Genomic DNA, 56,519 nt, shown 5'->3' on the forward strand with positions numbered 1-56,519 from the left:
TCCGTTCGCGATGTAGACGGTGTTGACGCCGGGCTTGAAGGTGGACTTCGAGATGGCGACGGAGGTTTGGTAGCGGTCGTCACCGGCAAGGCGAGTGGTGGTTGCCTTGGTGTGAGTGCGGAGCTGGTTGGCGACGTCGGTGGTGACGGCGTTGTTGCCGCCGAGGATGACGATGTTCTTGGGCTTGAGCCTCGTGAGTTCGGTTTTGATGACGTCGGGGAGGCTGTTGCCGGGGATGAGGAGGACGGGGCCGTTGTTGGCTCCGGCGACGGGTGCTCCGGAGAGGGCGTCGGGGAAGTTGGTTCCGTTCGCGATGTAGACGGTGTTGACGCCGGGCTTGAAGGTGGACTTCGAGATGGCGACGGAGGTTTGGTAGCGGTCGTCACCGGCAAGGCGAGTCGTGGCGCCCGGAACTGCTGGAGTCGACGTTGGCTTCGGAGTCGCAGTCGCCGTGGGCGTTGGCTTCGGAGTTGATGTTGCGGAGGGAGTTGGCTTCGGAGTATCCGTAACGACCGGTCCGTAGGTGACCGTGAGCGTATGTGGGTAGCTAGCGGGTGGGCCGAAGGAGCCTGAGTTGCCGAGGTTGTCGCGCAGGGGGTAGAGACTGACATCCCAGGCGCCGGGTGCTGACCCTGCGGGGATCGTGACGGTTCGCTCGTAGGTGCCGTCAAAGCTGGAGCCGGAGATGAGCGACATCTGCCCGAACCCGGCGGACTGGCCGGAGTCGTGCGACAGCGTGATGTACGGCGCTTGTGCCCCGGAAGGATCGGAGATTCTCGTGGTCACCTTGACTGTCGCGGACGACTTCGAGACATCTACGGTCTTCGGGGTGAAGTCAAACGAGTGCAGCGTGGGAGGCGAAACATCGCTCGGCCCGTTCGAGACGGTTAGCGTTTGTGGGTAGCTAGCGGGTGGGCCGAAGGAGCCTGAGTTGCCGAGGTTGTCGCGCAGGGGGTAGAGACTGACATCCCAGGCGCCGGGTGCTGACCCTGCGGGGATCGTGACGGTTCGCTCGTAGGTGCCGTCAAAGCTGGAGCCGGAGATGAGCGACATCTGCCCGAACCCGGCGGACTGGCCGGAGTCGTGCGACAGCGTGATGTACGGCGCTTGTGCCCCTGAAGGATCGGAGATTCTTGTGGTCACCTTGACTGTCGCGGACGACTTCGAGACATCTACGGTCTTTGGGGTGAAGTCAAACGCGTGAAGCGTCGGAGGCGAAACATCAGGAGCCGCTGATGCCACGGGGGAGAGGCCAACGACGGCGAGGGAAGCGAGAGCGAGGCTCCCGACCGCCTTAATCAAGAAAGCGCGCACAAGTACCTAACTTCGTTGGAGGTTCAGAACAGAGTTACGTTACTTGTTGGTGGCCACCAGGCGCTCACCTGGATATGTCCGGGTAATCGCGCGCGATCGATGGCTGGCCTCACTCGCGAGCAGTTCACCTGACTCATCCGCCAAAGCCGCTATTCTCGAGGCGTCCATTCGCCCCGAGCGGTGATTCGAGGATCCCCCACCCCGGAAGAGGTCGCATGTCCGCTGTTACGAAAGGCGCACGTCGAGTTCTGAATGCTCTGCGGCAAGTCGGCCCACGAGAGGTCGTTCCGCAACGTCGGGAAACTCCCGAGCCAGTCAACGAACCGACGACTGGGGACACCGTCGCGCTTCTGGAAGAGGCCGGTGAGCGCATCCGGCTCGATGTGCTGCGACAGCTGGATCAGAGTCGCGCTTACCAGCCATTCGTCGGTGAGGCTTCAGTCGAGCACCTTCCGATCATCATGTGTCTGTGGGATCGACGGGAGCGTTTCGAGGAGATCCTCCGGATGGTCGACGGCGTGGATGCCCCGCGGCCGTTGCGCCTGATCCTCTGGAACAACAACGAGGCAGACAGCACCTACTACCGCGAGCGACTTGAGGCCTTCACTCCTGAAGGTGCCATCGCTTCCATCGAGTTCCACTCCAGCTCGAAGAACATCCGCGGAATCGCGCGCTTCCTGGCCGTCGTTGATCTCGATCAGCAGGGTTACAGGGGGCCGATCGTCACGCTCGACGACGACCAGATCGTGCAACCCGACTTCGTGACACGGCTACTTCAGGGGTACGAGCCGCAGACGGTCAGTGGCTACTGGGCTTGGAGCTCAAGGCTCGACGACTATGGCGCGCGGCGCCAGCCTCCGGTCGGTGAGATCGCGAACTACGTCGGAACCGGCGGTGCCATCTTCGACAGTCAGATCGTGCGAGATCGGACGTACTTCACGTCCATCCCCCGCAACGGCGTGCTGATCGAGGATGTCTGGATGACGCGGTGGGCTCAGTCTCGCGGGTGGCGCACCTTCCGCGCAGACATAAATGTTCACATGGTCGAGGACGGCAGGAATCAGTTCAGCGCACTGATCCCGATCAAGATGAAGTTTTGGTTAGAGCTGCAAGAGAGATTCCCCGTGGAAGCTTCCGAATTCCAAGGGTAGGCCGCTCGATTTTCTCGCTCCGGTAGAAGATTTAGAGTGCGAAGAGCCGGGTAATGCATGGGTGGGGTGGGTCATCCAGGTTCTCCTTGACGTGAATCACAGTCGATTCTTGTGATTCTCCTGACGCTCCCAGTGCATTCTTTCCCATTGGCGAGCAATGCGTTTATTGCTACAGGCTTCGACTTCCCCGACGGGCTTGCGGGGGCGGCTGCGGCAGGCAAGCGGGCCATGTCCCTTTACTTTTCTCAGGGGCGCTGAGTGCCTCCGACTGCTCTTGCCGACCTGGGACGGTTGAAGATCGCTGCGCCTTCCAAAGGGACGCTGATCGGTGGACTATATGCATTGAATGCCAACGTTGAGAAGCTCGGTCGGTGTTAGTGCGACTGAGCTGACTGGGTCCCAGGTGTAGCCCGAGTGCTGGGCGTGCCTGGGGTCTAGGTCCCAGCCAGGGTGAGGCGGCGATCGACAGTGGCAGGCTCGCCCCTCCCACCGAACTCCCTCCACATCCACGCCACACTCTGGCCATCGCGGCAAGCGCGCGGTGAACTGGACCCATGCCTAAGACAACGCGCGTGATCAGCGTCTCGATCCCTGTCTCCGATGTGGATGCGGCGCTCGCCTTCTACACGGACGTGCTCGGCTGCGAGCTCGTCATGGACGTCGAAGCGTGGCCGGGCGCCCGCTACGTCGAGGTTCTTCCGCCGGGTTCCAGCGTGGGCATCGTGCTGCTCCCGCACAACAGCGAGATCCCCATCGCCGTGCGCCTCGGCACCACCGACGCGCAGGAGGCGCACGACCGCATCCGGGCGAGCGGCGTCGAACTCCACAACGACGAAGTGCTGCGCTGGGAGGGCGTCGAGCCGATGTTCTCGTTCACAGACCCAGACGGCAACGGGCTCGTCTACCTGGAGGACTCAAGCGATCAGACGCCGGGGGAGTAGGGATGGGCAACGGCACGCGAAGCGACCGAGCAGCGCGAACAGCCCGAAGCCCCCGCACCCGCAGCACCCGCCGCACCGCGCGCATCCTCGTGCTCGTCGCCGCCGCGATCGGCCTCGTGCACGCCGCCTTCAGCGCCTACTGGGCGCTCGGCGGAACGTGGCTGCTGTCGACCATCGGGGCGATCGCCGTCGAGTTCTCGAGGCGCGAACCATTGGAGTCTGGCCTCATGCTGGGCGCTGTCGCCCTCGTGAAGGCCCTCGCCGCGCTCATCCCCGTCGCCGTCGACGCGCAGCGGATGCCGTGGCCGAGAACCTGGCGCGCCATCTGCTGGGTGGGTGGCGGCGGCATCGTGCTCTACGGACTCGTCAACATCGTCGCGAGCGGCGCGGTGCTGCTCGGCATCCTCGTCCCGGACGGCGGCTACGACCGCGACGCCATGATCGGCCACGCGCTCCTCTGGGACCCGCTCTTCCTGGTCTGGGGCCTCGCGCTCACGGGCTGGCTCTGGCTCACGAGGCCCGCGCCAGCAAGTGGCCCCGAGAGCCGAACAAACGCCGTCAAATAAACTCGACCCCATGCGCGTGCTGCTCTGCGAAGACGACGACCAGTTGGCAAGGGGGCTGAGCCGCGCCCTCAAGCACGCCGGGCACCGGGTCACTCGCGCCGCCGACATCGCCGAAGCGCTCGCGTGCATCCGCGACGAAGTGCCAGAACTGGCCCTCGTGGACATGTCCCTCCCCGATGGCCTCGGCACGCAGATCATCTCGAGGCTCCGCCAGCATCCGGCCGTGGGCATCATCGTCGTCAGCGCGCACGGCCGCGAACAGGACCGCATCGCGGGCCTCCGCGCCGGCGCCGACGACTACGTGACCAAACCGTTCAGCGTCGCCGAACTCCTCGCACGCATCGACGGCCTCGCCCGCCGCACCCGCGAGATCCGCCGCTACACCGGCACCCCGGACCCGACCACCATCGAGCTCGGGATGCTCAGCCTCGACACCGAAGCGCGGACCGTCACGATCGGCGCACGGGCGGCCGGTGGCGCGGACACGACCCACACGACCCACGCGCTCACGCAGAAGGAGTTCGAAATCCTCAGGCTCCTCGCGTCGCGGGCAGGCCAGCCGGTGACGCGCGAGGACCTCCTCGACCGCGTCTGGGAGAGCACCGTCGAGACCGGCACCCGCTCGCTCGACACCCACATGGCCACCCTGCGCGCGAAGCTCGGCGGCAGCCTCACCATCACGACCCTGCGTGGCATCGGCTACAGCCTGGCGGCACCCGCCGACCCGGAAGACCCCACCTGATGCACCGGCGACTCGTGCTCTGCGCCATCCCACTGCTCGTGCTGCTGCTCATCACGATCGCCGTACCCACCGCCATCACGATCGCCGACCGCCACAGCGCCGAGCTCACCAACGACCGCCTCAACGACGCCGCGCGCTTCTCGACCGCCGCCTACACGGCCATCGGCAACGACCCCGTCCGCCTGCAGGCCGAACTCGACGACTACGCCTCCCTCTTCGACACCCCCACCTGGCTCCTCAACCGCGACGGTCAGATCATCCACTCCGCCGGCCTGCCCTACGAGGTCGACGCCGCCGACCGTGCCCTCGTCGACGCCGCCCTCTCCGGCCAGTCGCCCGACATCACCACGAAGGTGTGGCCGTGGGGCCCCGACCGGCTCACGATCGTCGCCCCCGTCGGCCGCGACTCGCAGGTCGTCGGCGCCCTCGTCTTCGACGTGCCCACCGAGACGGCGCGCGCCACCATCCTCAACGAGTGGCTCATCCTGGGCACCGCGATCCTCGTGCCCGGCGTCGTCGCGTTCTGGCTGCTCTGGCCCATGTCACGCTGGATCCTCCGCCCCGTGAACGAACTCGAGCGCTCCGTCGGCGCCGTCGCCCGCGGCGACCTCGATGCGAAAGCCGGAACCGACGCGGGCCCCAGCGAACTGCGCCTCCTCGCCTCCACCTTCAACTCCATGGTCGGCACCGTCTCCGCCACCGTCACGAGGCAGCAGGAGTTCGTGTCGGACGCATCCCACCAGCTCCGCACGCCCCTCGCATCCGCCCGCATCTCGGTCGAGAACCTCGAGCCGTACCTCCGCGACGACGCCGAAGCCCGAGAAGTGCACGCCGAAGCCATCGAGACTATCGACCGCATGACCGGCACCGTCGCGGGCCTGCTCGACGCCACCCAGTTTCAGAGCCGTCCGCCGCGCATCACCGCCGTCGGCGACGCCCTCGCGGGGGCCGCGTTCCGGTGGGCGGATGCGGGCGCCCGCGTCGGCATCGACGTGCAGACCGTGCACCTGCAGGGGGAGACGCTCGAGGTGCAGGAGCCGGCCGGCGGACTCGACGCCGTGGTGAGCGAGCTCGTCGCCAACGCCATCAAGCTCTCCGGCGGCACCGAGGTGCGCGTCGCCGGCAGACCCGACCTCGGCTCCGGCAGCTACGTCATCACCGTCGACGACAACGGCACCGGACTCGCCCCGGACGACCGGCGGCACGCCACGCAGCGGTTCTGGCGCTCACCCCGCACCAGCAACCTGCCGGGCACGGGGCTCGGCCTCAGCATCGTCGCGCAAGCGCTGCGCGACATCGGTGGCCGGCTCACGCTCGCGGATGCGCCGGGCGGGGGCCTCCGCGTCGAAGCCGCCGTGCCCCTCGCGGGCGCGGCGTAGACCGCGGCCGCTGTCGGTGTGTTCGCCGGCACCGGCGCACGGCCTCCTACGGCTTGTTCGCGGGAACCAGCCCGCGGTCTCCTACGGCTTGTTCGCCCGGAACCAGCCCGCGGCCCCCGGATGCAGGGCGATCGGCGTCGTGCCAGCCCCGGTCCTCGGGTTGACCTGTCCCGCCTCCGGCCGCACATGGGACAGCGCGTCCGCGTTGCTGAACAGACAGTCCGTGAGGAAGTCCGCGAGCGCATCCGCCATGCCAGGCCGCACCGCGAGCACCGTCGGCACCGCGAGCGTCGTCGCCGACTGCAGGCCCTCGTACATCGTCGACGGGATCGTGACGGGGAAGTAGACCAGCGAGAAGCGGTTGATGAGCTGCTCCGCATTCACACCGAGGTCGATGAAGCGCACCCGCTGACCGGCGCCGATGTCGCTGATCGCCGGCGTCGGCATGCCCGTGAGGCTCGCCGCCGCCTCGACCGCACCGCCCGCGAGCGCCGCCACCGAGTCGGCCTGCGAGAGGCTCACGTAGTTCGCCTCGACGCCCAGCTCGGTCAGGATCGCCGACGTCGTGAAGCGGGTGCCAGACAGCTCGAGTCCGCCCGCGATGGTCTTCCCCTGCAGGCCGCGCAGGTCGGTGATGTCCGAGTCCTCCGGCACCACGAGGTGCAGCACCGAGTCGAAGACGCGCGCGAGCGCGACGATCTCACCCTCGAAGTCCGCCGCGACATCGACGTTGACGAGCGCCGCATCCACCTCACCGGCGCTCAGCAGCTGCGCGTTCTCGAGCGACGAGGCGGAGTCGCGCACCCGCATCTCGCCGGCCGGCCACGAGGCGTTGACCGCGTCGGCGTAGGCCGCCCCGATCTCCCGAAACACCGCACCCTCGGGCCCAGTCGCAAGCGTCAGCACCTGCCCGGCCGGCTTCGGCGACGCGCACGCCGCGAGCGCCAGCGACGACAGCGTGGCGACCGCACCGCCGAGGAACGCGCGCCGCGAGAAGCCGCCATCACCCAGGGGAAACCCCTGGCCCTCCGGTGACGTCAGCACCATTCGACCCTAACAAGCCGGCCCCGCGCGAGGCCGGAGACCAATGTCAAGAACACCTTAAGGATGCGCCGAAGCGGTGGCCGCGCATCCACCCCCTCGCCACCCTTGAACGCACGAACGTCACCGACGACGCACACGCTGGAGTTCAAAGGAGAACACCGTGACCAACGACTCGAGCCCCCGCAAGGGCAAAGCGGTCAACGCCGCCACGCGACCACCCGAAGCCCCCGCCAGGAAGAAGAAGCCGTTCTGGCACCACCTCTACGTATGGGTGCTCGTCGGAATCGCGCTCGGCGTCGCAGTCGGCCTCATCTTCCCGGCCTTCGCCTCCGAGCTGCGGTGGCTCGCGACGCTCTTCATCAACCTCGTGAAGGTCGTCATCGCGCCGACCATCTTCGCCACCGTCGTCGTCGGCATCGCCGGCCTCGGCAACCTCGCGAAAGCCGGCGGCCTCGCCCTGCGCACCGCCGTCTACTTCAACATCACCACCGTCGTCGCCCTCGGACTCGGCCTCATCGCCATCAACGTCTTCCAGCCGGGCGCCGGCCTCAACTACGACGTCGCCAGCTTCGACGGCTCGGCCGCCGACGCCACCATCGCCGACGCGGGCGACGCCGGCGGAGAAGGCCTCCCCGGGTTCATCCTGGCCCTCATCCCGACGTCCTTCGCATCCGCATTCGTCGACGGACAGCTCCTCCAGGTGCTGCTCCTCGCCATCCTCACGGCCATCGCCATCGCAATGCTCGGCAAGCGCGGCGAGAAGGTCGTGCGCGCCATGGACTCCCTCGCGAAGGTCATGTTCGGCATCATCAAGCTCGTCATGTGGGTCGCCCCCATCGGCGCGTTCGGCGGCATCGCCTTCACGATCGGCATGCACGGCGCCGAGATCCTCGGCAACCTCGCCTACTTCATGGGCTCCTTCTGGCTGACCTGCCTCATCTTCATCTTCCTGGTGCTCGGCCCCATCTGCCACTGGGCCGGTTTCAGCATCTTCAAGTACATCCGCTACATCAAGGACGAGCTGCTCATCGTGCTCGGCACCTCCTCGTCCGAGACGGTGCTGCCGCGCATGATGACGAAGCTCGAAGCCGCCGGCGTCCCCAAGCACGTCGTCGGCCTCACCATCCCCACCGGCTACTCCTTCAACCTCGACGGCACCGCCATCTACATGTCGATGGGCGCCATCTTCATCGCCCAGGCATTCGGTGTGGATGTGCCGATCGGCACGCAGATCGCGCTCCTCGCCTTCATGCTCATCTCCTCCAACGGAGCCGCCGGCGTCTCCGGTGCCGGACTCGTGACGCTCGCCGCATCCATCGCCGCGTTCGACCACATCATTCCCATGGTCGGCCTCGCGCTCATCGTCGGCATCGACCGCTTCATGTCGGAGGGCCGCGCGCTCACCAACCTGACCGGAAACGGCATCGGCACGCTCGTCATCGCCCGCTGGACGAAAGCCCTCGACCGAGACCGGCTGCAGGAAGTGCTCGACAACCCGAACGACGTCGACGTCGAGCACCTCATGAGCCTCGACGGGGAAGACGAAGCCGAAGCGCGGACCGAGAGCGAGGACAACCTCGAGCTCGCCACCGACAGCATCGACCGGAAGACCGAGTTCGCGGTCGACGGGCCAGGGACGAACCGAGCCGACGCTGCCGGAGCTGATGGCACGGACGGGTCTCAAGCGCGTCGGGCCCCGTCGAACGAGTCGAGCTCGCGCGGCTGAGTCCGCGGCCCCACCCCTGACCAACTTCAGTGCTCATCGAGCCGATTCCGGAGCCGAGCGCCCCGAGACGACGCTTCGGGCACTGAAGTTGGTCAGCGGTGTCTCCAGCCCGCGGTGTCTCGCCGCTGTGTCGCGGACATAGGCGACTGGGGCTCGGGGTGGCTGTTGAGCCACCTCGGGCCCCAGTTCTGCCTCCACCTCTGACCAACTTCCGTGATGATTCGCCCGGTATTGGCGCTTAACGCGTCGAATCGGCCATTTGATCACTGGAGTAGGTCAGCGGTGTCTCGGCGCCTCGAACGTCGGCGACCGGGCCTCGAGCTCACGGCGCAGCGGTTCCGCCGGACCGTCGCTCCGGGACCGCTGTCCAACATCAGTGCTGAATGGGCGGTTCTCGGCGAATGAATCGTGTCATCGGTCGAATCTGCACTGATGTTGGACAGAGCTGCCGCAGACCCGCAGACCGGGCCGCTCCGTCGCCGGGCCAGACGAAAGAGACGCCCGCCGCCAGCTGATGCTGGTGGCGGGCGCCTTTGAGCTGCAGAAGCGCTGGTTGCCTTACGCGCTCGGCGCTCCGAGCTCTCGCGAGATGCGGTCGGCCGCTGCGATGGCGGCGGGCGCGAGTTCCTCGATGGTGTGCCCGGGGTACTCGAGCTCGATCGACGACACGGAGAGTCCGTGCGTCACAGCGCCCGTGTGGTCGCGGATGGGTGCCGACACGCACACGGTGCCGCTCTCGTTCTCGCCGAGGTCGGTCGCGTAGCCGCGAGCCCGCACGCGTGCTAGCTCCTCGTGCAGTGCGTCGAGGTCGGTGATCGTGAGGTCGGTGCGTCGGGGGAGACCCATGCGCTCTGCGAGTGCGTCGACCCGTTCGGGTGCCCAGTCGGCGAGCACGACCTTGCCCATGCCGGAGCTGTGCATGGGCACGGCGAGCCCGACGCGGGACCGCATGCGGTACGGCTTGGCGGCGTCTCGGCGGATGACGTAGACCATCTCCGAGTCGGTCGCGACGCCCACGTGGATGGTGCAGTCGACCTCGGCCGCGAGCTCTTCGACGAGGGGAGCTGCGACGCTGGAGATGTCGACGCTCGCGAGCGCGCGGCCGGACAGCGCGAGCAGGGTCGGGCCGGCCCGGTATCCCTGCTCCGCGCCGCCGCCGAGGTACTCCTGTGCGACGAGGGTGGCGAGGATGCGGTGCACGGTCGCCTTCGCGAGCCCGGCCTCCGCGACGATGTCGGTGAACCGCGGATGCGCGAGTGCCGCCGCGAGCACGCGGAGCGTCTTCTCGCTGGCCCCTGCAGATGGTGCGGGGGAGCGGTCCACGTCGTCCATGATGACCATCCTCGTCGTCTCCGTCATCACCGCATGTCGGTGATCGGCACAGAGTCCATGTCGTCGAACGACTGGTTCTCGCCGGCCATCGCCCACACGAACGAGTAGCTTGAGGATCCTACTCCGGAGTGCAGGGACCAGCTCGGGGAGAGGACGACGTCGCCGTTCGCGACCATGAGGTGGCGGGTTTCCTTGGGGTCGCCCATGAGGTGCACGACGCGCTGGTCGTCGTCGAGGTCGAAGTAGTGGTAGACCTCGGTGCGGCGGTCGTGGGTGTGGGCGGGCATGGTGTTCCACATGCTGCCGGCGTGCAGGCTGGTGACGCCCATGACGATCTGGCAGCTCTTGACGCCGTTCTCGTGGATGCACTGGCGAAGCGTGCGGCGGTTGGAGGTGACCTGGTCGCCGAGTTCGCGGATCGTGCCCTCTTCTGGGGTGACGAGCGTGTTCGGGTAAGCGGTGTGGGCGGGTGCGCTGAAGCCGTAGAACTTGGCGGGGTCGGCGGCGTCGGCGCTTTCGAAGGTGACGTCGACGGTGCCGCGGCCGAGGTACAGGACGGCGGTCTTGGCGAGCTCGTAGCGTTCGCCGTCGGCGACGATGGCGCCGGTGCCGCCGGTGTTGACGAAGCCGATCTCGCGGCGGTCGAGGAAGTTCTCGCTGCGCAGCTCGTCGACGGTCTCGAGCTTGAGGGGCGCGTCGACGGGGACGGCGCCGACGGTGACGACGCGGTCGAAGTGCGTCGAGACGATGCGGATCTCACCGGGGGTGAGGAGCTGCTCGACGAGGTAGCGGTCGCGGAGTCCCTGCTGGTCGAGGGTGGGGATGTCTTCCGGGCGGCCCGGACGGTACTGCTGTGACAAGGGGATGCCTTTCGCTTGCGGTTGAGGTCAGGGGGTGTCTGGCGAGTGGCGGTCGGGTCAGAGGAGACCGAAGACGCCTGGCAGCCAGAGGGACAGCTGCGGGACGAACACGACGAGCGTGAGCACGACGAGCAGCGCGACGAGGAACGGGAGGAGTCGCACGATGACCGGCTCGAGTCTGACGCCCGCGACTTGCGCGCCGACGAACAGGACCGGCGCCGATGGCGGCGAGATCACACCGATCGACAGGTTCATGACCATCATGATGCCGAAGTGCACCGGGTCGACGCCGTAGGACATCGCGATGGGCAGGAAGATCGGCGTGAAGATCAGGATCGCCGGGGTCGGGTCGAGCGGGATGCCGATGACGATGAGCACGATCATCATGATGAGCAGCACGACGACCTTGGAGTCGGTCCACCCGAATAGCGAGTCCGCGAGGAGCTGCGGGAGGCGCGCGTAGGTCATGACGAAGCCCATGATCGACGACACGGCGATCAGGAAGATCACGATGGAGCTCGTGCGCGCCGACTCGAAGAGCAGCCGCGGCAGGTCCTTCACCGAGACGGTGCGGTAGATGAAGGACAGGATGAGCGAGTACACGACGGCGACGGCGGAGCCCTCGGTTGGCGTGAAGAAGCCGGCGACGATGCCGCCGATGGCGACGACGATGAGGCCGAGCGCTGGCAGCGCCTTGAGGAACGTGGCCGTGATGATGCCGAACTTCGGCCACGGCTTGCCGCGCAGTTCCGGGTGCTTGCGGGCGTAGAAGAACACGACGACCGCGCAGGCCAGGGCCCACAGGAAGCCGGGGATGTACCCGGCGATGAAGAGCGCGCCGACCGACGTGCCACCCGCGGCGAGCGAGTAGATGATGAGCGTGTTGCTCGGCGGGATGATCATGCCGGCTGGGGCGGATGCGACGTTGACGGCGGTCGTGAAGGCCGGGTCGTAGCCGTCCTTCTTCTGCATGGGCGCCATGGTGGCGCCGACTGCGGACGCCGTGGCGACGGCCGAGCCGGAGACGGTGCCGAAGATGGCGTTCGCGATGACGTTGGTCTGCGCGAGCGGCGCCGGCATCTTCCCGACGAGCACGCGCGCCAGGTTGATGAGCCGTTCCGCGATGCCGCCGTTGTTCATGATCACGCCGGCGAGCACGAAGAACGGGATCGCGAGCAGCGCGAACGAGTTGGCCCCGCGGAACATCTGCTGGGCGCTGGTGATGGCTCCGTTGTCGAAGCCGAGGATGAGCAGCATGCAGACCGCCGACGGCAGGCCGATGCTGATGGAGACTGGGGCGCCGAGTGCCAGCAGCAGGACGAGCCCGCCGACCAGCACCAGCGCGATGATGCCTGCCTCGATCATATGGATGCCGCCTCAGGGTCTTCGTGGGCGCGGCTCCTGGCTGCGTAGCCGGGTCCGAGCGTTCGCCCGATGTGCAGGATGAGATAGAGCGCGAGGAGCACTCCGGCGATGGGCATGGCCAGGTAGAGCTGGCCCTGCGTCAGCGGGAGGATGGGGTTGGCCTGCTCCCAGGCGAGGGTCGCCTGCTTGCCGCCGCCGTAGATGAGCGCGTAGACCACGAACGCGAGCGTCGAGAGGTACGCGATGACATCCGCGCCCCGCTGGATGCGCACGGGGAGGCGCTCGACGACGAAGTCCATGACCACATCCGCTTTCTGGCCTGTGGCCACGGCGATGCCGATGAAGCTGACCCAGACGAACGTGAAGCGGGCTGCTTCTTCCGTCCAGGTGCTCGGCGCTCCGAGCACGAGGCGCGTGAAGACCTGCCAGACGACGAGGACGAGCAGCACCGCGAACAGCGCGATGACGATCGTGCTCAGGAAGCGGTTCAGCCAGCGCTCAGCTGCGGCGACGGCATTCTTCACGGGCTAGCTCCTCGCTGCTTCGATCGCGTCGTAGATGGCCTGCGTGCGCTCGTTCGTGACGCGCTCCTTGTGGAGCGGCAGCGTGGCTTCGCGGAACGTCTCGACGTCGACCTCGTTGAACTGGGCGCCGGCTTCCTCGGCGTCGGCCTTGGCGACCTCGACGGCCTCGGCGAACAGCTCGAGCTCACGGTCGGCGCTCGAGAGGAGGAGCTCCGACATGGTGGCCTGCACCTCTGGGTCGATGCCGTCCCAGACGGTGGTGCCCGCGATGAGGTAGTCCGGCATCATGAGGTGCTGGGTCTGCGAGTAGAACTGGGCGATCTCGTCGTGCGAGAGGCTCGAGTAGATGAGCTCGTTGTTCTCGGCTCCGTCGAGCACGCCCGACTGGATCGCGGTGAAGACCTCGCCCTGGGCCATCGGCGTGCCGACGCCGCCCATGAGCTCCATCATCTTGACGTTCGTGTCGGAGCCGATGACGCGGATCTTCTGCCCGGCGAGGTCGGCCGGCGTCTCGACGGCGCCCTTGCTGGAGTACACGTTGCGCACACCGCCGTGGTAGGCGGCGAGCACCTTGATGCTGTCGTCTTCGACTGCCGAGTAGAGGTCGCCCATGATGGCGTCGTCGTTGAGGACGGCCATCTGGTGCTCGGGGGAGTCGTAGAGGTAGGGCAGGTTGACGACCGAGAAGTCGGTCTCGAAGTTCTCGAGCAGCGAGCCGGCGACCATGGCGAAGTCGATGGTGCCTGACTGGACCTGTTCGATGGTGGATGCCTGGTCGCCGAGCACCTCGTCGGTGTAGAGGTCGAGGGAGAAGCGTCCGTCGGTCGCCTCGTACAGCTCGTCCGAGAATTCGAGCAGCGCCTGTGCCTGCGGGTGCTCGACGGTCTGGTTGAAGGCGACTCGGAAGGCCTTCTCGCTGCCGACTGCTTCGCCGACTCCTGGCTCTGCGCCGCTGTCGGCCCCGCCGGTTCCGTCTCCGGAGCAGGCGCTGAGCGCGAGTGCTGCGATGGCGACGCCTGCGAGCGCGCCGATCTTGGTGATTCGCATGGTTTCTCCTCGTTGAGTACTGGCGGCGCTTGCCTTCGCGCTTGCCACGACCGCTATAGTAGCCAGATGAAACCGAGTTCCGCCAGTCGGACCTCGCAACGGAAACAAGTTTCACCGAGCAAGGGAGCACGGGCGTGAGAGCAGCGCAGTACAGCGGCGAGCACCGCATCGTCGTCAACGAGGTCGAGGCGCCAGCGCCGGCCAGCGGCGAAGTCCAGATCCGGGTCGCCTACACGGGCATCTGCGGCACCGACCTGCACGTGCTGCACGGGTCGATGGATGCGCGCGTCGACGTCCCGCAGGCCATCGGCCACGAGATGAGCGGCACCGTCGAGTCCGTCGGCGCCGACGTCACCGCGTTCGCCGCCGGAGACAAGGTCACCGTCATGCCGCTCGACTGGTGCGGCGCCTGCCCCGCCTGCAAGGCCGGCAACTCCCACGTCTGCCAGAACCTGAACTTCGTCGGCATCGACTCGCCCGGCTCGCTGCAGGAACTGTGGAACGTGCGCGAGGACCTCGTCGTCCCGCTGCCGGCATCCCTCTCGCTCGAGCACGCCGCCCTCGTCGAGCCGCTCGCCGTCGCCTGCCACGACGTCTCGCGCTCGCGCCTCACCGAAGGCGAGACGGCCGTCATCATCGGCGGCGGCCCCATCGGCCAGCTCATCGCACTCGTCGCCGCCGCGACCGGCGCCGTCGTCTACGTCATCGAGCCGAACCCCGAGCGCCGCGCGCTCGCGCAACGCCTCGGCGCCCGCACGATCGACCCGACCACGAGCGACGCGGTCGCGATCATCGAGGAAGCGACCGGCTCCGCCGGCGCCGACGTCGTCTTCGAGGTCGCCGGCGTCGCCGTCACCGCCCTCACCGCCGTCGACTACGCGAAGGTCCGCGGACGCGTCGTGCTCGTCGCCATCCACCCCAACCCGGTGCCCATCAACCTCCACCGCGTTTTCTGGCGCGAGCTCGAGCTCATCGGCGCCCGCGTCTACGTGCGCGCCGACTTCGAGCGGGCCATCGAGCTGCTCGCATCCGGCGCCGTCCCCGCCGACGAGCTCATCACGAGCGTCGTCGGGCTGAGCGAGACCCAGTCGGCCTTCGACCAGCTGTCTGGCGCCGCCGCCATGAAGATCCTCGTCAACGTCCAGGAAGGCTAACCATGACCAGCTTCGACCTCACCGGAAAGACCGCAGTCGTCACGGGGGCCCGCCGCGGCATCGGCCTCGGCATCGCCACCGCCCTCGCCCAGGCCGGCGCCGACGTCATCGGCGCCTCCTCGCAGCAGGAAGCCGACGGCGGCGAGGTCGGCGCGCGCGTCCGCGCCCTCGGCCGCAGCTTCGAAGGCCATGCCGTCGACTTCGGCGACCGCTCCGCCGTCGAGCAGTTCGGCGACGCCGTCAAGCACGCCGACATCCTCGTCAACAACGCCGGCATCATCCGCCGCGCACCGGCCGCCGAGCACTCGCTCGACTGGTGGGACGAGGTCATCCAGGTCAACCTCTCCAGCCAGTTCGTGCTCAGCCAGATCGTCGGCGGCTCGATGGTGGAGCGCGGCGATGGCCGCGTCATCTTCACCGCGAGCCTCCTCAGCTTCCAGGGCGGCATCAACGTGCCCGGCTACACCGCATCGAAGTCGGCGATCGCGGGCCTCGTGCACGCGCTCAGCAACGAGTGGGCCGCGCGAGGCGTGACCGTCAACGCCATCGCCCCCGGCTACATCGCGACCGACAACACGGAGGCGCTGCGCGAAGACAGCGACCGCTCGCGGTCCATCCTCGAGCGCATCCCGGCCGGACGCTGGGGCGAGGCCGACGACCTCGGCGGCGCCGCCGTGTTCCTCGCGAGCCCCGCCGCCGCCTACGTCACGGGCGTCGTCCTCCCCGTCGACGGCGGGTGGCTCGCACGATGAGCTCCCTCTTCGAGGGGCACCCCATCGTTCCCCTCTCCACACCGAGCACCACCGCGCAGGCGGAAGCGCTCGCCGACGGGCTCGTCGCCGGCGGCATCGGCATCGTCGAGATCGCCCTCCGCGGCGACGGGGCGCTCGCCGCGATGCGCCACATCGCAGGCCGCCCCGACCTCGTCGTCGGAGCCGGCACGGTCCTCGACGTCGAGCAGGCGCAGCAGGCACTGGATGCGGGTGCCCAGTTCCTCGTGTCGCCCGGCCTCTCGGCCAACGTGGTCCGCGCCGGCCAGCGCGCTGGCGTGCCCGTCCTCCCCGGCACTCTCACGCCCACCGACATCACGGCCGCCCGCGAGCTGGGGCTCACCCAGCTGAAGCTGTTCCCCGCCGGCAACTTCGGCGGGCTCGCACTGCTCGGCACCTACGCGTCCGTGTTCCGCGGCATCACGTTCATGCCGAGCGGAGGCATCACCCCCGCCAACCTCGCCGAGCACCTCGAGCATCCGGCCGTCTTCGCCGTCAGCGGCAGCTGGCTCGGCGGCGCGAAGCTGCTCGACGCCGGAGCGGACGCGGTCGCCGCGGCGGCACGCGAGGCGTCAGAGATCGCCGCCCAGGTGCTGCAGACGAAGGCGGCCGCCGCGTGAGCGGCATCGTCACCATCGGCGAGGCGCTCGGGCTCGTGCTCGCGCGCCGCGCCGGCGGCTTCGACCTGCAATCGGACGCGGAGATGAGCTTCGGCGGCGCCGAGAGCAACGTCGCGATCGCCGCCGCCCGCCTCGGCAGCGAGGTCGCCTGGATCGGACGGCTCGGTGACGACGCCATCGGCAACCGCATCCTGCGCACCCTCAGGGCCGAGCAGGTGCAGCTGCACGCGAGCATCGACGCGGATGTTCCCACGGCGCTTATGGTCAAGGACCGGCCACGCCCAGGGCACAGCCGCGTCACCTACTACCGGCACGGGTTCGCGGGAAGCCGCATCACCCCGGCCGACGTGCCGAGCGACGTGATCGCCGGGGCAGACGTGCTGCACGTCACCGGCATCAGCCTCGCCCTCAGCGACAGCTCGGCCGAGACGATCCTGAGCGCCGTCCGGCTCGCCCGCGAGCGCGGCGTGACCGTGTCGTTCGACGTCAACCACCGCAGCAAGCTCTGGTCCGCCGAGACCGCGGCACCCCGCTACCGGGAGCTCGTCGCGCTCAGCGACATCGTCTTCGCCGGCGACGACGAGGCCGCCATGATCGTCGGCGACGGGACCCCGCTCGAGCAGGCCCGCGCCCTGCAGGCCCTCGGGCCCACCCAGGTGCTCATCAAGCGCGGCGAGCACGGCGCATCCGGCGTCGACGGCGAGCTCGAGCTCGAGGTGCCCGCCTACCGTGTGGACGTCGTCGACACCGTCGGAGCCGGAGACGCGTTCGCCGCCGGCTACCTCGTCGAACTCACCCGCGGCGGCACCCTCGAGCAGCGGATGCTCACCGCCGCCGCCTGCGGAGCCTGCGCGTGCCGCGCCGACGGCGACTGGGAGTCGCAGCCGAGCTGGGGCGACGTGCGCGGCCTCGTCGAAGGCTCCGGCGACGCCGTCCTCCGCTGAGCCGCGGCCCGCCAGCGCCTCACCGCACCTCACCGAAACCGAACCCCTGCCGACGCAGACAGAAGACTGGAACACGCCCATATGACCTTCGAGATCGGCGACGAGCACTTCCTCCTCGACGGCGAGCCGCACCGCGTGCTCTCCGGGGCCCTGCACTACTTCCGCGTGCATCCCGAGCAGTGGGCTGACCGCATCCACAAGGCGAAGCTCATGGGGCTCAACACCATCGAGACGTACGTGGCGTGGAACGCGCACGAGCCCCGCAAGGGGGAGTGGGATGCGACGGGCTGGAACGACCTCGGACGCTTCCTCGACCTCATCGCCGCCGAGGGGATGCACGCCATCGTGCGGCCCGGACCGTACATCTGCGCCGAATGGCACAATGGCGGCCTGCCGACCTGGCTCACGGCGATGCCTGGGATCGGGCTGCGCCGGTCGGAGCCCGCGTACCTGGCCGAGGTGGAGACGTACCTGCGGCGCGTCTACGACATCGTCGCACCGCGGCAGATCGACCTGGGCGGTCCGGTGGTGCTCGTGCAGATCGAGAACGAGTACGGCGCGTACGGCAACGACACCGCCTACCTCGAGCGGCTCATCGAGGTCACCCGCGAGGCGGGCATCACCGTGCCGCTCACGACGATCGACCAGCCCACCGACCAGATGCTGAGCGACGGCAGCGTCGCGGGCGCGCACCTCACCGGCTCGTTCGGGTCGCGCGCCGACGAGCGCCTCGCCACCCTGCGACGCCACCAGCCCACCGGCCCCCTCATGTGCGCGGAGTTCTGGGACGGCTGGTTCGACTGGTGGGGCGCCTTCCACCACACGACCAGCGTCGAGGATGCGGCGCGCGAGCTCGACGCGCTCCTCGCCGTCGGCGCCTCCGTCAACTTCTACATGGTCCACGGCGGCACCAACTACGGCCTCACCAATGGCGCCAACCACAAGGGCCGCTACCTGCCCATCGCGACCTCCTACGACTACGACGCCCCACTCGACGAGGCCGGCAACCCGACCCCGAAGTTCTTCGCGTTCAGGGACGTCATCGCGAAGTACGCCGATGTGCCGGTGGAGACCCCCGCGCTCGCGGTCCCAGCCCCAGAGCTCGAGGTGCCGCTCTCCGTCGTGGCACCGGATGCGTGGCTCCCGCCCGTCAGTTCCGAACGCCACACGACGCCCCCGACCTTCGATGCCCTGCAGCACCTGAGCGCCCTGGTCGCCTACGAAACCGAGCTGCCGCGCGCATCCGCACCCCGCCTGCTGGAGTTCGAGGACGTGCGCGACTTCGCGTGGCTCTCCATCGATGGCGTCCCCTTCGGCACGCTATCGCGCACCCTCCACGAGACGTCGATCGTCGTGCCCGCCGGGACGCGGCTGCGCGTGCTCGTGGAGGAGCAGGGTCGCGTCAACTACGCCGAGCGCATCGGCGAGGAGAAGGGCATCATCGGCACGCCGCTCCTCGACGGGGCTCCCCTCGAAGGCTGGACGGCGACGCCCATCGACGCCGCAGAGGCCGGAATCGCGATCGGCTCGGCGCTCACCAGCGCACCCGGCGCCGGTGGTGCTGCTCTTGCTGCGGCCGACGCATCCGCGCCACTGGCTCATCCCGAGACGCCGCTCGGGCTCACCGGGCTTTGCGGAGAGTTCGAGCTCGAAGCGCCGAGCGACCTCTACCTCGACACCGCCGAGTGGGGCAAGGGGTACGCCCTGGTGAACGGCTTCCTGCTCGGGCGCTATTGGCGCAGCGGACCGCAGCAGACGCTCTACGTGCCGGGCTCGGTGCTCCGCGCCGGCGTCAACACGGTCGCGATCGTCGAACTCGAGGTGACGGCGTCTCCCGTCGCTCGCTTCGTCGCCCAGGCCACGCTCGGCCCCCTCGAGGAGTAGCCCGCGCCCCGCGCCCCGCACACCCGCCGGCCGCGCACCCGTTCCGCGGCATCGCTGCCCGGCGTTTCGCCCTCTGAGAGTGGTCTCAGAGGTCGAAACGTCGGGCAGCGGTCAGCGATCAGGCCCGTTAGGCCCGCCTCGCCGGGACGCCCTTGCTACTGACCTCGGCGACCGAGTCGTCGAGCACCCAGCACCGCTCCGCCGCCGACAAACGCCAGGCCGAAGAGGACCGCCGCCAGGGGGAAGTCCGCGCCGGTCGACGCCAGCCCCTCCGGAGTCGGCGTCCCGGTGTCCGATCCACCCTGAGGCGTGGATGTGGGTACGGACGTGGACGTGGGTGCGGATGTGGATGCGGAGGTGGCTGACGGCGAGGGCGAGGCGCCCCCGGTCGGAGTTGCCGTGGCCGTCGCGGTCGGCGGGGTGACGACGGGTCCGGGCTCCTGCCACATCGTCGGCGTGACCGGCGTGACGGTGATGCGTCGTAGCGTCGCCGCTCCGCCCTCGGACCAGGCGGTGATGGCGTCCGCGCCCTCGTTCGGGAACACCTGATCGGTGATGGTCACCATCCCGTCCGCCGTGAAGAGCTCGACGGATGCGCGATCCAGGTAGAGGGAGAAGCTGACCGAGCCGTCGTCGTCGAGGGCGACCGGCGCATCCTCCACCGATGCGAAGGCGGGGTGGAAGTCGACGTCGCCGGAGTTCGTCCGGTCGACGAACAGGCGTCCCTGCGCGGCGTCGTAGCCGATGCGGGTTCCCGACTCGGCGTCCCCGAAGACCGTGATTCCCGCCCGCTGCGCCTCGCCCGGTTCCAGGGTCACCTCGAGTTTCACGACGTCTCCCGAGAGCCCGAGATCTACCGCGCCGTCGAGGGTGACGTCCGTGCGCGTAGCCGCGCCTGCCACGTCGAGCTGCTCATCGACCTGGGGGACGACCTGCTGCTTGAGGCGCGGTCCCGCCGGAGTCGAGGTCAGGACGACCTCGCGCGGGAGCGTCATCGAGCTGCGCCACGTCGAGGTGGGGATGTCGTTGGCGTAGTCCCAGTTGTTCATCCAGCCCTGCATGATCCGGCTCCCCTCCGGGGTGCCGAAGTACGAGACCGTCGCGTAGTAGTCGCGGCCCCAGTCGAGCCAGTCGTAGCTCTCGAGCGTCGATGGGACGCTCGTGTCGGCGAACATGATCTGGTCCAGCATCAGGTGGCCCCAGCCCGACCTGTTCTGATCGACCGCCTGAATCGTGGCCTGCTGTCCGCGGAGGTCGGAGACGTCCCAGCTCGCCCAGTCGAGCGTCTCGCTGTTCCTGCCGGTCGCCGTGCGCACGACTTCGCCGTCGACGATGAGGTTGACCGCGGTCTCCTCCGAGCGAAGCTGCGATGGCTCGTCGCCGATCACGAGGTGATCGAAGGTGAGGTGCCCCCAGCCGCCTGTCGCCTCGTCTCGAACGCGGAGCTGCGCATCCTTGTCGGCGAACTCGCTGATGTCCCACGACTGCCACGTCATCTGCCCGGCGTTGGCGCCGGTCTGCGTGCGCACGACGCTGCCATCGACGAGCAGCTCGACCTGGAGGGTGCCGTCGGTGCGGTTGCCCCCGCCGACGAGGAAGGAAGCGAAATCGCCGTCGAGCGTGAAGGAGGGCGACGTGATCGTGCCCGTGTTGTCGTCTCCGAGCGGCCCGCCCTCCCACGTGTTGACGCGCTTGTCGCCGAGCGCGTACTCGCCGCTCGTCGTCGAGGGACTGCGTGCCGGGTCGAGGGCGAAGTCGCCCGTCGCCTCCCAGCCTGAGCCGAGGAGGTTCTCGCCATCGGCGAGCTCGAAGTCGAAGACGGTGGTGCCCGCCGGCGGTTCGTTCCCGAGCTGCGAGCCGTCCACGTGCGGGTGGTTGCCTCCGCCGACGAGCAGGTTGATGACGTCGGATTCGATCGTGAACTGCGGGGACTCGAGCGAGCCCACCGGCCAGTCTCCGCCGTGGAAGCCGTTCGCGAAGCCGGCTCCGATGGCGCCCTTGACTGGGCCCTGGCCTGGCAGCGTCCCGGCCGCCGGCGCAAGCCCCCACGGGCCATCGGCCTCGTTCCCGGACTCGTTGGTGACGGTCCACCCGCTGAAGTCTCCGCCGTCGAAGGTCGCGAACGGGGTTCCTTCTGCCGTGGTGCCTGGCTCGACGGTGGTCTCGCTGGTGAACTCGGTGCCGTCGAAGTCGCCGACGAAGTACTGGCCCCCGCTGCCGCCAGCCACGGCACCCGGGTTGAGATTGACGACCATGACCCATTTCGTCTCATCCGGGTTGCCGTCGACGGGCAGCTCAAAGAGCTCCGGGCACTCCCAGATGCCCTCCGTGGAGTTCGCGGGCCCGAACTCCGAGAGGTGCTCCCAGGAGCGCAGGTCGGTGCTCTTCGCGAGGATCACCTTGTGGTCGACCGCCTCGACGGCCGCCATGACCCAGTACGCACCGGCCGGACCGTCGTACCAGAAGACCTTCGGGTCTCGGAAGTCGGCGGAGCCGCGGTCGTAGACGGGATTGCCCTCGTGCTTCGTCCAGGTGTATCCGCCGTCATTGCTGTAGGCGAGCGACTGGGCCTGGATCCCGGGGTGAGTCGGATGATCCTGGGTGTACGCGCTCGTGTAGATGGCGACGAGCGGGGGCTTGTCTCCGGTGCCGAAACCGGAGCTGTTGGTCTCGTCGACGACGATGGAGCCAGAGAAGATGTCCTCGATCGCGACTCCGGAATCGTCGAAGGTCTGGGGGAGTGCGAGCGGCTGCTCCTCCCAGTGCATGAGGTCGGTGGAGGTCGCGTGGCCCCAGCTCATGTTCCCCCAGCGTGTGCCCTCTGGGTTGTGCTGGTAGTAGAGGTGATAGACGCCGTCGACGTACACCATGCCGTTGGGGTCGTTCATCCAGTTCTTCTCGGGGGAGAAGTGGAACTGCGGGCGGAACTGCTCCTGTCCCGCCTCGGCCGACTCCTCGGCGGTGGCTGTGGCGGCTGTCCCGGTGAGGACGGCGAACGCGATGCTGGTGGCTGCCAGCGCGGCGAGAGCCTTCCGCGTCCTTCTCGGGTGTCTCGGTGACGTCGATGTCATGGATTCGCTCGATTTCTTCTCAGTGCGTCGAATGCAACGGACTGGACTGACAACGATGTCAATCCATTTCGAGCGATGCTAGAGACTGTCCACCGGACAAAGCAAGAGTCGATTGGCGTCGACCTCGACGGGAGGGGGTGATGGCCTCGTCAGGAGGCGGGGGCGAGGATCTCGCCGCTGCCGCGCTCGATGAGGCGGGTTGGGACGGTGACGCGCTGGGCGGGGCCACGGTCGCCGCCGAGGCGGTCGAAGAGCAGCTCGGCTGCGCGCTGCCCGATCTGCTGTGGGTCCTGGGCGATCACGGTGACGCCGGGAACCAGCAAGTCTGCAAGTGGGAGGTCATCGAAGCCGACCAGTGCGATCTCGTTCTGCAGTCCCCGCTCCCGGAGGGCGCGCAGGGCCCCGATGGTGACGAGGTTCTGGGCGCTGAAGACCGCCGTCGGTGGCGTCTCGGAGTCGAGCAGTCGGCCGAGCGCCGCGCGCGAGGTCTCCTCGTCGTGGAGCTCCGTGACGATCGTGGCGAGCCGTGTGGGGATGCCGGCCTCACCCAGGGCTTCGAGGAAGCCTCGACGGCGCTCTTCGGCCGTCTGGATCGAGAGCCGGTCGGTGAGGAGTGCGATCCGCTGGTGGCCGTGCTCGAGCAGGTGCGCCGTCGCCCGTGCTGCCGCGGCCTGGTTGTCGCTCGAGACGACGTCGAGGTCGAGCCCCTGGGGGACGCGGTCGACGAACACGGCCGGGATGTCCCGGTCGCGGAGGGTGGTGAGGTAGGTGGGCTGCTGGGTCGTCGTGAGGATCAGGCCGTCCACGCGCCGTCGCATGAATGCGCTGACGGCACCCTCCTCGCGGGTGGCGTCGTCGTCGAGCGACGATGCGAACACGGCCACGCTGTGGTGCAATGCCGCGTCCTCCACGGCGCGGTGGATCGCGGCCGCGAACGGGTTGTCGACGCTGCCGACCAGGAGGCCGATCGTCCGGCTCCGTCCGTCGGCTCTGCGGAGGTTCCCGGCGGCGAGGTCCACGTGGTAGTTCAGCGCCCTGACGGCGTTCCACACTCGCTCGGTGGTGGTCGCGGACACGTTCGGCTCGTTGTTGACGACGCGGGAGACGGTCTTCACTCCGACGCCTGCGAGGGAGGCGACCTGCTTCATGGTCGTGCGCGAGCGCCCGCTCGCGGGGTCGTCTCGCCGAGGTGCTGTTGTCACGATCGACCTTTCTTTCGACGGCCTGTTGACTCTACTCGGCGCATGGAGTACAAACGTCGTTGACAACGTTGTCAATCAACGCAGACGATCAGGGGAATTCAATGAAGAACCGCAATCCAATCGCTCGGAAGCCATTTCTCGCCGCCTCCTCGGTGCTCGCCATCGCAGCGCTGACGCTGACGGGATGCGCCGGAGCCGACCAGGGCGCGCAGGGTGGGGGAGAGGGCGACATCGGCGTCTCGCTCATCGTCAAGACCAACTCGAACCCGTTCTTCATCGCGATGCAGGACGGCGCGCAGACGGCAGCGGATGCGAACGGGGTGACGCTCACCCTCGCTGCAGGCAAGGAGGACGGCGACGAGGATACGCAGATCCAGGCCATCGAAGCGGCCATCTCCAAGGGCGACGCGGGAATCCTCATCACCCCGAACGGGCCTGCCGTGCTCGACGCAGTCCAGAAGGCTCGCGACGCCGGCCTGTTCGTCATCGCCCTCGACACCGTGCCGGACCCGGCGGACTCCGTCGATATCACCTTCGCGACCGACAACTTCCTCGCCGGGCAGTACGTCGGCGAGTGGGCAGCGGACTCGCTTGCTGGCAAGGATGCCGTCATCGGCCTCATCGACCTCTTCGACGACAAGGCGGTCTCGGTCGACTACAACCGAAACCAGGGGTTCCTCCAGGGCATGGGCATCGAGCTCGGCAGTGACACGGTCAACGGCGACGAAGCCCCGCAGGGGAACTACTCCGGCGGACAGGGCGGCAAGTACACGATCGTCGGGAACGAGGCATCCCAGGGTGCCGAGGACGGTGGGCGCACGGCGATGGAGAACCTCCTCGCCAAGAACCCGGACATCAACGTCGTCTACACCATCAACGAACCCGCCGCCTACGGCGCCTACCAGGCTCTCGAGGCAGCGGGCAAGAGCAAGGACGATGTCACGATCGTCTCGATCGACGGCGGATGCGCCGGTGTCGGCCAGGTCGCAGACGGCATCATCGACGCCACGAGCCAGCAGTACCCCGTGAAGATGGCGGAGCTCGGCGTCGAGGCGATCGCCGAGCTCGTCGTAACGGGCAGCACCCCGGAGACCAGCGAAGGCCTGGACTTCTTCAACACGGGTGTCTCGCTGGTGACCGACCAGCCCGCTGACGGCGTGGAGTTCATCGACACGACCGAGGGTGCGGAGCTCTGCTGGGGCACGAAGTAGTCCAGCACCCGTCGCGACAGCCGTACGGCGCCGCGACGCCTCTCGCCACTGCAAGGAAGTGAACTCGTGACTCAGACCTCTCCTCCCACCTCATCTCTCGACCTCGCCGCCGAATTCCTCGACCGGCGGACCCCGCTCGATCGGGTCCGCGGCGTCCTCCACCGCTATCCGGCCATCAGCCCGGCCGTCGTGCTCGTGATCGCCATCATCGTCTTCGGCACGATCAACCCCAGGTTCTTCGCCCCGGGGAACCTGTCGCTCATCCTCGACCAGGTCTCGGTCGTAGGCACGGTCGCCATCGCCCAGACGCTCATCATCCTGACCGCAGGCATCGACCTGTCGGTCGGGGCTGCCATGATCCTGGCCTCGATGGTCACCGCGCAGACCGCGGTCCAGAACGGGTTCCCGGCCCCGCTGGCGCTGCTCGCTGGCCTGCTCGCCGCGCTGGCCGCCGGCACCCTCAACGGGTTCCTGGTCACGAGGGTCAAGCTGCCGCCCTTCATCGCGACGCTCGGCACGCTGAACGTCTTCGTCGCGCTGACGCTGCTCTACAGCGGCGGTCAGACGATCCGCAAGGCGGAGATGCCGGAGCTGCTCACGTGGACGGCCACCGCCTTCCCGGTCGGCGACGTCATGCTCACCGTCGGCGTCATCATCATGTTCGCGCTCTACGTGCTCGTCGCGTACGTGCTCGGGCGGACCGCGTGGGGGAGGCACGTCTACGCGGTCGGCGACGATGCCGAGGCTGCGCGACTGGCTGGCATCTCCACGACGAAGGTGCTCATGAGCGTCTACGTCGTCGCCGGTGCCGTCCTCGCGGTCGCCGCGTGGATCCAGATCGGCCGATCGGGTGCCGCCAGCCCCAACGCCGGCGCCGACCTCAACCTCGACTCGATCACCGCCGTCGTCATCGGCGGAACCTCGCTCTTCGGCGGGCGGGGAATCATCTGGGGAACGCTGCTCGGGGCGATCATCGTGGGCGTCTTCCGAAACGGCCTCTTCCTTGCAGGCGTCGACGGTCTCTATCAGACCCTCGCCATCGGAATTCTCGTCATCGTCGCGGTCTCCGTCGACCAGTGGATCAGGAAGGTACGCAAATGAGCCTCGTAGCAGACGCGGTCGAGCCCACGACAGCACCGAAGGGGATCCCGGTCCTTGAGGCGAAGCGGCTGGTCAAGACCTTCGGCAAGGTCGTGGGGCTGGATGGGGTGAGCCTTCAGCTGCACGCCGGAGAGGTGCTCGCGATCATCGGCGACAACGGCGCCGGGAAGTCGACGCTCATCAAGTGCCTCACCGGCGCCTACGTGCCCGACCAGGGGGAGCTGCTGCTGGACGGCGAGCCGGTCCACTTCAAGCGACCGCAGGATGCACGCGACGCTGGCATCGAGACCGTGTACCAGAACCTCGCGGTGTCGCCTGCGCTCGACGTGGCATCCAACCTCTTCCTCGGGCGTGAACGGCGCAAGCCCGGCATCGCGGGCACGGTGTTCCGTGCCCTCGACACCTCGGGGATGCGCAAGGAGGCCCGCGAGCAGGTCCAGCGCCTCGGCATCTCGACGCTGCAGGACGTCACGGTCGCCGTCGAGAACCTGTCGGGCGGTCAGCGGCAGGCGGTCGCGGTCGCCCGGGCGGCGGCGTTCGGATCGAAGGTCGTCGTGCTCGACGAGCCGACGGCGGCGCTTGGCGTCCGGGAGTCGAAGCAGGTGCTCGAGCTCATCGAGCGGCTCCGCGAGCAGGGCGTTCCCGTCATCCTGATCTCGCACAACATGCCGCACGTCTTCCAGGTCGCCGACCGGATCCACATCCAGCGCCTCGGGAAGCGAGCGGCGACCATAACGCCGCAGTCGCACAGCATGACCGACGCCGTCGCGATCATGACGGGGGCCGCTGATGCGTGAGGGCGAGGGCGGCGCATCGGGCGCTGAGCAGACGACGCTCTACGCGGAGTTCACGGCCAGGCCCGGCACCGAGGCCGCAGTCCTGGAGCTGATCCTCGCCTACGCCGAGGTCGTGCGAGCCGAGCCAGGCAATCTGGAGTTCCAGGTCTACCGCAGGCAGGAGGCGCCTGCCCGATTCCTGGTCTTTGAGATCTACGCGGACGACGCCGCGTTCCAGGCCCACCTGGCGCATCCTGCTGGGCAGGCCTTCAACGACCGGCTCACCCCGCTCATCGAAGAGGCGCAGAGCGAGCTGAGCTTCCTGCGCTCGACGGGGCGTTGATCGGGATGCGAGGCACCGCAGACACCGCAGACGTGGCGCTCGGACTGTCAACCGCGAGCGTCCTCGTCATCGGCGAGGCGCTCGTCGATGTCGTCCACCGGGTGGACGGGAGCATCGACGAGAGCCCAGGGGGAAGCCCCGCGAACGTGGCGCTCGCGCTCGGACGACTCGGCTGTCGCCCCCGCCTGCTGACGCGGATCGGCGACGACCGGCGCGGCGAGGGCGTCCGCGCGTGGCTGCAGGCGTCCGGCGTCGAGATCCTGACCGGAGGGGGATCGAGCGCCGGCGCCACGTCGACGGCCACCGCGTTCCTCGACGAGTCGGGGTCGGCGCGCTACGACTTCCAGCTCGACTGGGACGTCCGAGTCGATGACGTCGTGACTGCCGGCATCGTGCACACCGGGTCCATCGCGGCCCTGCTCGAGCCGGGCGCACGCGAGGTGCTCCAGGCGATCCGGCGACTGCGCGGAGGTGCGCTCGTCACCTACGACCCGAACATCAGGCCTGCACTCCTCGGCGATCACCGCGAGGTCCGTGGGCGCGTCGAGGAGATCGTGGCGCTCGCGGATGTCGTGAAGGCCAGCGACGAGGACCTCGCCTGGCTCTACCCCGGGGAACGCCTCGTCGACGTCGCCAGCGCCTGGCGTGCGATGGGCCCCTCGGTCGTCGTCGTCACCGCAGGGGGCAGCGGTGCCACCGCAGCGACCGAGGCCGGAACGACGGACGTCGCCGCGGCCTCGGTTGCGGTGGCCGACACGGTGGGCGCCGGCGACACGTTCATGTCGGCGATCATCGAGGGCATGCTCCGGCTCGGCTTCAGGGACGGCGCGGCCCGCGGGGCCCTCCGCCGCATCGATTGCGGAGACCTGAGCAGCCTGCTGGAACGAGCGGCAAGGGCGGCGGCGATCACCGTCTCCCGTCCCGGCGCAGACCCGCCCTCATCTGCCGAGCTGGCTGAAGAGCCCCGGCCACGCGTGCCCGTCTCGGCCGCGCTGGACTGAGCACACGGGCGAATGCGCCTCAGCGGACCTCGAGCTCGATGATCTCGAGGTCCGCGAAGGTCATCTGGCCGCCCGCGGCGAGCAGCCGGATGCCGTCGTCGGCTGGCAGCGGGAACACACGATGCGAGTGCACCTCGAACCCCTCGCCGACGAAGACCTCGATGCTGGACCGGTCGACGAGGATCCGAAGGTGGAGCGATCCCGTCGACGCGTCGATGCTCGTCGTCGTCGCGCCGCCGCTCGGGCTCCACGTCTCTCCGCGGTCCACGGAGATCGAGGCGTCTGCGAACGACAGCCCCACCCCGATGCGTCGGGCACCCCCGCTCGCACGACGGAGCTCCAGCCCGGCACCGGTGGGTGGCGAGCTCGGGTCCCAGCGCAGTTCGCAGCGCAGCTCGTACGCAACCGCCCGCACCTCGAGGTCCGAGGACCCGGCGACGGCGACGGTCCCCAGCGAATGGCGGCGAGTGGCGTGCTCCAGGAGCGCGGCCGGTGGCTGAGCGCTCAGCGCGTAGCCGCTGCCGCGTCGGTGCAGGCGAAGCTCCCGCACGATCATGTCGTCGCCGTTGTACCCGTCGGTCACCATCGAGGGCGCATTGTGCGGGTAGTCCCAGAAGTTCGCCCAGCCGATGGCGCGGCGCAGCGACTCGTCGACGTCTCCGCCCGCGTCATGCGCGTCGTAGGTGACGGCGCCGTAGAAGTCGAACCCGTGGTCGAGCCATAGGGCCTCCCGCTCGTCGCAGGTGAAGGCCGAGCCATCGAACTCGCCGACCCAGTAGGCGTACGTCGCGGGCAGGCCCCTCTCCTTGCCGTTCGCACTCGTGCCGAGGACCCAGTGGCGCGTGCCGTCGCTCGCGCGCATCCGGAACAGGTCGGGGCATTCGAGGAGGCCGATGCCCTCGATGCGATGCTCGCCGACCCGCCGCCAACCGTGCAGGTCAGCCGACACGTAGAAGCCGATCGTGTCGCCCTCCGCGTGGAGCATGCACCAGCGCGCACGGTCGTCATCCCACACGACCTTCGGGTCGCGGAAGTCGACGACCCCGGGGTTCGCGAGGACGGGGTCGGGCGCGCCAGGCGTGAAGGTGCGCCCGCCATCCGTCGAGACCCAGAGGTACACCGCCTGCACGCCAGCCGGCGCCTGCGTGACCAGCCCGACAACCGCGTCACGTCCGTACCCGGCCGTGTTGTGCGCATCGACGACGACGGAGCCCGACCAGCAGTCCCCGTTCCCGTTCGCGAACTTGGGGATCGCCGTTCCCTGATCGCTGAAGCGAACGTGGTCCCGCGTGGTCGCGAGCCGCCACGAAGTTCCGATCCCGCCTTCGACGTAGTCGTCGTTCGCCAGGTAGTAGGAGAGGTACTCGTCGCCCACGCGGATGGGGCGCTGCGGATCGTTCTTCCACCCGCGGGGCACGCTCATGTGGAACGCGGGACGGAAGGTGGTCGGTGCGGTGCTCGTCATCAGGTTCCCTCGGGGGTGGGTCGGTGCCGCGTTCAGTGCAGCTGGATCCGGTTGTGCTCCTCGGCGCCTGCCATGTGCCACGCGGTCGCGCGCGTGACCGCCGCGTTCCCCTCGACTCTCGCGCCGAGCGCATCGGTGCGGGTGGGGTAGACACGAGCCGTCAGGGCGATGCCATCGCAGAACACCTCGATCGAGGACCGATCGACGACGATGCGGAGACGCGAGGGGCGCTCGCAGTCGTCGGCGGTGCCCGGCTCCGGCACCGTGCCGGCGAGGCGCGAACGGTCCGCGGTCGTGTCGGCGGAAGACCGGGATCGGTCGAGGCTCAGGTGCAGCGCTCCGTCCCGGCGAGCGAGTTCGACGACACACGCCTCCTCGCCGTCCGGGGTGGCGAGAACGGTCACGGCGAGCCGGCGACCGTCCCCGACGAGCGCATCCACCTCGATGTCGAGGGTGTCGCCAGACCAGTCGCCGGCGAGCTCGTGCGTTCGCAGGGCGGCGAACTCCGGAACCGGCTCCTGCCGGACGACGCCCGCACGGTCGAGCCACAGGGTCCGGGGGAGGGCCATGGCCCCCGACCAGCCCGAGGCGATCATGGCCTCGTCGGTGCGCCCCTCCTGCATCCACGACCAAAGGATGCGTCGGCCCGCCTCGTCGCGGTACGTCTGCGGGGCGTAGGCGTGGCGCCTCCCGAGATCGAGCCGCTGGACACGGTCGATCTGGAACCGGTCACCCCGATAGCTCCCGAGGGCGATCAGCGGATGCAGGGTCGCGCCCTCGTGCCAGGCGGAGAAGATGAGCGCGTGCGGGTCGCCGCTCGCGGCGTCCGGCGCTGCCGTCCCCGCGGTTCCAGCTGAGTCGCCGGGGAGCAGCCGGAAGAAGTCGACGCACTCCCACATCGTTCCCGTCCAGTCCGGGTCGTCGAGAGCGATCTGGCCCGCGGGGAGCGACGCGAGCGGGCCGATGAGCCGCCACTCGCGGAGGTCCGTGGACTCGTAGAGGAATGCGCACCCACCGTCTCCGCGCACCCCCGAGCCGATGAGCTGGCGCCACACGTCGCCCTCGCGCCACACGCAGTGGTCGCGGTACGCCGTGAGGTCACCTTCTGGAGGGGTCGAGATGACCGGCTCAGGCAGCGGCGACCACTCCTCGAGATCCGCCGTGCCGACGGCGAGGCATGGCAGCTCGCGGAGCCCCTGGCGGCCCGAGTAGATCAGCGTGGGCGTGCCAGCGTCGTCGACGAGCACGCCGGACCAGCAGCCGTCGCCGTCGGCGCCCTCTCCGGGGCTGAGCGCGATCGGACGATCGCGCCAGTGCACGAGATCGTCGCTGACGGCGTGACCCCAGTGGATGCGGTTGTGCACCGGAGCTTCCGGGTTGTGCTGGTAGAAGAGGTGGTGGAGGCCGTCGATCTGCGCGACCCCGTTCGGGTCGTTGAGCCAGCCGGCCGGCGAGGTGAAGTGGAAGGCGGGGCGAAGCCGGTCCGATTGAGCCCTCACGAGCTGCTCGTCGGCGCGGACGGTGGTGTCGGTCATTCGTTCTCCTCGGGTGCGAGCACCCAGTGGTCGTTGTCGGCGTCGACGATGCGGCGCGAGAGCGCTGGCGCGGAGGTCCACGCGGCGATCTCCTCCCGCAGGCGGGCGCGAACGCCGACATCCGGCGCGGAGCTCCGATTGGGGTCGGGGACGGCGCCGACGAGCAGGCGCGTGTAGGGGTGGCTGGGGTTGGCGAGCAGCGTGGTCGACTCGCCGCCCTCGACGATCCGTCCGCGGTGCATGACCAGGATCCGATCGGCGAGGTACCTCGCCGAGGCGAGGTCGTGCGTGACGTAGAGCATGGCGATGCCGCGTTCGTCCCTGAGCCCGGCGAGCAGGTTCAGCACGCCGATGCGCACGGAGACGTCGAGCATCGACGTCGGTTCGTCGGCGAGGATGACATCGGGTTCCACGGCCAGCACGCGCGCGATGGCGATGCGCTGCCGTTGGCCGCCCGAGAGCTCGTGCGGGAATGCGCTCAGGACCTGGCGATCCAGGCCCACCGACTCGACGAGCTGGGCGCATCGTTCGTGCACGTCGCCCTGGCCCATGCCGTGCAGCTGGAAGGTCCGCTCGAGGACCGCCCCGACGCGGTGGGCCGGGTTGAGCGATCCGAAGGGGTCCTGGAACACCATCTGCACGCGGTTCCGGTATGCGCGGGAGGCTGAGCGGCGCTCGGAGCGCAGGACATCCACTCCGTCGAGCTCGACGGTTCCCGCCGTCGGCTGCTCGAGGCGCGCGACGCACCGCGCCAGCGTCGACTTGCCCGACCCGGACTCGCCGACGAGCGCGACGATCTCACCGCGGCCGATCGACAGGTCGACGTCGGACAGGGCATCTACCGCGCCGCGGCGGCCGAAGAGGCCGGCACCGGGGAACCGCTTGGAGAGGCCCCGCACGCGCAGGACGGGTTCGTGCTCGGTGACGACGCTCATCGCGTCTCCTCCTCAATCAGTGCGCCGCTCGGAGCGACGAGGTGGCCAGGGGCGACCTCGACGAGGTCGGGGACATCGGTGAAGCGCACACCCTCAGCCAGGCCGGAGAGCTTCGTCCTCGGTCCGCTGATCGGTGGGAACGCCCCGAGCAGCGCCCGGGTGTACGGATGACGCGCGCCGTCCCGGATGACCGCGGCGGGCGCGACCTCCACGATGCGGCCGGCGACCATGATGCCGATGCGATCGGACAGCTCGAGCATGAGCGACATGTCGTGGGTGATGAACAGCACGGCGAAGTCGAGCTCCTGCTGGAGGTCCCGGATCTGCTGCAGGATGTCCTGCTGCACCACGACATCGAGGGCCGTCGTGGGCTCATCGAGGATCAGCAGGCGGGGGCGGAGCGAGCAGGCCATCGCGATGACCACCCGCTGTCGCTGGCCACCGGAGAGCTGATGCGGGTACGAGCGGAGACGGTCCGCGCCCACCCGGACCATCTCGAGGAGCTCCCCTGCGCGGCGCCATGCGTCGCGCTTCGAGATGCGCTCGTGGGCCCGCAGCGTGTCGACGAGCTGGTCGCCGATGCGCATCACCGGGTTGAGCGAGCTCATCGCCGATTGGAAGACCATGGCCACCTCCCGCCAGCGCCAATCGCGAAGGCGCCCGGCGTCCATGCTCAGCACATCCTGGCCGTCGAAGAGGATGCTGCCGCCCGTGATCCGGGCCGGCTCCTTCAGCAGCCGCATGATGGCGTTCGCGCACGTCGACTTCCCGCAGCCGGACTCCCCGGCGAGGCCGAGGATCTCACCCTGCGCGATCGAGAAGGACACGCGGTCGGCGCCGCGGACGGACCGCTCGTCGCTGACGTAGTCGACCGTGAGGTCGCGGACTTCGAGGACGCTCATCGTGCCTGCTCCTTGCGGTCGACGGTCGTGGGTGCCGTTGCGGTCCGCGCGGTGCGCGGCCTCCGGAGCCGTGGGTTGGTGACCTCGTCGACCGCGTAGTTGCAGAGGGCGAGGGCGAAGGCGACGAGCGCGATCGCGAGACCGGAGGGGACGAAGATCCACCACTGGCCGATCATGAGCGCGCCGTCGCTCGACGCCCAGAACAGGTTTGTGCCCCACGAGAGGGTGTTCGGGTCGCCGAGCCCGAGGAACTCGAGGCCGGCCTGCGCTCCGATCGCTCCGATGATGCAGGCGAGGAGCGTGGTCATCACGATCGATGCCACGTTGGGCAGCATCTCCCGCAGGATGATCGACAGCGGTCGCTCTCCGGAGGTGATGGCGGCGCCGATGTAGTCCTTGCCGCGGATCGAGAGGCCCTGAGCGCGGAGCACTCGAGCGCTGCCAGCCCAGCCCGTGATGACGAGCACCGCGATGACGGTGCCGAGTCCCGGCGGGAGGAACGCGGCGAGCAGCACCAGCAGAGGGAGGCCGGGAATCAGGAGGAAGACGTTCGTCACCAGCGAGAGCGCATCGTCCACGCGCTTGCCGAAGAAGGCGCTCGTGAGCCCGACGACGATGCCGACGAGCGTCGAGAGCACACCCGCGACGAACCCGACGAGCAGGCTCGAGCGAGCTCCCCAGACGGTGAGCGCGAGCACATCCTGCCCCTTCGCGGTGGTGCCCAGCAGGTGATCCGCGCTAGGTGGCGTTGCTCCGCCCGACCCGATCCGAGACGGGTCACCTGGGAAGATCACGGGTGCGGTGAGCGCGAGCACCACGAACACCAGCAGGATGATGAGCCCGGATAGCGCCTTCTTGTTGCGCAGCAGGGCGCGGAGCAGGCGCGTCAGCTGACGTCCGCGCGAGCGGTTCTGCGCATCCGGCTCACGGGTGGCGATCGAGCTGGTGCTCGGCGGTTGGCTCGCGTCGCGGACGGCTGAGGCGTGCGCGAGCGACTCGGGGCTTTGGATCGACATGGGTACCTCTCAGCGCACGCGAACGCGCGGGTCGAGTCGGACGTAGATGAGGTCGACGAGGAAGTTCGCGAGGAGCACCGCGGCGGTGATCGTGAGGAACAGGCCCTGCATGAGCGGGTAGTCGAGGCCCTGGACGGCAGCGAGCAGCTGGTAGCCGACGCCCGGGTAGGCGAAGACGACCTCGGTGAGCAGAGCCCCGCCGACGATGAAGCCGAGGCTCATCCCGATGGAAGTGACGCTCGGGAGCAGCGCGTTCCTGGCCCCGTACCGGAGCATGACGCGCGACGAGCTGAGCCCCTTCGCTTCCGCCATGAGGATGTAGTCCTCCGAGTTCGTGGCGATCATCGTGTTGCGCATGCCGAGCATCCACCCGCCGATCGACACGAGCACGATGGAGAGCGCAGGCAGGACCAGGTGCGCCGCGACGTCGCTGATGAACACCGGATCCCACGACGGGGTGAGGCCGACGCTGAACGCGTGCCGCAGCGGGGCCCACCCGAGCATGACTCCGAAGACGTAGAGCGCGCCCATCGCGAGCCAGAAGTAGGGGAACGAGCCGATGAAGACCAGCAGGGGCGGGACGATCGAGTCGAGCACCCCACCGCGACGCCACGCGGCCAGGATGCCGAGGAGGTTGCCGATGATCACGGCGATGAACAGGGACGCGGCGCCGAGGAGCAGCGTCCACGGCAGCTGCTGGGCGATGACCTCCGTCACGGGGGTCGGGAACCTCGAGATGGAGACGCCGAAGTCGCCGGTGAGGATGCGCACCAGGTACTCGGGGTACTCCTGCCACCACGGGCCGCCGTTGACGCCGAGCATCTCGCGAAGGGAATCGACCTGCTCAGGGTCGAGCCGCTGCTGAGAACGCGAGAGCATGCGCGTCACGGGGTCTCCCGGCATGAGACGCGGGAGGAGAAAATTGAGGGTTATGGAGACCCAGAAGGCCAGCAGGTAGAACCCGAGCCTGCGCAGAATGAAGCTCACGACATCCTCCTCGATGGATGGAGCGGGTGGAGTTGATGGGATGGCGGCGCGGCCCCTTCAGGGCAGGCGGCGGCTGGGCCGCCGACCGGGGTATGGCCCGGCCGGCGGCGAGAGAAGGCGGCTGCTACTCGGCGGGTGTCAGCTTCGTGAGCACGAGCACGGTGGTGGAGGAACGGGTCGCGAGGGTCGCGTACGGGTCCTCCTCCGTCGGCCAGCCGACGAAGCGCTCGGTCGTGTACGCACCCCATTCAGGGCCCGAGAACAGGGGGACGACCGGGGTCTGCTCCGCGAAGAGCTGCTGCAGGCCCGAGGTCGCGGCTGCCTGCTGCTCCGGCTCGGACGCGCTGGCCAGCTCGGCGAGCAGCGCATCGGCGTCCGCACTGCCGAAGCGGTGGTAGTTGTCGAAGGTCTGCTCGCCGACGGGAACGACGGTCTCCGTCGACATCGTGTTGCGGTAGTACTGGTACGGAGTCGGCGCGGCGGCGCTCCAGACGATGCCGGTCTCGAAGTCGCCGGTCTCGTATCCGGCAACGACCGAGGCCCAGTCTGGCGAATCGACGGTCGCCTGGATGCCGAGCTCGCCCAGGTTCTGCGCGATGATGTTCGCGACCGAGAGCCAGTCGCTCGACGTCGAGCCGACCGAGATGGTGAAGGAGAACGGCTGGCCGTCCGGGGTGGTCCGCGTCCCGTCTGCGCCCTCCGGGTATCCAGCCGCGTCGAGGAGGTCTGCCGCCGCTGCGAGGTCGAGCGAGGCCCAGCCGCAGGAGCTCGCGACCGCCTCGTCGCGCCAGGTGTCATACGCGCCAGAGAGCCCGGTGCAGTCCGCCGCCTTCGTGTAGCCGGACATGCCGACGTCGACGATCTGCTCGCGGTCGAGTGCCATGGACAGCGCCTGCCTGACGCGGACGTCGGAGAACATCGGGAGCGTCGTGTTGAGCTGCCAGTTGATCATCGATCCCGTCGGCGGGAACCAGTAGTGCCGCTTCTCGGGGTCGCGGTCGACGAACGCGGTCTGGATGTTCGGAATGTACTGCGGGGCCCAATCGACATCGCCGTTGATGGCCGCCAGGTTGGCCCCGTCGTTTCCGGCGAACGCCAGCATCCGGATGCCGGGGATGTTCTGGGCGCCCTCCTGCCAGTAGTTCGGGTTCGGCAGGAGGTCGAACGACTGCGCCTGGAAGTTCGTGACCTCCGTGTAGGGGCCGGTGCCGACGGGCAGAGGGTTCTCGAAGTTGCCGGGATCTTCCTCGGCCGCCCAGATGTGCTCGGGGACGAGCGTCAGCTGGCCCAGCTCGTAGAGCGCCGGGCTGTACGGCTTCGAGAGCGTGAACTCGACCGTGTCCGCATCGACGGCCTTGGCGTCGGCGAGGTAGTCGAATCCGCCGAGCAGCTCGCGCTGCAGGTCGACGGTGAACACGACGTCGTCGGCGGTGAACGCCTCGCCGTCGGACCACAGCACGCCGTCGCGGAGGTCGAAGGTCTGCGTGAGGCCGTCACCGCTCGTCTCCCAGGACTCGGCGAGCCACGGCACGGTGTCCCCAGCGGCGGGGTTGTAGATGAGCATCGACTCGTAGATCGCCTGCTGCGTCATCGGGGCGGCGGTCGGCGAGAACGGGTTGAAGTTCTGGCTGAATGTCCCCATGTCCTCGCGAGGGATCGTCAGGAGTGCTTCACCGGCGCCTGACGCGGACGCAGTGCAGCCGGACATGGCGACCGCGGCAACGGCGCCCATGCCGACCACGGTGACGACGCGCTGTCTGATGGATAGGGTCATGGTGTCTCTTTCTTCGCGTGCGTAGGAGTTCGCAGGGCAGGGATTTGCTCGATCATCGGATTCGACCTCCGATGGACGAGCGCGAGCGCAGCGGGCAGGCGATCTCGATCTGTCGATCGGTGATCGTCTCGCCCGCTGCCAGCGAGGTGAGCATGGTCACCCCTGCCGCGCCCATCTCCTCGAAGGGAAGGGCGACGGTGGTCAGGCCGGGTCGCAGGTAGCCGGCCAGGATCTCTTGGTCGTCGAAGCCCACGACGGAGATGTCCTCGGGAATCCGGAGCCCGCGTTCCTTGATGGCGTCATAGGCGCCCATCGCGACGCGGTCGTTGCCGCAGAAGATCGCGGTCGGTCGCTCGGGCAGATCGAGGAGTCTGGTGGCCGCGGCGTAGCCACCATCCGCTGTCCCGTCGCTCGACTCGATGAGCTCGTCGCCGAGGGGGAGCCCCGCCAGGCGCATCTCGTCGCGGAGGCCCGCGAGGCGGCCGACCGTCGCCGCGATACCGGGGGAGAGCGTGATGTGGCCGATGCGCTCGTGTCCGGCGTCGAGGAGCGCGCGAGCGGCCGTGCGCCCGCCCTGGCGTTCATCGGGGACGATGCTCGGCACTCGGTTGTCGAGGTCGTAGCAGTTCACCAGCACGCAGGGCACGTCGTGCGCGTTGTCCGGCACGCGGATGCCGCGATGCCAGGTCGCGGCGATGATGATGCCCTCGACCCGCTGCTCGAGCAGCTTCTCGATCGCGAGCGACTCCATGGTCGGCTCCTCGTCGCTCGGAGCGATGAGGAGGAAGCTGCCGAGCTCCCACGCGGCGGCCTGGGCGCCCTTCACGATGTCGACGGCGAACGGGGCCGTCACGATCTCCGTGACGAGGCCGTACCATCCGGTGCGCTGGACGGCGAGTGCTCTGGCTGCCGCGTTCGGGCGGTACCCGAGCTCGGCTGCGGCATCGCGGATGCGGCGCCTGGTGCCCTCCGGGATGGCCGCGTCCGTTCCGTTCAGAGCGAAGGAGACTGCCGTTCGGCTGACGCCCGCGTGGCGTGCCACGTCGGCCATCGTGACTGCCTTCGCACGCACGGGACCCCCGTGTGCCGACGCATTCTGACCGCTCATTGGAATCCTGTCTTCGTTGACTAACTCGCGTTAATGCGAGCTATAGGAGCACAGTACGACACTGACTAACGCGCGTCAACTGGAGCGCTGGCCCTGTCCTCGCCGAGGCGTCGCATCGCAGCTTTCGCCCCATCTGCGACGCTGCCCGGCGTTTCGCCCGCCGAGAGTGGTCTCAGAGGGTGAAACGCCGGGCAGCGATTGCGGTGTCGGGGTTCTGCGGCGGCTAGGCGTCGCGGGAGTCGCCGCCGGAGACGGGGGACCCGCTCGAGGTCGCGTCGCTCGCGGCGCGGCCCGCGCTGGCGGCGCGGGGCACATCCGCAGCGTCGGCCGCCGTCTCGATGGGCTCGTCCTGCACCGTGGAGCGCTCGGACTTGCTGCGGTCGTTCCGCGTCTTGAGGAGGCTCGCGATCGTGGCGACCGCGATGGTCGCTCCGATGAACGTGAGCGAGAACCAGATCGGGATCTCCGGCACCCACAGCAGCGGCTCGCCGCCGTTGATGAACGGAACCTCGTTGACATGCAGGGCGTGGAAGACGAGCTTCACGGCGATGAAGCCGAGGATCACGGCGAGGCCCTGGCTGAGGTAGACGAGGCGCTCGAGCAGTCCGCCGATGAGGAAGAACAGCTGGCGCAGGCCCATGAGCGCGAAGGCGTTCGCGGTGAACACGATGTACGCCTCGTTGGTGAGCCCGTAGATCGCGGGGATCGAGTCGAGCGCGAAGACCAGGTCGATGAAGCCGATCGCGACGATCGTGAGGAGCATCGGGGTGACGAAGCGCTTGCCATCCTTCTTCACGGTCATCTTGTCGCCGTGGTACTCATCCGTGACGGGCAGGATGCGGCGTACGAAGCGCATGAAGGCGTTGTTCGAGGGGTCTCCGTGGTCGCCCTTGATCTGCTGGTAGGCGAGCACGAACAGCAGCGCGCCGAACAGGTAGAACACCCAGGAGAAGTTCTCGATGAGGGCGGCCCCCACTGCGATGAAGCCACCGCGCATGATGAGCGCGATGACGATGCCGATCATCAGCACCTTCTGCTGGTAGATCTTGGGCACCGCGAAGCCGGTCATGATGATGAGGAACAGGAAGAGGTTGTCGAGCGACAGCGCCTTCTCTGTCAGGTAGCCGGCAAAGTACTCGCCGCCGTAGCGCCAGTCGGTGACGAAGCCGATGCCGACGCCGAACAGCAGCGCGAGGCCGATGTAGAACGCCGACCAGCGAGCGGATTCGCGGATGGTCGGCTCGTGCGGCTTCCGCACGTGAGCGAAGAACTCGTAGACGAAGAATCCGATCGTCACCGCGATCGTGATGAGCCAGACAGAGGTCGTGACCTGCATGGGGGTACTCCAAAGGGGGATTGGTGTTCGACAACGACACCAAGGTCTCCTCCGCCCCGACCAGATCAGCGACGCTGACATGGTGGAACCGATGCCCCGGAACGTGGAATCACGCTCGTATTGACGGGCACACCGCAGACGGGAGTACTCCCCTTGCTTCGCAAGAGCTTAGGGGGATGCGCGGGCGGGAAGGCTGGGAGAACGCCCGCAAGCGGCTCAGCTGTCGCGAGGCGGCGCCGTGGAGAGTCGCGAGTTGAAGCTCGGGCTGAGCACGGTGCGGTGCACGGGGCGCGTCGGGTCGGCGATGCGCGCGAGCAGGGTCGTCACGGCGGCCCGCCCGAGCGACGACCGGGGCGGCGTGACCGCGGTCAGTGCCGGCGTGAAGAGGTCGGCGACCTCGTCGTCGTAGGCCACGACAGACAGGTCGTCCGGCACGCTGAGCCCACGAGCGAGAGCCACGTCGATGATCGCCATCGCCTCCCGGTCGGAGTGCACGAGCAGGGCGGTGACGCCGGCTTCGAGGACTGCGTCGAGCACCGCATCCACGGCCCCCGAGAAGCGAGGGTCGCGGCGGTCGGGCAGGATGCGCTCGACGTGCTCACCCGGCGTGAGGCCCAGCTCGCGGCAGGCGGCCGACCAGCCGGCGATGATCTTGCGCGACGTCGGCGAATTCCTCGAGATGAAGAGGCCCACCTTGCGGTGCCCGAGCTGCGCGAGGTGGCGGGCTGCGAGGACGGCGCCCAGGGCATGGTCGGTGGTGACCGACTCCGCGGGCGTTCGGTCGGGGCCGACGACGGCATCGCGCTCGGCGAGCACAAATGGCAGCCCGGACTCATGCAGCCACTCCATGACCTCGCGGGCATGGTCGGTGTCGGTGTTGGGGGCAACGACGAGGCCCGTGACACCCTCGTGCTCGACCATCCGCTCGAGCACGGGCCGCTCATCCTGCATCTCGTACGACGTTCCCCGCAGCAGCAGCTTCGCGCCCTGCTCGCGAGCCGCCTGCTCCATGCCGCGGATGACACGCGGCCAGTAGAAGTCGAGCGAGGGCACCAGCACGCCGATGGTCTGCTGCGCGCCGTTCGTCGCCTGGCGCGCCTGCAAGGCGGGCGCGCCGTCGGGCGGGAGCACAGCGCCGCCGTGCACGCGCACGAGGAGGCCGTCCGACTCGAGCTGCTGCAGGTCGCGGCGCAGCGTCACCGGGGTGACGTCGAGCTCGTCGGTCAGCTCGGCGACCCGCACCGCACCGGAGGCGAGCAGCCGTTCCAAGATGAGGTCGCGCCGTTCGGCGGCGAGCCGTGATCCCTGTTCCATCATTCTGCGTCCCCCACAGCGTTCGTGTCCCCGAAGGGCGGTGTCGAGTGCTCCTGGCGCACGGTGACGGTCATCGTTGACCGGTCGGCGACGTCGAGGTCGAGTCGCACGAGTCTAGGGCCCCACACGTCCGTCAGCATCGGGTCGTCGAGCTCGATCGGCGTGAGGGTGGCGGTCGCGGTGTCACTCCAGGTGACGTGGACCCGCGGGGCACCACCCAGAGGGGTGATGACGGCGCTGTCGTCACCCTGACTGTCAGGTGTGAGGGCAACGTCGCCGGCGAGCAGCATCCGCAGCTGCGTCGGGGCGGGTGCGGCAGAGGAGGATGTCGCGTCCGTCGCGTCGGCGTCTGATGCGGAGAGTTGTGGCGAGGTGCTGTTCAGCTCCTCGCGGACCGCGCTTGGCCACAACTCTGTGGAGCTCGCGGGGGCGGGGCCCTCGGTCGCGGGGGCGGCCGCTGCATCGGCGGGTGTCGACGCCCAGCGCCACGCGTCATGGACGCGCACCTCGGTGCGCTCGCGGTCGAGGAGCACCTCGCGGCGCCACGACTCGAGCCCTGCGACGTCGTAGGCGCCGGCCAGCTCGAGCTCGAGCGAGGGAGCGTTCCCTGTCTGCACGCCGACAACGTCGGCCGCGTACTCGCGCCCCGTCGGCTGCCCGCGCCCCGCGATGACCGGCACGTTGTGCCATTCGCTCTGCATGGGCCACAGCTCGTAGCGGCGGTTGCTGAAGGTGCGGGCGTCGTAGCTGGGGCGCCCGGCGTCGACGATGACCGGCACGCCGTCGGAGGCGACGAGGAACGTGCCGACGTCGTTGTGGTTGTGGTTCTCGTCGTTGTGGCCGCCCTTGACCGCGACCGACAAGCCCGAAGACGAGCCGTCGCGCTCGCGGGCGACGAGCATCTGCGTGGAGGGGAGCCAGGTGGATGCGGGGGCCGGGGGAGCGGGTGGGCTCAGCTGCAGCCAGGGCGCGTCGGTGAGTCCGCGGAGCACTCGCCCGAGTCCCTCGGCCTCGACGACCGCGGCCTCTGATGGGCGGCGGTGGGAGGCCGCGAACGCTTGCGCGTCGGCGTCACCAGCGCGAGCGGCCGCTCGGTGCAGGGAGTGCCACGGCTGGTCGCTGCTGGGCTTGGCCTGCCCGTCGGCGGCGTTCACGAACCAGCCGTCGCCGAGGTGCATGCGGTGCGGAAACGCGACGGTCTCGCGCAGCGAGCGGATGCTCGGAACGGGGTCGAAGGCGCCACCGGTCGCGAAGGTGAGCAGGTCGAGCGCTTCGAGGAGGCGGCAGGCGCCGTTCCACCAGTAGGCGTAGCCCTCGTCGATGGCCCCGTCTTCTGGCAGCACGGCGACGTAGCGATCGAGGCCTTCGACGACGAGCTCCAGGATGCGCGCGCGCTCCGCGGCCTCGCTCGGTGTGTCGAGCAGCCGGAGGGCGGCGACGAGCACGTTGCCGTGGATCCACGGGTTCCAGTTGTGCGCGTCCCCGTCGAGGCCGAGCCAGTGCCAGTCGCGGCGACGCACGAACGGCTCGAAGACGCGCACGCGGGCTTCGTGGCGGATGCGCGCCCGCGCACCCGGGTACTGGGCGTCGAGCTGGTCGCCGAGTAGCTGGTCGATCCAGGCGAGCTGCCCGATGACTTCGCCGGCGCCGAGGTCGAGGTACGGGTCGGTGACGGTTGCGAGCACTGAGCCGTGCCGGGCGAGCGTGTCGTCGTGGGCCGGCCAGCACCAGGAGCTCTGCTCGCAGAGCAGGATGACGCCGTCGACGACCTCGGCGAGCAGCGACGGGTGACCGGCGGCCGCCACCGCGGTGCGGGTCAGGCGTTCCTGCCGCGCGAAGGCGGGCGTCTCCCAGGCGATCCGGTTGCCGTCGCCGTGATACCTGGCGGCGTCGCTCGCGCGCGGTTGCGGCCATGGTGTGCCCTGTTCGGTGGTGGCGCGTTCGGTCATCTCCGCGAGGGTGCGCGCGTCGGCGATTCCGGCGGGCCAGTCGGATGCGGGTGGCACGGGGAGCGCGTGGTCGGGGTCGGCGATGACCTCGTCAAGGTTCCGGCCGCCGAGCTGCTCGTCGAGGGCGCGCGAGAGGGGTCCACGGAATGCGGTGCCGCTCTGCACGGGAATGTCCGTGGTGTCTGTCATCGTCGACCTACTTCTCGGGGGTGGTGCTCGCCGCTGCTGCGGTGGTGGTGTTGCCACTGAAATCGATCGTAAACGATCATGCACGATCATAACCGCATTGTTGTGATCGAGAATGATTGCTACTCTTTCGAAACGTCACCACCCCCGGGGGACGCCGCAGGCACCCCGGACGGCAATTCAAAGGAGAATCCGTGTCCACTGCATTCACGCCCGAAGCGCCCGCCGCTGCGCTTCCGTCAGCGTCGCAGCGAGCATGGACCCGCGACGACTGGACCGCCTACGCCGACCGCCTCCTCGCGGGCGCCATGGCCTGGTCCTCTCCGGGCAAGGGGCGCATCACCCCTCCCGGCGCGGAGGGTGGCTACGGTCACGACATCGACGGCCTCGAGGGCTTCGCCCGCACGTTCCTCCTCGCCGGCTTCCGCATCGCGGGTGAGCGCGGCCAGGGCGTCGACGAGCTCATCTCCTTCTTCTCCGAAGGCATCCGCACGGGCGTCGACCCGGATGCGGCCGACCGCTGGGTGCGCCTCGAGGAGCACCCGCAGGCGAAGGTGGAGGCGGCGTCGCTCGCCCTCATCCTCGACCTCACGCGCCCGTGGATCTGGGATGCGCTCGATGAGCTCACGCAGCAGCGCGTCATCGACTACTTCGCGCCGGCCGTCGGCGACGACACCTACCCGCGCACGAACTGGCTGTGGTTCCGCCTCGTCGTGCAGACCTTCCTGCGCTCCGTCGGCGGCCCCTGGTCGCCGGAGGACGTCACCGCCGACCTCGCCCTGCACGACTCGTTCGTGCGCGCCGACGGCTGGCTCTCCGACGGCGACGAGCGCTCCTACGACCACTATGTCGGCTGGGCGCTGCACATCTACCCCGTCCTCTGGTCGCGGATGCGCGGGGCCAGCGAGCTCGCGGGCGACCGCCTCGCCGGTGACGTCGCCGCCCTCGACCGCTTCCTGCAGGACGCCGTGCACCTCATCGGCGGAGACGGCTCCCCGCTCCTGCAGGGCCGCAGCCTCATCTACCGCTTCGCCGCCGCCGCTCCGTTCTGGGTCGGCGCGCTCGCGGAGGTTCCCTCGGTCTCGCTCGGCGCGCTCCGCCACGCGGCCGAGAAGGTCGTCTCCCATTTCGCCGAGCGCGGCGTGCCGGACGAGCGTGGCCTCCTCACGATGGGCTGGCTCGACGAGTGGCGCCAGCTCGCGCAGGCCTACTCCGGCCCCGCCTCCCCGTATTGGGCCTCGAAGGGGCTGCTCGGCATCCTCCTCCCGGCCGACCACCCCGTCTGGGTCGCCGAGGCCGAGCCGCTCCCCGTCGAGCAGGGCGACTTCGTGCGCACGATCGCGGCCCCGGGGTGGGTCGTCACCGGTACGAAGAGCGACGGCATCGTGCGCATCGCCAACCACGGCACCGACCACGCGAAGCCGAACACGCTGGTCGGCGACTCGCCCCTCTACGCCCGCATCGCCTACTCGAGCGCCACCAGCCCGCTGCTCGACGACGCGGCCTGGCACGAGCCGCTCGAGCAGTCGGTCGCGCTCGTCGAGAGCGCCACCACGGGCGAGAACGCCACCACGGGCACCGAAACCGCCACGCACCGCGCCGCGATGGAGCTCCTTGCCACGACCACCGACGGCGGCGCCGGCGTGGCCGCATCCACCTGGCTCGCCCACACGCTGGTCCCGAGCGCGAAGCAGCAGCGCCACGGCTCTGGCCTCGACGGCGAAGCGACGGTCGTCGCGCGCCTCACGGTCGTCTCGGTCGTGCGCGGCGCCGAAGAGGTGCGCCTCGCCCGCGTCACCGACCTCGCCGAAGGCGTCAACGAGAGCGACTGGATGCTCCGCTGGGGCGGCTGGCCCGTCACGAGCCGACAGGATGCGCAGATCACGAGCGCACTCCGCGGCCTGACGGCGGGCACGACGGCACGCACCGTGACGCGCACGGACGCGAGCCCGCTCGGCGCATCCACCGCGGTGCCGGTGCTCGACGCCCCCGTCGAGGTCGGCACCTGGGCCGCCGCCCACCTCACCCTCGCGGGCGCAGACCACACCCCAAGCACCACCACCGGCGTCGAGCTCACCGATGAGCTCGCCGCCATCACCTGGTCGGACGGGGCGCACAGCACCGTCGACCTCACCAACTACCGCCTCTCGTAGCCCGGGCGTCGGTTTTCAGGGATCCGAAGCGGGTCTCGTTCATTGCAGCAAAGGAGCAGCACCATGAAGAAGCGCACCATGATCGCCACTGCGGGCCTCGCCGCCGCCGCACTGGCCCTCACCGGATGCAGCGGTGGCGGGAGCGTCGACCCAGACGGTCCCATCACGCTGTCGGTGTCGGGCTGGAGCGTCGCATCCACCCCCGAGTTCCAGCTGCTGGCGGACGGCTTCACGGAGAAGTACCCAGACGTGACCGTCGAGGTCGTCGACTACGACCCCGCCGAGTACAACACGCTCATCACGGCCGACCTCGCGGCCGGTTCGGGCCCCGACATCATCACGCAGAAGGAGACGAAGTTCGTCACCACCTTCCAGGAAGGCGGACAGCTGCTCGACGTGTCCGACATCGAGCTGCCCGAGGGCATCAGCGGCGCCGCGTCGTACGAGATCGACGGCACCACGTGGGCGACCCCGTACCGCCAGGACTCGTGGGTGCTCTACTACAACAAGGCCCTCTTCGACCAGGCAGGCGTCGCCTACCCGGACGGCAGCTGGACCTGGGACGACTACGTCGAGAACGCCGACCTCCTGACGCAGAACCTCACCGCAGCGGGCTCGACCGCCAAGGGCGCGCACCAGCACAGCTGGCAGTCGACCGTCCAGGGCTTCGCCAACGCGCAGGCTGACGGCGACATCTTCAGCGGAGAGTACGACTACTTCGAGAAGTACTACGACAACTCGCTCAAGCTGCAGGACGACGGCGCGCAGGCCTCCTTCAACACGGTCACGGCCAACAAGCTCACCTACCAGGGCGAGTTCGGCAAGCAGAAGGCCGCGATGATCCCCATGGGCTCGTGGTTCGTGGCGACGCTCATCTCGCAGCAGGCGGCCGGCGAGGCCGACGACTTCGAGTGGGGCATCGCACCGGTGCCGCAGATGGATGCCTCCACCGCCGGTCTCGAGAACACCCCCGTCACGTTCGGTGACCCTGCCGGCTTCGGCATCAACGCCAACATCGACGAGGGCAAGACGCAGGCCGCCAAGGACTTCCTCGCCTACGCAGCAAGCGAAGAGGCGGCGACGAAGCTCGCCGGCATCGGCATCACCCCGGCGCTCCTGAGCGACCCGGTCGTCGAGGCGTACTTCGGCGTCGAGGGCGCCCCGCAGGACGAGCTCTCCGCGTTCGCCGTGCAGACGCACGAGACGCTCCCCGAGAGCCCGACCAACTCGAAGACCGCCGCCGTCCAGAACATCCTGAACGACATGCACTCCTCGATCCTCTCCGGCTCCAAGTCGGTCAAGGACTCCATCACGGAGGCCGAGACCCGAGTCGCCAACGAAGTCGGCCTCGACTAACCCCTCTCGTCGGTCGGCCGGTGCTCTCTCACCGGCCGACCGGCACCTCTCTCCAGGAGAATCATGACCACCACAACGGAATCGGCGCAGCCGAAGGCCGCGCCTGAGGGCCTGTCGCCCGAGGCGCGCAAGCTGCGCAACCGCTCACGGCTCAAGCGCTCGCTTGTCGGCTGGAGCTTCATCCTGCCGAACTTCCTCGGCTTCGCGACGCTGACGCTCGTGCCCGTCATCGTGCTGTTCTACATGTCTCTCACGAACTGGAACATCTTCGGCACCTCGACGTTCGTCGGCTTCGACAACTTCACCCGCCTCCTGGGCGACGGCAGCTTCCAGGTCGCGTTCGGCAACACCATCTACTACTCGGTGCTGCACATCCCGCTCACGATCGTCGTGTCGCTCGGGCTCGCGCTGCTGCTCAACAACAAGCTCCGCGGCGTCGCGTTCTTCCGCACGGCCGCGTTCTTCCCCTACATCACGTCGATCGTCGCGATCGCGCTCGTCTGGAACCTGCTCTTCAGCCCGGACTTCGGCCCCATCAACGAGGGCCTGCGCCTCATCGGCATCGACAACCCGCCAGGCTGGCTCACCTCCACGGAGTGGGCGATGCCCGCGGTGGTCATCATCAGCACGTGGCGCGACATGGGCTACTACATGGTGCTCTTCCTCGCCGCGCTGCAGACGGTGCCGCCCGAGCTGCACGAGGCCGCCCGCGTCGACGGCGCGAACGCGTGGCAGCGCTTCTGGAACGTGACGCTGCCTTGCCTGCGCCCGACGATGTTCTTCGTCACCGTCATGCTGACGATCAACTCGCTGAAGATCTTCGACCTCATCCTCGTGCTCACCGAGGGCGGGCCGGGCCAGTCGACGACCGTCATCTCCCAGTTCATCTACCGCAAGGGCTTCGAGGAGAACGAGTTCGGATACGCGTCAGCGGCCTCCGTCGTGCTGTTCCTGCTCTGCATCGTCGTCACGATCATCCAGTTCATGTGGAACAAGCGGAAGGACAGCTGATGTCCCAGACCATGGCAGTCGTCCTCCCCGAGGAGACCACGACCCCCCTCTCGACCGACCACGTCGAGCCCGCGAAGCCCGCTGGCAAGAAGGAGCACAAGCTCGCTCGCGCGCTCCTCTACGTCATCCTCATCGTCGCCGCGGCCGCGATGCTCACGCCGTTCTTCTGGATGATCATGAGCTCCCTCAAGGAGGCCAACGCGGTCTTCTCGGTGCCGGTGCAGTGGATCCCCGAGGTCTTCGTCTGGCAGAACTACGTCGACATCTGGACCAAGTCGGACATCATGACCTGGATCGGCAACACGCTCATCCTCTCGGTCACCGTCACGGCCCTGCAGGTGCTCACGGGCTCGTTCGCCGCCTACGGCTTCTCGCGCGTCAAGTTCCCCGGCCGCGACGTGCTCTTCCTCCTCTACGTCGGAACGATCGCCGTGCCGTGGCAGTCGTACATGATCCCGCAGTTCATCCTGCTGTCGAACGCGAACCTCTCGAACACCCTCTGGGCGATCATCCTGCTGCAGGCGTTCGGCGCCTTCGGTGTGTTCCTCATGAAGCAGTTCTACGAGACCATCCCCATGGAGCTCTCCGAGGCGGCCCGCCTCGACGGGCTCAGCGAGTACGGCATCTGGCGGCGCATCATGCTGCCGCTGTCGGTCCCGGCCATCGCGAGCCTCTCGCTGCTGACGTTCGTCAACACCTGGAACGACTACCTCGGACCGCTCATCTACCTGCGCGACCCGAGCCTCTGGACCATGCAGCTGGGCCTCAAGAACTTCGTCTCGAGCCTCTACGACGTCGACTACGGCGTGCTCTTCGCGGGCCTCACCATCTCGGTGCTGCCCATCGCGATCGTGTTCCTCCTCGGCCAGCGGTACTTCGTCGAGGGCATCGCGACCAGCGGAATGAAGGGCTAGGCCATGAAGCGCATCTCGCACGGCGTCTACGCGACGGCGTTCAACGTCACCTACCTGGCACTCGCCGTCAACCTGATGCTCGCGGTCATGAGCCTGCCGTTCCTCGTGCTGCTCGTGACCACCGACCCGTCGCTGTCGTGGCCGCTGCTCGCGGCGAGCGCGGCGCTCACGGGGCCGGGCATCGCGGGTGCGTTCGCGACCTTCCGTGCGCACGCGGAGGGGGACACGGATGTGATCCGCGCGTTCATCAGCGGGGTGCGCCGCACCTGGAAGCGGGCGCTCGTGATCTCGGCGGTCACGTCCGCCGTGGTCACGGTCGCGCTCGTGGATGTGTTCGTGCTCGTGCCGACGGGCATCGGCGTCCTCCTCGTGCCGCTGCTCGTCGTCGTCGCGATCCTGACGCTCGCGACCGCAGCCGTGACGCTCGTGGCCATCACGCAGGCCGAGGACACGCGCCTGCTCGTGCTGGCGCGCGCATCCCTCATCCTCGCCGTGCGCCGCTGGCCGCTGACCTTCGCCTCGTTCGCGATCGTCGGGGTCCAGGCCGCCGTGCTCACGGCGGCCCCGGCCATCGCCATCGGCATCACCACCGCCGCCTGCCTCTACGTCGTCTGGGCTGGCGGACGCTACACCCTGCAGCAGGCACCCGCGCGCGTCGCGGCCTGACTGACCTCTCGAACTCTCACGAAGGAACACCCATGACTTTCGCGCCCGCATCCACGACCGTGGAGAACGCGCTGGCAGCGGCCACCGACACCGTCCGACGCAATATCGAAGCGTTCGGCGCCGCCTACCCGGACGACACGACCAGCGACAACAGGTACCTGCTTCGCCCCGCCACCGACACCTTCGCGGCAGGCGCCAACCGTGGCTGGACCACCAGCTTCTGGCCGGGCATGATGTGGCTCGCCGGCGACGTCACGGGCGACGCGGTCTTCCACGAGGCCGCGCTGGCGCACGCCGCCGACTTCGAGCGCCGCCTCTACGGTGACGAGGACCTGGAGACGCACGACCTCGGCTTCCTCTACTCGCTCTCCGTCGTCACGGCGTGGAAGCAGACCGGCGACGAGCGCTGGCGCACGGCAGGCATCAAGGCCGGCGAGCGCCTCATGACGCGCTTCCTCGAGCCGGCCGGCATCCTGCAGGCCTGGGGCGACCTCAGCGACCCCGCGCAGCGCGGCCGCGCCATCATCGACAGCCTCATGAACATGCCCCTGCTCAGCTGGGTGGGCGAGCAGACGGGCGACCCCCGGTATGCGGATGCGGTGCGCCGGCACACGGAGCAGCTGCGCACGCAGATCTTCCGTGCCGACGACTCGACCTTCCACACCTTCTACTGGGATGCGGAGACCGGCGAGCCCCTGCGCGGCGGCACCGAGCAGGGCGCGTTCGACGAGTCCTGCTGGGCGCGCGGCGAGGCCTGGGGCATCTACGGCTTCGCGCTCAACTCGCAGACGGTCGGCGACCCGCGGCAGCTCGAGGCTGCCTGGCGGTGCGCCGACTACTATCTGGCGCACCTGCCGAGCGACGGCATCCCGTACTGGGACCTCGTGTACACCGAGGGCAGCGATGCGCCCCGCGACAGCTCGGCCGCCGCGATCGCCGCATGCGGGTTCTTCGAGCTCGCCGCCGTCGAGCCCGACCCCGAGCGCTCGGCCCGGGCGCTGCAGGCGGCGCACGCGCAGATCGACGCGCTCATCGCCGAGGCCACCCCGCAGCCGCCCGAATCGTCGGACGCGCTCCTCCTGCACGGTGTCTACGACCTGCCGAAGCTCGTCGGCGTCGACGAGGGCACCCTCTGGGGCGACTACTTCTACCTCGAGGCGCTGACCCGCGCCTCCCGCCCCGACTGGAAGCGCTACTGGTGAGCGGCGTCATGGGCGAAGGAGTCTGCGCATGAGGATCGTCAACTGGGACCGCGCTGGTGTCAGCGTGCCCGCAGCGCTCGTCGACTCGGGCGAGGGCGACCTGCTGGTCGACCTGTCGGGCGTCGCCGCCTCGACGCTCGAGCTGCTCACCGATGAGGGTGCGCTGGCGGATGCACGTGCCGTGGTCGACGCGGCGGACCCAGCCAGCCTCCCCGCTCGCGACGGCGAGCGCCTGCTGGCGCCGATCACACCCCGCGTGCTGCTGTGCATCGGCTACAACTACCGCGGCCACGTGGTCGCAGGCGGAGAAGGACAGCCCGACCCGGAGCATCCGGACGTGTTCGTGAAGACCGCCAACACGACGTTGGGGCCGGACGACGCCGTGGTCCTGCCGCCGCAGAGCGACGACGTCGACTACGAGGGCGAGATCGGGGTCGTCATCGGGCGCACGGCGCACGCCGTCTCCGCGGAGGACGCCCTCGACCACATCGCTGCCTACACGCTGGTCAACGACGTGTCTGCCCGCGACTGGCAGAACCGCACGAGCCAGTGGACGCTCGGCAAGTGCTTCGACGGCTTCGCCCCTCTCGGGCCAGCCATCGTGACGGCCGACGAGATCGCGGACCCCGCGAACCTGCTCGTCGAGGTCGTCCGCGACGGGAAGACGACCGTCTCGCAGAGCACGTCGACGCTCATCTTCCCGTTCGCGGAGATCGTCTCCTACGTGTCGCAGTCCATCACCCTCCAGCCGGGCGACGTCATCGCGACGGGGTCACCGCAGAAGCTCGAGGGTGCGTTGCGCGAGCACCGCCCGCTCGTCGACGGCGACTCGGTGCTCATCCGCGTGGCCGGCATCGGCGAGCTGACGACGCGCTTCCGCACGGCGGACTGAGCGCCCCGGGCGTCTCGGCAGCTACGGGGTCGTCGTCGGGCTCATCGTCTCCGACGGGGTCGGCGAGTCGGTCGTCGACTCCGTGTTGTTCGGATTCGGGGAGACCGTCATCGTGTCGTCCTCGTTCGCGGTCTCCTCGGTCGTGGATGTCGGCACCCCGGTGTCGGGGGAGATCGGGCTCTGGACGACCTCGTCGCCACCGCAACCGGCCAGGAGGAGAGAAGCAGCGAGTGCCGCGGAGGCGGCGAAGGCAGTCCGTAGGGCCTTGGCTGTTGGTGTCATGCGTCCAGTCAAGACAAGCCAGCTGGGAAGTTCGTTCCCCCTTGACACGGTGACGTGCGCTCGTTCTCACCGTCCTCATCCGCCAGGAGTCAATACTGACGGGAAACTCGGGTTGGCTTCCTACCGTTGGCGTCATGAGCGCAGCGAAGCACGACTCTGACCGGCACGGCATCTGGACAGCCCTCGGGCAGCGGACGACCGAGCACCCCGAAGCACTGAGCGTGGAAGCCGACGACGCCTACGACGTACTCGTCGTCGGCGCTGGGATAACGGGGCTCACGAGCGCCGTGCTGCTCGCCGAGTCCGGCCTTCGGGTCGGGGTGCTCGAGGCCCACGACCTCCGCGCATCGGCCACCGTCAACAGCACGGGCAAGCTGTCGCTCCTGCACGGCCAGACACTGGCATCGCTGCGCAGCAGGCGGGGCGACGAGGTCGCGGCCGCGTACGTGCACGGCAACATCGCAGCCATCGACTGGGCGAGGGCGTTCTGCGCCGAGCGGCACGTGCCGATGCAGGAGCGCACCTCCATCCTCTTCGCCCGCACCGAGCAGGGCGCGAAGCAGGTCGGGAAGCAGCGAGAGGCCGCCGAAGCGCTGCGTCTCCCCATCGGCGACCAGGTCGCCCGGGAGCTGCCGTTCGAGATCCTCGACGCCGTCACCCTCGACGGCGGCCTGCAGCTTAACCCCTACGAGCTCATCCTCGCGCTCCTCGAACGGGCCATCGAGCTCGGCGTGCACCTCTCCCTCAGCACGCGAGTCACGGGCGTCGACCACCACCGCACGCACGTCGACGTGCACGCGAGCCGCGCCGGCCGCGACCTCTCCGTGCGCGGCGCGCACGTCATCATCGGGACCGGCTTCCCCATCGTCGACCGCAGCGCCGAGTTCACGACCCTCACCGCGTACCGCTCCTACGCGCTCGGCTTCGAGACCGGGATGCCGCTGCTCACGGGCATGTACCTGGGCCTCGACAGCGAGACCATCTCGCTGCGCGAGTACACCACGGCGGGCCGACACCACCTCGTCGTCGGCGGGGCCGGTCACAAGGTCGGCGCCAGCGTCTCCTCCCGCGAGCGCGTGGATGGCCTCAGCCAGTGGGGCCAGGAGACGTTCGGGCTCGTGAGCCCCGAGAAGTACCGCTGGTCGGCGCAGGACTACGAGGAGCCGGACATGACGCCGTCCTCGGGCGTGGCCACGCCCGCCCATCCGCGCATCCTCTACGCCACGGGCTTCAACAAGTGGGGACTGTCGAACGGCATCGCCGCCGCCCACGATCTGCGCGGGCGCATCCTGGACAGCCGAGACGAGTGGATGCACACCCTCTACGATCGGCGCGTGACCGCTGCCACGGTGGGCGGCCTGGTCGCGCGGGGCGCGGAGGTCGGGGTGACCGCGGTCGGCGACTGGGCGCGAGCCGAGCTGTCTACGCCGGAGGCGCATCCGGCGGAGGGGGAGGGGAGCGTCGGCCGCTCGGGAGGCGTGCCGGTGGCCGTGAGCACGGTCGACGGCGTGACCCGCTCCGTCTCGGCGGTCTGCACGCACCTCGGCGGTGTGCTGCGCTGGAACGACGAGGACTGCTCGTGGGATTGCCCGCTGCACGCGTCCCGGTTCGCGCCTGATGGAACGCGAATCGAGGGGCCGGCGACGTCCGACCTTCCGTCTCGCGACGCCGACGAGGCGTAGCCGCGCATCCCCGAGCATCCGGAACGCGGGCCAGGGTAGCGGTGTCGGCCTTGTCGCGCTAGGAGAACGGCGCAATTGCTGGGCGGGGACAGACTAGAGGCACCCGTCGCCGGCCCCTGGCTCGATCCCCCGACTGGGCGTCCACGATGTGGACCCCTGGGCCAGGGGCCGTCGTCGGGGTGATCTGAGCAGGTCAGCCCGATGCCCCCGATGCGAAGCCAGGTCCTATGCGCTCCCACCTCTTCCAGCTGCTCGCGTTCGACGCGAGCGCGCTGCCGTTGCCGTTGGCGCTGCCGGCGGAGCCGCCGGTGGTCGCGGCGTTCCCGTCTTCCATCGATCTGATGGTCACGGGTGCGGTGGTGAGCGTGGCGGTGCTGTTCGTCGTCGGCGTCTGGGTCGCCGCGGCGATGCGGTTGCGCAGCGGGCAGCGGATGTCGTTGGACCTGGTGGGACGTGTGGAGCGGGCGCAGCGCATCAACCGCGCGGCCACCATCTCGACGCTGCTCGCCTCGGGCGCGATGATCGCGCTGCTGATCGTCTGGGTGGTCGTCAGCCTGGTCTGGCTCTCCTAAGGCGCCGACTGCGTTCCCCGGACCCGCTGGACGGACGGACGGAGCGGGCGCGACGTGGCGAGCCCGGCCGAGCCGCTCGGTCAGCGCGCGGGCCCGGAGATCTTCGCCCGCGAGCGGCGGGCCACGACGGAGCTCACACGACTCGTCGACGGCTTCTCGCCGATCGAGGCGCGACGGGTCGCGAGCTGCGCCTCGCCTTCGCAGCAGGCCGCGACAAGCGATTCGATCGCCCGCTCGAGCTGCACGTGCTGGCTGATCTCGATGCAGGTGTCCACCCGTGCGCCGCGGAGGACGACGTGCACACCCTCGACATCGACGATGAATCCGAGTGGCACCCCCTCGCGTTCGAGGGCGACGACGCCTGCCGTGGTCTGCGTGAGTTCGTATCCGGTCAATGCGGAGATGGGAATCATGGGGGAGCTCCTCTGCCGTTCCTGAAAAGCGTGACGGGGTGGTCTGGGAGGAGCTTGGAGATTTCCGGGTTTTCGACCGAGGGTGACGGCTGCTGCGGGGATCGCACCACCATGACCAGGCATTTTGTTGCCACCAGTGTTGTCGCTAGCTGACCCAAGAAATTTGCGCAAGCCCCTTGGGTAATTCGGTCCGAAGTCAGGGCGCGACGCGGTTGACCTCGAGATGCGCGGCACACTAGGCGGATGCGCGCACCGATCACCCCCTGGCGACGCCGGTTCCGTCGATGGCGCGAGCACAGTCGCCTTGTGCGCCTGTGGCGTCTCGCCCGCACCTCGGGCCCGGTCACGTTCACCGACAAGGTGCGGTACAAGATGCTGCGCGATCGGCGGCCGCTGATCGTGACGTTCGCGGACAAGGCTGCCGTGCGGGGGTACGTGGAGGCGGCCGTGGGAGCGCGCTACCTGCCCCAGGCCTACGGGGTGCTCGACGACCCTCGCGAGCTGGAGGCCCTCGAGCTGCCGGAGTCATACGTCGTCAAGCCGACCCACGGTTCGGGTGCGGTGGTCGTCGTTTCGCCCGCCGCGCCGGCGGAGGCGCGGCTGCCGGAACCCAGGTGGGGGTGGGTGTACGCGCACGTGCGGCCGGAGCACGCGAACCGTGAGCACCTCGCGGCCATCGGCGAGGGGTGGGTGTCGAAGCTGTACGGCCAGGGCCCCAACAAGGAGTGGGTGTACGGGCGGATGCCGCGCCGCGTGCTGGTCGAGGAGTATCTCGTCGGCGAGGACGGCGCGGTGCCGGAGGACTTCAAGTTCTTCGTGTTCCACGGGGTGGTCCACTTCGTGCAGGTCGACGGCGGGCGGTTCGGCGAGCGGACGCAGGATTTCTTCCGACCTGATTGGACGCACCTCGACATGTCGGGCGGTCTGCCCTGGCGGACGCCGACTCCGCCTCGACCGGCTCGTCTCGACGAGATGCTCGAGGTCGCAGCCAGGCTCGGTGCGGAGACCGACTTCGTGCGCGTCGACCTGTACCACCTGCCGGATCGGGTCATCTTCGGCGAGCTGACGAACTACCCGGCCGGTGGCGACAGTCCATTCGAGCCCGAGAGCTGGAACGCGGTCTTCGGCGAGCCCTGGCGGGTCCCGCGGCGCTACCGCTGAGGCGCCCCGCGCGCGCCGGGGTGCACAACCCCCAGGTCTGCTGCACACCCATCCGCAGACCTGGGCCTTGCGCATCACGCTGCGTACATCCACCTGTCCAACGCCCAGGTCTGTCGCAGGACGGCGGGCAGGTGTGCGGGGGCAGCCGAGCACGCAGGCGCACCTGCGCGCCCGCGAATCAGCTTGCGTCCGGGTGGCACCCAGGCGATCGCAGGATGCGCGGGGCACGGTGGGGGCGTTCGGCTCCCGGCCGGGCGCTCTCGACCTCCACAGCACCGCGGCGGTTGCCGCGCAGAAAGGACCACGATGTCGAACGCAGAAGTTCACGACTCGCATGATCTCGACGGCCCCGAGGAAGGCAGCGTCGGCGCAGGCGGCGCGACCGCCGACGGCGCCATCGATGAGGCCCTCGGCACTGACCAGCCCCTGACCTCGAACGAGGGCAGCGTCGGTGCGGGCGGGGCCAGCGCCGACGGGTCGCGCTCGGAGTAGCAGGACCCACTTCACGCGACGAAGGGCCGGTTGTCAGCTGAGGCTGACGGCCGGCCCTTGCTCGTCTTTCCGGCTAGCGCTCGATGCGACCGATGTAGTCGCGCAGGTTGCTGATGACGGTCTCGAGGTCGGTGCCCGTGGCCTGCGCGAGCTGGCCCGCGAGCCAGCTCTGGTTCAGCAGGGCGGCGCCGAGGATGTGGCTGTCCTCGATGCTCTCGTCGAGTTCCGTGGCCGGGGCGCCGAACGGCTCGAGGGCGAGCTGGAAGGCCAGCTCGTTGGTGACGGGATCCGAGGTGGCGTGCTGCGCGAGCACGGCGTCGAGCTGCACGTGCATGGCGCGGATGGCCTGCTCCGGAACCTGCAGGCTCGAGCTCTGCTCGGTGATCGCGGCGGCTCCGTACTCGGAATCGTGGTCCATCTCAGTGCCTTCCGTCGCTCGTCACGGCGAGCGCTTGCTTCTGGGTATGTGATCCGCGGGTGGCCGCGGCCGGCCCGCTGGGCAGGGGCATCCTGTTCGCACGGTAGGGGACTCGCCCCTGTGAGCAGCCGGTTTCAGTGCCGCATCCGATCGAATTCACCCCGTTCTTCACCACGCAGGCGTTCGGGTGCGCACCGTCAGCCGACGGTGATCGGGCCGCGCATGAACGCGACCTCTTGTCCGTCGACGGTGATGGAGCGACGCGCCCAGACGCGTGCCCTGCCCGTGTTCTCGACTGCGCGGAACACGAGCTGGTTGTCGAGGTTCGTGTGCGTCGCGGTCGCGGTGATCGGGCGCTGATAGGTGGTCACGTAGACGGAGCAGGTGACGCCGTCGATGCGAGTCGTGCCCGTGCGGGTGGGTGTCGACCACGCTCCGGAGTTGCCCCTCATGGGGGTCCAGGTGACGTTCGCGTCGCTGTAGAACGTGATGCTCGCGTTGGCGAGCTTCGTGCGCGCGCTCGTTCCCGTCACCCACAGGCCGCGCTCTGGAGGGGTGCCGCTGCCGTCGATGGTCAGGTGGTTGGTCGTGACCGGGCGCGGGGCGAACCCCTGGGACCACTGCGTGGTCTGCGTTGTCGTCATCGCGACCCACCCCTGGAGACCCTTCTCCAGCTCCTGGGAAGCTGCGGCGAGCGGTGCCGCGACAGCGACCGCGATGACGGGTGCTG

Annotated in this window: 51 protein-coding genes (1 of these 51 running past the window's edge); 27 read left to right on the plus strand and 24 right to left on the minus strand. The window is 68.9% G+C overall.

Annotated features, from left to right (window positions below):
* On the minus strand, window positions 1-1,143 hold a 1,143-nt coding region (locus HDC34_RS04905), incomplete at its 3' end, for a cell wall-binding repeat-containing protein (RefSeq protein WP_179556081.1).
* Window positions 1,144-1,529: 386 nt separating this feature from the next.
* Here HDC34_RS04905 and HDC34_RS04910 point away from each other — a divergent pair.
* From HDC34_RS04910 to HDC34_RS04930, 5 genes are all read left to right on the plus strand, one after another.
* The gene (locus HDC34_RS04910; protein WP_179556082.1) at window positions 1,530-2,465 is read left to right on the plus strand and encodes a hypothetical protein; all 936 of its coding nucleotides are present in this window, start codon (window positions 1,530-1,532) and stop codon (window positions 2,463-2,465) included.
* A gap of 554 nt (window positions 2,466-3,019) precedes the next feature.
* Entirely contained in the window at window positions 3,020-3,406 is a 387-nt protein-coding gene (locus tag HDC34_RS04915; protein WP_179556083.1) for a VOC family protein, read from the plus strand.
* 2 nt (window positions 3,407-3,408) lie between these two features.
* On the plus strand, window positions 3,409-3,972 hold the full coding sequence (locus HDC34_RS04920) for a DUF3995 domain-containing protein (protein WP_179556084.1): 564 nt from the start codon (window positions 3,409-3,411) through the stop codon (window positions 3,970-3,972).
* 10 nt (window positions 3,973-3,982) lie between these two features.
* Complete coding sequence (locus tag HDC34_RS04925) at window positions 3,983-4,714, plus strand: response regulator transcription factor (RefSeq protein ID WP_179556085.1); 732 nt, start codon at window positions 3,983-3,985, stop codon at window positions 4,712-4,714.
* On the plus strand, window positions 4,714-6,093 hold the full coding sequence (locus tag HDC34_RS04930; RefSeq protein WP_179556086.1) for a HAMP domain-containing sensor histidine kinase: 1,380 nt from the start codon (window positions 4,714-4,716) through the stop codon (window positions 6,091-6,093). Before HDC34_RS04925 ends, HDC34_RS04930 begins: the two co-directional genes overlap by 1 nt.
* Window positions 6,094-6,174: 81 nt before the next feature.
* On the opposite strand, the gene HDC34_RS04935 is transcribed toward HDC34_RS04930, so the two are convergent.
* Complete coding sequence (locus HDC34_RS04935; protein WP_179556087.1) at window positions 6,175-7,140, minus strand: TAXI family TRAP transporter solute-binding subunit; 966 nt, start codon at window positions 7,138-7,140, stop codon at window positions 6,175-6,177.
* A 157-nt stretch (window positions 7,141-7,297) separates the two neighbouring features.
* On the opposite strand from HDC34_RS04935, the gene dctA reads away from it, so the two are divergent.
* Window positions 7,298-8,863 (plus strand): C4-dicarboxylate transporter DctA, encoded by a 1,566-nt coding sequence (gene dctA, locus HDC34_RS04940; RefSeq protein WP_179556088.1) that lies wholly within the window; start codon window positions 7,298-7,300, stop codon window positions 8,861-8,863.
* A gap of 558 nt (window positions 8,864-9,421) precedes the next feature.
* Here the strand turns inward: dctA and HDC34_RS04945 are convergent.
* Genes HDC34_RS04945 through HDC34_RS04965 form a run of 5 tightly spaced genes read right to left on the minus strand, consistent with a single transcriptional unit; the run spans window position 9,422 to window position 13,991 of the window.
* A complete protein-coding gene (locus HDC34_RS04945; RefSeq protein WP_179556089.1) occupies window positions 9,422-10,195 on the minus strand; it encodes an IclR family transcriptional regulator in 774 nt (257 codons plus the stop codon).
* A gap of 26 nt (window positions 10,196-10,221) precedes the next feature.
* Window positions 10,222-11,055 carry a 5-dehydro-4-deoxy-D-glucuronate isomerase gene (kduI, locus tag HDC34_RS04950; RefSeq protein WP_179556090.1) on the minus strand — a complete coding sequence of 278 codons (834 nt, stop codon included), beginning with the start codon at window positions 11,053-11,055 and terminating at the stop codon, window positions 10,222-10,224.
* Window positions 11,056-11,112: 57 nt separating this feature from the next.
* Window positions 11,113-12,420, minus strand: a complete 1,308-nt coding sequence (locus HDC34_RS04955; RefSeq protein ID WP_179556091.1) for a TRAP transporter large permease — start codon at window positions 12,418-12,420, stop codon at window positions 11,113-11,115.
* Complete coding sequence (locus HDC34_RS04960) at window positions 12,417-12,944, minus strand: TRAP transporter small permease (RefSeq protein WP_179556092.1); 528 nt, start codon at window positions 12,942-12,944, stop codon at window positions 12,417-12,419. The genes HDC34_RS04955 and HDC34_RS04960 overlap by 4 nt, the downstream gene beginning before the upstream one ends.
* 3 nt (window positions 12,945-12,947) lie before the next feature.
* Entirely contained in the window at window positions 12,948-13,991 is a 1,044-nt protein-coding gene (locus HDC34_RS04965) for a TRAP transporter substrate-binding protein (RefSeq protein ID WP_179556093.1), read from the minus strand.
* A gap of 134 nt (window positions 13,992-14,125) precedes the next feature.
* Here HDC34_RS04965 and HDC34_RS18150 point away from each other — a divergent pair, with 134 nt between their 5' ends.
* The 5 genes from HDC34_RS18150 to HDC34_RS04990 all read left to right on the plus strand — a co-directional run bounded on the left by HDC34_RS18150 (window position 14,126) and on the right by HDC34_RS04990 (window position 19,363).
* The gene (locus HDC34_RS18150) at window positions 14,126-15,145 is read left to right on the plus strand and encodes an alcohol dehydrogenase catalytic domain-containing protein (protein WP_179556094.1); all 1,020 of its coding nucleotides are present in this window, start codon (window positions 14,126-14,128) and stop codon (window positions 15,143-15,145) included.
* 2 nt (window positions 15,146-15,147) lie between these two features.
* Window positions 15,148-15,897: an SDR family oxidoreductase gene (locus tag HDC34_RS04975; RefSeq protein WP_179556095.1), complete on the plus strand. Its 750-nt coding sequence runs from the start codon at window positions 15,148-15,150 to the stop codon at window positions 15,895-15,897.
* Window positions 15,894-16,535 (plus strand): bifunctional 4-hydroxy-2-oxoglutarate aldolase/2-dehydro-3-deoxy-phosphogluconate aldolase, encoded by a 642-nt coding sequence (locus tag HDC34_RS04980; RefSeq protein WP_179556096.1) that lies wholly within the window; start codon window positions 15,894-15,896, stop codon window positions 16,533-16,535. Before HDC34_RS04975 ends, HDC34_RS04980 begins: the two co-directional genes overlap by 4 nt.
* A complete protein-coding gene (locus HDC34_RS04985) occupies window positions 16,532-17,479 on the plus strand; it encodes a sugar kinase (RefSeq protein WP_218854893.1) in 948 nt (315 codons plus the stop codon). Before HDC34_RS04980 ends, HDC34_RS04985 begins: the two co-directional genes overlap by 4 nt.
* A gap of 81 nt (window positions 17,480-17,560) precedes the next feature.
* Window positions 17,561-19,363, plus strand: a complete 1,803-nt coding sequence (locus HDC34_RS04990; RefSeq protein ID WP_179556097.1) for a beta-galactosidase family protein — start codon at window positions 17,561-17,563, stop codon at window positions 19,361-19,363.
* Window positions 19,364-19,518: 155 nt separating this feature from the next.
* Here the strand turns inward: HDC34_RS04990 and HDC34_RS04995 are convergent, their stop codons facing one another.
* Both HDC34_RS04995 and HDC34_RS05000 read right to left on the minus strand, forming a co-directional pair.
* Window positions 19,519-22,434 (minus strand): glycoside hydrolase family 32 protein, encoded by a 2,916-nt coding sequence (locus HDC34_RS04995; RefSeq protein WP_179556098.1) that lies wholly within the window; start codon window positions 22,432-22,434, stop codon window positions 19,519-19,521.
* Window positions 22,435-22,583: 149 nt separating this feature from the next.
* Window positions 22,584-23,636: a LacI family DNA-binding transcriptional regulator gene (locus HDC34_RS05000; protein ID WP_308807269.1), complete on the minus strand. Its 1,053-nt coding sequence runs from the start codon at window positions 23,634-23,636 to the stop codon at window positions 22,584-22,586.
* Between the two features lie 101 nt (window positions 23,637-23,737).
* On the opposite strand from HDC34_RS05000, the gene HDC34_RS05005 reads away from it, so the two are divergent.
* The 5 genes from HDC34_RS05005 to HDC34_RS05025 all read left to right on the plus strand — a co-directional run bounded on the left by HDC34_RS05005 (window position 23,738) and on the right by HDC34_RS05025 (window position 28,068).
* Window positions 23,738-24,847 (plus strand): substrate-binding domain-containing protein, encoded by a 1,110-nt coding sequence (locus HDC34_RS05005; protein ID WP_179556099.1) that lies wholly within the window; start codon window positions 23,738-23,740, stop codon window positions 24,845-24,847.
* A 66-nt stretch (window positions 24,848-24,913) separates the two neighbouring features.
* Window positions 24,914-25,948 carry an ABC transporter permease gene (locus tag HDC34_RS05010; protein WP_104240321.1) on the plus strand — a complete coding sequence of 345 codons (1,035 nt, stop codon included), beginning with the start codon at window positions 24,914-24,916 and terminating at the stop codon, window positions 25,946-25,948.
* Window positions 25,945-26,745: an ATP-binding cassette domain-containing protein gene (locus HDC34_RS05015; RefSeq protein WP_179556100.1), complete on the plus strand. Its 801-nt coding sequence runs from the start codon at window positions 25,945-25,947 to the stop codon at window positions 26,743-26,745. The genes HDC34_RS05010 and HDC34_RS05015 overlap by 4 nt, the downstream gene beginning before the upstream one ends.
* Entirely contained in the window at window positions 26,738-27,067 is a 330-nt protein-coding gene (locus HDC34_RS05020) for a putative quinol monooxygenase (protein WP_179556101.1), read from the plus strand. Before HDC34_RS05015 ends, HDC34_RS05020 begins: the two co-directional genes overlap by 8 nt.
* Before the next feature lie 5 nt (window positions 27,068-27,072).
* On the plus strand, window positions 27,073-28,068 hold the full coding sequence (locus HDC34_RS05025; protein ID WP_179556102.1) for a PfkB family carbohydrate kinase: 996 nt from the start codon (window positions 27,073-27,075) through the stop codon (window positions 28,066-28,068).
* Between the two features lie 19 nt (window positions 28,069-28,087).
* On the opposite strand, the gene HDC34_RS05030 is transcribed toward HDC34_RS05025, so the two are convergent.
* The 11 genes from HDC34_RS05030 to HDC34_RS05080 form a co-directional block, all read right to left on the minus strand.
* Entirely contained in the window at window positions 28,088-29,533 is a 1,446-nt protein-coding gene (locus HDC34_RS05030) for a glycoside hydrolase family 32 protein (RefSeq protein WP_179556103.1), read from the minus strand.
* Between the two features lie 32 nt (window positions 29,534-29,565).
* On the minus strand, window positions 29,566-31,068 hold the full coding sequence (locus tag HDC34_RS05035; RefSeq protein WP_179556104.1) for a glycoside hydrolase family 32 protein: 1,503 nt from the start codon (window positions 31,066-31,068) through the stop codon (window positions 29,566-29,568).
* Complete coding sequence (locus HDC34_RS05040) at window positions 31,065-32,003, minus strand: ABC transporter ATP-binding protein (RefSeq protein ID WP_179556105.1); 939 nt, start codon at window positions 32,001-32,003, stop codon at window positions 31,065-31,067. Before HDC34_RS05040 ends, HDC34_RS05035 begins: the two co-directional genes overlap by 4 nt.
* Window positions 32,000-32,905, minus strand: coding sequence for an ABC transporter ATP-binding protein (locus HDC34_RS05045; RefSeq protein WP_104298238.1), 906 nt, complete (start codon window positions 32,903-32,905; stop codon window positions 32,000-32,002). Before HDC34_RS05045 ends, HDC34_RS05040 begins: the two co-directional genes overlap by 4 nt.
* Window positions 32,902-33,921 (minus strand): ABC transporter permease, encoded by a 1,020-nt coding sequence (locus tag HDC34_RS05050; RefSeq protein ID WP_104240329.1) that lies wholly within the window; start codon window positions 33,919-33,921, stop codon window positions 32,902-32,904. Before HDC34_RS05050 ends, HDC34_RS05045 begins: the two co-directional genes overlap by 4 nt.
* 9 nt (window positions 33,922-33,930) lie before the next feature.
* Entirely contained in the window at window positions 33,931-34,908 is a 978-nt protein-coding gene (locus tag HDC34_RS05055; RefSeq protein WP_179556106.1) for an ABC transporter permease, read from the minus strand.
* 124 nt (window positions 34,909-35,032) lie between these two features.
* Entirely contained in the window at window positions 35,033-36,682 is a 1,650-nt protein-coding gene (locus HDC34_RS05060; protein ID WP_104240331.1) for an ABC transporter substrate-binding protein, read from the minus strand.
* Between the two features lie 52 nt (window positions 36,683-36,734).
* The gene (locus tag HDC34_RS05065) at window positions 36,735-37,790 is read right to left on the minus strand and encodes a LacI family DNA-binding transcriptional regulator (RefSeq protein ID WP_104240332.1); all 1,056 of its coding nucleotides are present in this window, start codon (window positions 37,788-37,790) and stop codon (window positions 36,735-36,737) included.
* A gap of 223 nt (window positions 37,791-38,013) precedes the next feature.
* A complete protein-coding gene (locus HDC34_RS05070) occupies window positions 38,014-39,126 on the minus strand; it encodes a TerC family protein (protein ID WP_179556107.1) in 1,113 nt (370 codons plus the stop codon).
* A 216-nt stretch (window positions 39,127-39,342) separates the two neighbouring features.
* Complete coding sequence (locus tag HDC34_RS05075; protein ID WP_179556108.1) at window positions 39,343-40,443, minus strand: substrate-binding domain-containing protein; 1,101 nt, start codon at window positions 40,441-40,443, stop codon at window positions 39,343-39,345.
* Entirely contained in the window at window positions 40,440-42,578 is a 2,139-nt protein-coding gene (locus HDC34_RS05080) for a heparinase II/III family protein (RefSeq protein ID WP_218854894.1), read from the minus strand. Before HDC34_RS05080 ends, HDC34_RS05075 begins: the two co-directional genes overlap by 4 nt.
* Before the next feature lie 191 nt (window positions 42,579-42,769).
* Here HDC34_RS05080 and HDC34_RS05085 point away from each other — a divergent pair, with 191 nt between their 5' ends.
* The 7 genes from HDC34_RS05085 to HDC34_RS05115 all read left to right on the plus strand — a co-directional run bounded on the left by HDC34_RS05085 (window position 42,770) and on the right by HDC34_RS05115 (window position 50,769).
* A complete protein-coding gene (locus HDC34_RS05085; RefSeq protein ID WP_179556109.1) occupies window positions 42,770-44,728 on the plus strand; it encodes a DUF2264 domain-containing protein in 1,959 nt (652 codons plus the stop codon).
* A gap of 63 nt (window positions 44,729-44,791) precedes the next feature.
* Window positions 44,792-46,084, plus strand: a complete 1,293-nt coding sequence (locus HDC34_RS05090; RefSeq protein ID WP_104310554.1) for an ABC transporter substrate-binding protein — start codon at window positions 44,792-44,794, stop codon at window positions 46,082-46,084.
* 63 nt (window positions 46,085-46,147) lie between these two features.
* Window positions 46,148-47,095, plus strand: a complete 948-nt coding sequence (locus HDC34_RS05095; protein ID WP_179556110.1) for a carbohydrate ABC transporter permease — start codon at window positions 46,148-46,150, stop codon at window positions 47,093-47,095.
* A complete protein-coding gene (locus tag HDC34_RS05100) occupies window positions 47,095-48,009 on the plus strand; it encodes a carbohydrate ABC transporter permease (RefSeq protein WP_218854897.1) in 915 nt (304 codons plus the stop codon). Before HDC34_RS05095 ends, HDC34_RS05100 begins: the two co-directional genes overlap by 1 nt.
* A 3-nt stretch (window positions 48,010-48,012) precedes the next feature.
* Window positions 48,013-48,675, plus strand: a complete 663-nt coding sequence (locus tag HDC34_RS05105) for a ferredoxin-NADPH reductase (RefSeq protein ID WP_179556111.1) — start codon at window positions 48,013-48,015, stop codon at window positions 48,673-48,675.
* Window positions 48,676-48,707: 32 nt separating this feature from the next.
* Window positions 48,708-49,877: a glycoside hydrolase family 88 protein gene (locus HDC34_RS05110; RefSeq protein WP_179556112.1), complete on the plus strand. Its 1,170-nt coding sequence runs from the start codon at window positions 48,708-48,710 to the stop codon at window positions 49,875-49,877.
* Between the two features lie 28 nt (window positions 49,878-49,905).
* Window positions 49,906-50,769: a fumarylacetoacetate hydrolase family protein gene (locus HDC34_RS05115; RefSeq protein WP_179556113.1), complete on the plus strand. Its 864-nt coding sequence runs from the start codon at window positions 49,906-49,908 to the stop codon at window positions 50,767-50,769.
* 21 nt (window positions 50,770-50,790) lie between these two features.
* On the opposite strand, the gene HDC34_RS05120 is transcribed toward HDC34_RS05115, so the two are convergent.
* Window positions 50,791-51,051: a hypothetical protein gene (locus tag HDC34_RS05120; RefSeq protein ID WP_179556114.1), complete on the minus strand. Its 261-nt coding sequence runs from the start codon at window positions 51,049-51,051 to the stop codon at window positions 50,791-50,793.
* Between the two features lie 134 nt (window positions 51,052-51,185).
* Here HDC34_RS05120 and HDC34_RS05125 point away from each other — a divergent pair, with 134 nt between their 5' ends.
* Window positions 51,186-52,733, plus strand: a complete 1,548-nt coding sequence (locus tag HDC34_RS05125; protein WP_179556115.1) for an FAD-dependent oxidoreductase — start codon at window positions 51,186-51,188, stop codon at window positions 52,731-52,733.
* A 227-nt stretch (window positions 52,734-52,960) separates the two neighbouring features.
* Complete coding sequence (locus HDC34_RS05130) at window positions 52,961-53,305, plus strand: hypothetical protein (protein ID WP_179556116.1); 345 nt, start codon at window positions 52,961-52,963, stop codon at window positions 53,303-53,305.
* A gap of 80 nt (window positions 53,306-53,385) precedes the next feature.
* On the opposite strand, the gene HDC34_RS05135 is transcribed toward HDC34_RS05130, so the two are convergent.
* The gene (locus HDC34_RS05135) at window positions 53,386-53,718 is read right to left on the minus strand and encodes a hypothetical protein (RefSeq protein WP_179556117.1); all 333 of its coding nucleotides are present in this window, start codon (window positions 53,716-53,718) and stop codon (window positions 53,386-53,388) included.
* 243 nt (window positions 53,719-53,961) lie between these two features.
* Between HDC34_RS05135 and HDC34_RS05140 the strand changes: the two genes are divergently transcribed.
* A complete protein-coding gene (locus HDC34_RS05140; RefSeq protein WP_179556118.1) occupies window positions 53,962-54,879 on the plus strand; it encodes an ATP-grasp fold amidoligase family protein in 918 nt (305 codons plus the stop codon).
* A 306-nt stretch (window positions 54,880-55,185) separates the two neighbouring features.
* Complete coding sequence (locus HDC34_RS05145) at window positions 55,186-55,371, plus strand: hypothetical protein (protein WP_104310983.1); 186 nt, start codon at window positions 55,186-55,188, stop codon at window positions 55,369-55,371.
* Between the two features lie 73 nt (window positions 55,372-55,444).
* Here HDC34_RS05145 and HDC34_RS05150 read toward each other — a convergent pair whose 3' ends face one another.
* Both HDC34_RS05150 and HDC34_RS05155 read right to left on the minus strand, forming a co-directional pair.
* The gene (locus HDC34_RS05150) at window positions 55,445-55,789 is read right to left on the minus strand and encodes a hypothetical protein (protein WP_179556119.1); all 345 of its coding nucleotides are present in this window, start codon (window positions 55,787-55,789) and stop codon (window positions 55,445-55,447) included.
* Between the two features lie 197 nt (window positions 55,790-55,986).
* On the minus strand, window positions 55,987-56,519 hold the 3' portion of the coding sequence (locus HDC34_RS05155; protein ID WP_179556120.1) for a hypothetical protein. It continues 64 nt past the right edge of the window; 533 of the gene's 597 nt are visible here — the last part of the coding sequence; its start codon lies beyond the right edge, outside the window; it ends in the stop codon at window positions 55,987-55,989.

The sequence above is a fragment of the Pseudoclavibacter sp. JAI123 genome (assembly GCF_013409665.1).
Lineage (GTDB): Bacteria > Actinomycetota > Actinomycetes > Actinomycetales > Microbacteriaceae > Pseudoclavibacter.

Coding starts and splice junctions, on each gene's coding strand:
- HDC34_RS04910 (WP_179556082.1), top strand. CDS start 1,530: ATGTCCGCTGTTACGAAAGGCGCACGTCGAGTTCTGAATGCTCTGCGG.
- HDC34_RS04915 (WP_179556083.1), top strand. CDS start 3,020: ATGCCTAAGACAACGCGCGTGATCAGCGTCTCGATCCCTGTCTCCGAT.
- HDC34_RS04920 (WP_179556084.1), top strand. CDS start 3,409: ATGGGCAACGGCACGCGAAGCGACCGAGCAGCGCGAACAGCCCGAAGC.
- HDC34_RS04925 (WP_179556085.1), top strand. CDS start 3,983: ATGCGCGTGCTGCTCTGCGAAGACGACGACCAGTTGGCAAGGGGGCTG.
- HDC34_RS04930 (WP_179556086.1), top strand. CDS start 4,714: ATGCACCGGCGACTCGTGCTCTGCGCCATCCCACTGCTCGTGCTGCTG.
- HDC34_RS04935 (WP_179556087.1), bottom strand. CDS start 7,140: ATGGTGCTGACGTCACCGGAGGGCCAGGGGTTTCCCCTGGGTGATGGC.
- HDC34_RS04945 (WP_179556089.1), bottom strand. CDS start 10,195: ATGGACGACGTGGACCGCTCCCCCGCACCATCTGCAGGGGCCAGCGAG.
- HDC34_RS04955 (WP_179556091.1), bottom strand. CDS start 12,420: ATGATCGAGGCAGGCATCATCGCGCTGGTGCTGGTCGGCGGGCTCGTC.
- HDC34_RS04965 (WP_179556093.1), bottom strand. CDS start 13,991: ATGCGAATCACCAAGATCGGCGCGCTCGCAGGCGTCGCCATCGCAGCA.
- HDC34_RS04975 (WP_179556095.1), top strand. CDS start 15,148: ATGACCAGCTTCGACCTCACCGGAAAGACCGCAGTCGTCACGGGGGCC.
- HDC34_RS04980 (WP_179556096.1), top strand. CDS start 15,894: ATGAGCTCCCTCTTCGAGGGGCACCCCATCGTTCCCCTCTCCACACCG.
- HDC34_RS04990 (WP_179556097.1), top strand. CDS start 17,561: ATGACCTTCGAGATCGGCGACGAGCACTTCCTCCTCGACGGCGAGCCG.
- HDC34_RS04995 (WP_179556098.1), bottom strand. CDS start 22,434: ATGACATCGACGTCACCGAGACACCCGAGAAGGACGCGGAAGGCTCTC.
- HDC34_RS05005 (WP_179556099.1), top strand. CDS start 23,738: ATGAAGAACCGCAATCCAATCGCTCGGAAGCCATTTCTCGCCGCCTCC.
- HDC34_RS05015 (WP_179556100.1), top strand. CDS start 25,945: ATGAGCCTCGTAGCAGACGCGGTCGAGCCCACGACAGCACCGAAGGGG.
- HDC34_RS05020 (WP_179556101.1), top strand. CDS start 26,738: ATGCGTGAGGGCGAGGGCGGCGCATCGGGCGCTGAGCAGACGACGCTC.
- HDC34_RS05025 (WP_179556102.1), top strand. CDS start 27,073: ATGCGAGGCACCGCAGACACCGCAGACGTGGCGCTCGGACTGTCAACC.
- HDC34_RS05030 (WP_179556103.1), bottom strand. CDS start 29,533: ATGACGAGCACCGCACCGACCACCTTCCGTCCCGCGTTCCACATGAGC.
- HDC34_RS05035 (WP_179556104.1), bottom strand. CDS start 31,068: ATGACCGACACCACCGTCCGCGCCGACGAGCAGCTCGTGAGGGCTCAA.
- HDC34_RS05040 (WP_179556105.1), bottom strand. CDS start 32,003: ATGAGCGTCGTCACCGAGCACGAACCCGTCCTGCGCGTGCGGGGCCTC.
- HDC34_RS05045 (WP_104298238.1), bottom strand. CDS start 32,905: ATGAGCGTCCTCGAAGTCCGCGACCTCACGGTCGACTACGTCAGCGAC.
- HDC34_RS05050 (WP_104240329.1), bottom strand. CDS start 33,921: ATGTCGATCCAAAGCCCCGAGTCGCTCGCGCACGCCTCAGCCGTCCGC.
- HDC34_RS05060 (WP_104240331.1), bottom strand. CDS start 36,682: ATGACCCTATCCATCAGACAGCGCGTCGTCACCGTGGTCGGCATGGGC.
- HDC34_RS05065 (WP_104240332.1), bottom strand. CDS start 37,790: ATGAGCGGTCAGAATGCGTCGGCACACGGGGGTCCCGTGCGTGCGAAG.
- HDC34_RS05070 (WP_179556107.1), bottom strand. CDS start 39,126: ATGCAGGTCACGACCTCTGTCTGGCTCATCACGATCGCGGTGACGATC.
- HDC34_RS05075 (WP_179556108.1), bottom strand. CDS start 40,443: ATGATGGAACAGGGATCACGGCTCGCCGCCGAACGGCGCGACCTCATC.
- HDC34_RS05080 (WP_218854894.1), bottom strand. CDS start 42,578: ATGACAGACACCACGGACATTCCCGTGCAGAGCGGCACCGCATTCCGT.
- HDC34_RS05090 (WP_104310554.1), top strand. CDS start 44,792: ATGAAGAAGCGCACCATGATCGCCACTGCGGGCCTCGCCGCCGCCGCA.
- HDC34_RS05095 (WP_179556110.1), top strand. CDS start 46,148: ATGACCACCACAACGGAATCGGCGCAGCCGAAGGCCGCGCCTGAGGGC.
- HDC34_RS05100 (WP_218854897.1), top strand. CDS start 47,095: ATGTCCCAGACCATGGCAGTCGTCCTCCCCGAGGAGACCACGACCCCC.
- HDC34_RS05105 (WP_179556111.1), top strand. CDS start 48,013: ATGAAGCGCATCTCGCACGGCGTCTACGCGACGGCGTTCAACGTCACC.
- HDC34_RS05110 (WP_179556112.1), top strand. CDS start 48,708: ATGACTTTCGCGCCCGCATCCACGACCGTGGAGAACGCGCTGGCAGCG.
- HDC34_RS05115 (WP_179556113.1), top strand. CDS start 49,906: ATGAGGATCGTCAACTGGGACCGCGCTGGTGTCAGCGTGCCCGCAGCG.
- HDC34_RS05120 (WP_179556114.1), bottom strand. CDS start 51,051: ATGACACCAACAGCCAAGGCCCTACGGACTGCCTTCGCCGCCTCCGCG.
- HDC34_RS05125 (WP_179556115.1), top strand. CDS start 51,186: ATGAGCGCAGCGAAGCACGACTCTGACCGGCACGGCATCTGGACAGCC.
- HDC34_RS05130 (WP_179556116.1), top strand. CDS start 52,961: ATGCGCTCCCACCTCTTCCAGCTGCTCGCGTTCGACGCGAGCGCGCTG.
- HDC34_RS05135 (WP_179556117.1), bottom strand. CDS start 53,718: ATGATTCCCATCTCCGCATTGACCGGATACGAACTCACGCAGACCACG.
- HDC34_RS05140 (WP_179556118.1), top strand. CDS start 53,962: ATGCGCGCACCGATCACCCCCTGGCGACGCCGGTTCCGTCGATGGCGC.
- HDC34_RS05145 (WP_104310983.1), top strand. CDS start 55,186: ATGTCGAACGCAGAAGTTCACGACTCGCATGATCTCGACGGCCCCGAG.
- HDC34_RS05150 (WP_179556119.1), bottom strand. CDS start 55,789: ATGGACCACGATTCCGAGTACGGAGCCGCCGCGATCACCGAGCAGAGC.